Below are 45511 nucleotides of genomic sequence, written 5' to 3'. Positions count from 1 at the left end.
CCCGGCTCCGGCAGGCGGCGCCGACGACGAGCGCGCCACCGCCGAGGCGGTGCGGGCCCTCATCCGGCTGCGCGGTGAGGGCCGCAGCGGCGAGGCGCACGGCGTGCTCGTCGAGGCGGCCGGGTGGCCGGCCGCGCGGCTGCCGCTGTTCGCCGAGGAGCTGCACCACGCGGGCCTCGCCGCCGACTGGGCGACCCTGCTGTGGGAGGCCGCGTCGCTGCCCCCGGACCGGCTCGTGGCCGTCGCCGACGCCCTCGCGGGCGCGGGCCGCGCCGAGGACTGCCGCAAGCTCCTGCGCCAGGGCGTGGCCCGGCCCGCACCCGAGATCGCCGAGTCGCTGCTCGCGCTCCTCGACGCGGGCCGCGCCCGCGAGGCCCGCGCGCTCCTGGACGCGTACGTGCGCGTGCGTACCGCGGAGGACGTCGCGGCCTGTGCGCACACCGACGCGCAGCGGCTCCTGCCGCTGCTCCTGGAAACCGCCAAGGCGGTGTCGGACGAGCACCACTGGGACCTCGTGCACGCGCTGCGCGTCACGGGCCTCGCCACCTGACCGCCCGCCGCCGGCCCCGGCGGAGGCGGCCGTTCCGCGCCCGCTCGGGTGGCGGAGCATGATCGACTCCGGCGCGTGCCGACGATGGTCTTGGCAAGGCCGTCGATGGGGCTTACGTTCGTCTGTCTACGCACCAAGTCTACGGGCGTAGAGGCTCTCTGACGTCCTGTCGAAGGAGCGCAGCTCATGGCCAACGTCGTCCGCGCCGCCCTCGTCCAGGCCACCTGGACCGGCGACACCGAATCCATGATCGCCAAGCATGAGGAGCACGCCCGCGAGGCCGCCCGGCAGGGGGCCCGGGTGATCGGCTTCCAAGAGGTCTTCAACGCACCGTACTTCTGCCAGGTCCAGGAGAACGAGCACTACCGCTGGGCGGAGCCGGTGCCGGACGGACCCACCACGCGCCGGATGCGGGAGCTGGCCCGCGAGACCGGCATGGTGATCGTCGTGCCCGTCTTCGAGGTCGAGCAGTCCGGTTTCTACTACAACACGGCCGCCGTGATCGACGCCGACGGCAGTTACCTGGGCAAGTACCGCAAGCACCACATCCCCCAAGTCAAGGGTTTCTGGGAGAAGTTCTACTTCCGCCCCGGCAACCTGGGCTGGCCCGTCTTCGACACCGCCGTCGGCCGCGTCGGCGTCTACATCTGCTACGACCGCCACTTCCCCGAGGGCTGGCGCCAGTTGGGCCTGAACGGCGCGCAGCTCGTCTACAACCCCTCGGCGACCTCCCGCGGCCTCTCCGCCCACCTGTGGCAGCTCGAACAGCCCGCGGCGGCGGTCGCCAACGAGTACTTCGTCGCCGCGATCAACCGCGTCGGCCGGGAGGAGTACGGCGACAACGACTTCTACGGCACGAGCTACTTCGTCGACCCGCGCGGGCAGTTCGTCGACGGGACGGCGAGCGACAAGACCGAGGAACTGCTCGTCCGCGACCTGGACTTCGGCCTGCTCGACCAAGTGCGCGAGCAGTGGGCCTTCTACCGGGACCGGCGCCCGGACGCGTACGAGGGGCTGGTCAAGCCGTGACGGACCTGTACACGCGGCACAAGGCCGTGCTCCCGGACTGGCTCGCGCTCTACTACGCGGACCCGGTCGAGTTGACCCACGGCGAGGGCCGCCACGTCTGGGACGCCGCGGGCCGGCGCTACCTGGACTTCTTCGGCGGCATCCTCACCACCATGACCGCGCACGCCCTGCCGGAGGTCACCAAGGCCGTCGCCGAGCAGGCGGGCCGCCTGGTCCACAGCTCCACGCTGTACCTGAACCGCCCCATGGTGGACCTCGCCGAGCGGATCGCCGCCCTGTCCGGCATCCCCGACGCGCGCGTGTTCTTCACGACGTCCGGCACGGAGGCGAACGACGCCGCGCTGCTGCTCGCCACCACGTACCGCCGCTCCAACCAGATCCTGGCGATGCGCAACAGCTACCACGGCCGCTCCTTCGCCACGGTCGGCATCACCGGGAACCGGTCCTGGTCGCCCACGAGCCTGTCCCCGCTCCAGACGCTCTACGTCCACGGCGGCGTCCGCACCCGGGGCCCCTACGCCGCTCTCGGCGACGCCGAGTTCACCGCCGCGTGCGTCGCCGACCTGAGGGACATGCTCGGCCAGGTCCGCGGCGGTGCCGCCGCGCTGATCGCCGAGCCGGTCCAGGGCGTCGGCGGCTTCACTTCGCCGCCCGACGGCCTGTACGGGGCCTTCCGCGAGGTCCTGGACGAGCACGGCATCCTGTGGATCGCCGACGAGGTGCAGACCGGCTGGGGCCGCACCGGCGACCACTTCTGGGGCTGGCAGGCGCACGGCCAGGCGGGCCCGCCGGACCTGCTCACCTTCGCCAAGGGCATCGGCAACGGCATGTCGATCGGCGGCGTCGTCGGCCGCGCCGAGGTCATGAACTGCCTGGACGCGAACTCCATCTCGACCTTCGGCGGCTCACCCGTGACCGTGGCGGCCGGCCTCGCCAACCTCACCTACCTCCTCGAACACGACCTCCAGGGCAACGCCCGCCGCGTCGGCGGCCTGCTCATCGAGCGGCTGCGCGCGATCTGCGCCCAGCTCCCCGCCGTCCGCGAGGTGCGCGGCCGCGGCCTCATGATCGGCGTCGAGCTGGTCCGGCCCGGCACGGACGAGGCCGACCCCGAGGCGGCCGCCGCCGCCCTGGAGGCGGCCCGCGAGGGCGGCCTGCTCCTCGGCAAGGGCGGCGGCCACAGCACCAGCGTGCTGCGGATCGCGCCGCCGCTGACCCTGACGGTCGCCGAGGCCGAGGAGGGCGCGGCGATCCTCGAACGGGCCCTGCACAGCCTCTGACCCGGCGGCCCGTCCGCGCGGCCCGCGCGGACGGGCCGCGGCCCCGCAGCCCGCAGCCACGAACACCGAGGAGCGTACGACCATGGGGACCCGCACCCTGATCCGCGGCGGACTCGTCGTCACCGCCGCCGAAGAGACCCACGCCGACGTGCTCGTCGAGGACGGCCGGATCGCCGCGCTCGCCGCGCACGGCACCGAGGCCGCCGCGGCGTGGACCGCGGACCGTGTCATCGACGCGCGCGAGAAGTACGTCATTCCGGGCGGCGTCGACGCCCACACGCACATGGAGCTGCCGTTCGGCGGCACCTTCGCCTCCGACTCCTTCGAGACCGGCACCCGGGCCGCCGCCTGGGGCGGCACCACCACCATCGTCGACTTCGCCGTGCAGACCCTGGGCCGCTCGCTGCGCTCGGGCCTGGACGCCTGGTACGCCAAGGCCGACGGCAGGTGCGCGATCGACTACGCCTTCCACATGATCCTCTCCGACGTCAACGAACGGACGCTGAAGGAGATGGACCTCCTTGTGGAGGAGGGCATCACCTCCTTCAAGCTGTTCATGGCCTACCCGGGCGTCTTCTACAGCGACGACGGGCAGATCCTGCGGGCCATGCAGCGCGCCTCCGCCAACGGCGGCCTGATCATGATGCACGCCGAGAACGGCCTCGCCATCGACGTCCTGGTCGAACAGGCCCTCCAGCGCGGCGAGACCGACCCCCGCCACCACGGCGAGGTCAGGAAGGCGCTCCTGGAGGCCGAGGCCACGCACCGCGCCATCCAGCTCGCCCGGGTCGCCGGGGCGCCGCTGTACGTCGTGCACGTCTCCGCCCAGGAGGCCGTGGCCGAGCTCACCGCCGCCCGCGACCAGGGCCTGCCGGTCTTCGGCGAGACCTGTCCGCAGTACCTGTTCCTGTCCACCGACAACCTGGCCGAGCCCGGCTTCGAGGGCGCCAAGTACGTCTGCTCCACGCCCCTGCGGCCCCGCGAGCACCAGGCCGCGCTCTGGCGGGGCCTGCGCACCGACGACCTCCAGGTGGTGTCCACCGACCACTGCCCGTTCTGCTTCAGCGGCCAGAAGGAGCTGGGCCGCGGCGACTTCTCGAAGATCCCGAACGGCCTCCCGGGCGTCGAGAACCGCATGGACCTGCTCCACCAGGCCGTCGTCGACGGGCACATCAGCCGCCGCCGCTGGATCGAGATCGCCTGCGCCGCGCCCGCGCGCATGTTCGGCCTCTACCCCAAGAAGGGCACCATCGCGCCCGGCGCCGACGCCGACGTCGTCGTCTACGACCCGGCGGCCGAGCAGGTGCTGTCCGCGGCGACGCACCACATGAACGTCGACTACTCGGCCTACGAGGGCAAGCGGGTCACCGGCCGCGTCGAGACCGTCCTGTCGCGCGGCGAGGTCGTCATCGACGGCCGGGAGTTCACCGGCCGCGCCGGGCACGGCGTGTACACGCCCCGCGCCACCTGCCAGTACCTGAACTAGGAGGTTCCCCGTGGAGTTCGGACTCGTCCTCCAGACCGATCCGCCCGCGTCCGAGGTCGTCGGCCTGATGCGGCGTGCCGAGCAGAACGGCTTCCGCCACGGCTGGACCTTCGACTCGGCCGTCCTGTGGCAGGAACCCTTCGTGATCTACAGCCAGATCCTGGAGCACACCCAGGACCTCGTCGTCGGCCCGATGGTCACCAACCCCAGCACCCGGACGCCGGAGGTCACCGCCTCCACGTTCGCGACGCTCAACGACATGTTCGGCAACCGCACCGTGTGCGGCATCGGCCGCGGCGACTCCGCGATGCGCGTCGCCGGGCGCGCACCCGACACCCTGGCCCGGCTCGGCGAGGCCATCGACGTCATCCGCGACCTCGCCGAGGGGCGCGAGGCCGACGTCGGCGGGCGGACCCTGCGCATCCCCTGGGTCAGGGACGGCAGACTCCCCGTGTGGATGGCCGCGTACGGCCCGAAGGCGCTCGCGCTCGCCGGGCGGAAGGCCGACGGGTTCATCCTCCAGCTCGCCGACCCCTATCTGACCGAGTGGATGGTCAAGGCCGTCCGGGACGCGGCCGCCGCGGCCGGGCGCGACCCGTCCGCCGTCACGATCTGCGTGGCCGCGCCCGCGTACGTCAGCGCCGACCTGGCGCACGCGCGCGAGCAGTGCCGCTGGTTCGGCGGCATGGTCGGCAACCACGTCGCCGACCTGGTCGCCCGGTACGGCGAGCACTCCGGGATGGTCCCCGAGGCCCTCACCGCGTACGTCAAGGAGCGGCAGGGCTACGACTACCGCCACCACGGGCGGGCCGGGAACCCCGACACCGCCTTCGTGCCCGACGAGATCGTCGACCGCTTCTGCCTCGTCGGCCCGGCCGCCGCGCACCTCGACAAGCTGCGGACGCTGAAGGACCTCGGCGTCGACCAGTTCGCCCTGTACGCCATGCACGACGCCCGCGAACAGGTCATCGACGCCTACGGGGCGGAGATCATCCCGGCCCTGTCCTGACCCCGGCGCCCCCGCGGTCCCGGCCCTGGCGCGATCCCGCCCGACGAGCGGGCGCGGCCCGGTCGGCGTGACATGATCCTGCCGTGACTCTCCCGCGCACACCGCTCGCCACCGCCGCCGTCCTGGTCGCCGCCCTGCTCGCCACGGGCTGCGGCCGGGAAGGCCACGACGGCCGGGACGACGGACGGGGAACCGGGGCCGGGGCCGGGGTGCCCTCCCCGCTGGACCCGTCGCCCGCGCCCTCCGTCGACGAGGGCGCCGCCCCGGCCCAGCCGACCCGGGACTGCGCGGGCAGGAGCGGCACCCTGCTGGAGGCGGGCCCCGTGGAGAGCGCGATGGGGCTGCGCGCGATGACGGTGTGGCTCACGCACTGCGGCGCGGGCGGCTACCTGCTGGACGGCTACCCGGTCCTTGAGGTCCTCGGCGAGGACGGCACCGCGTACGACGTCCACAGCCTCAAGGGCACGCAGGCCGTCACCAGCGGTGTGGAGGACCCCGGTCCGCACCCCGTGGCGCTGCGGACCGGCGACTCGGCGACGGTGTCGGTCGTCTGGCGCAACACCTACACGGACACCACGAAGGACCCCGTCCAGGGCGAGCGCCTCCAGGTGCTGCCCCGGCCCGGCGGGCCGTCGGGGAGCATCGCCCCCGAGGGCGGGATCGACCTCGGCAGCACGGGCCGGATCGGCGTCACCGCGTGGAAGAAGGCGCCCCCGGCACCGACCGGGGCGGCTCCTACGGCACCCGGGCCGTCCACTCCGGCGAGCTGAACTTCGTCCGCGCCAGCTCCTGGGCGCGCGCCAGCTCCGCGTCGGTGACCTTGCCCTCCGCCAGGCCGTACCGGCCGCGGAAGGAGTCGACCATCCGCTCGATGACGGCCTCCCGCGGCAGCCCGGTCTGCCGGCGCAGCGGGTCCACGCGCTTCTTGGCGCTCTTCGTGCCCTTGTCGGAGAGCTTCTCGCGGCCGATGCGCAGCACGTCGAGCGTCTTGTCGGCGTCGATGTCGTAGGCCATGGTCACGTGGTGCAGGACCGCGCCCGGGCCGCCGCCCGGGCCGATCATCCGCTTCTGCGCGGCGCCCGCGATCTTCCCGGCGTCCGTGGCGATGTCGTTCAGCGGCTGGTACCAGGCCTTGACGCCCATGTCGCCGAGCGCGCCGAGCACCCAGTCGTCCAGGTAGGCGTAGCTGTCCTGGAACGACAGGCCCTGCACGAGGGCGTCCGGCACCGAGAGCGAGTACGTGATGGTGTTGCCCGGCTCCACGAACATCGCGCCGCCGCCGGAGATCCGCCGCACCACGCCGATGCCGTGCCGGGCGGCGCCCTCGGGGTCCACCTCGTTGCGCAGCGACTGGAAGCTGCCGATGATCACCGAGGGGGCGCCCCACTCCCACACGCGCAGCGTCGGGGGCCGCCGCCCGGCGGCGACCTCCTCGGTGAGCACCTGGTCGAGCGCCATGTGCAGCGCGGGCGGCTGCGGGCCCTCGTGGACGAGCTGCCAGTCGTAGTCCGTCCAGTCCGTGGCGTGCGCGAGGGCGCGGCGCACGGCGATCGCGACGCCCTCCGCCGTGAGGCCGTACAGGACGGTGCCCGGGGGCAGCGCCGCCTCCACGCGGGCGGCCAGACCGGGCGCGTCCGTGTCGGCGGGGGCGCCCTCCAGGGCGGCGTCGATGGCGAGGATCGCCTCGTCCGGTTCGAGGAAGAAGTCCCCGGCCACCCGCACGTGGCGCAGGACGCCGTCCTCGACGTCCAGATCGACCACGACGAGCTTGCCGCCGGGGACCTTGTACTCGCCGTGCACCGCATCCTCCAGTGTGTCCGCAGCGGCCCTTGCCCCTGCCCGAAACGTCCCCTCACGCTAACCCAGGGCGCCACGGGACGGGCGCCCGCCGTCCGCGGCCTCGGGAGGTCGCGGACGGCGGGCCGTACGGGTGCCGGACGCGGGCCGCTCGCGGTCAGACGACGCGGCGCTGCGGCTTGCTGAAGGGGCAGGGCTGGGAGAAGAACTCCTTGCGTTCCTGGACGTCCTGGAAGTTGGACTGGGTGGAGGCGCCGGTCGCGGCCAGCAGCATCCCGTCGGTGGACTCGGGTCCGTCGAGGTAGGCGGCGAGGGGGCTGCCGGTGGCGCTCAGCGGTACGTGGGCGCTGTGGCCGGGGCGGGCCGTCGGGTCGGCCTGGGCGGCGTTGTCGCGCATCTTGCGCACGGTGCGGATGGCGTCCGGTGCGCCGGTGAGGGACTTGGTCTCCATGCCCCCGAGGTTGTTGCGCGGCGGGTGCAGGTGCATGTCGCGCCAGGCGAAGATGAACACGCGCAGGCCCACGCCGTGCCGCTCCAGGCGCGGCAGGAACGGGTCAGCGGAGCCTTCGTCGCGCAGGCGGGCCAGTTCCTGGCCGAACTGCTCGAACAGGTCGGTGAAGAGGTGGAAGCGCATGCTGACCGAGTGGCTGCCGCTGGTCAGGCCGAGGTTCTCGCGGATCTGGTGGTAGTCGTGGGTGCTGAGGTTGTCCACGATCGGCGGCAGGCACACCTCGACGGGGTCGAACAGCTCGGCGGCGCCGTCCAGGATGTCCACGGCCCTGGCGAGGTCGCCCTTGCGGGCGTGGAGGATGGCCGCCTCGATGCGGTCGTTGATCTCGCGTACGAGCAGTTCCGGTATCTGGTGCAGGGCGCGGAACTGGGTGAAGTAGGTGTCGCCTGCCAGGTGGTGCTCGTGCACGGCGTGCCGCAGCCGCTCGGTCGCCAGCAGGCGAGCCGGGTCGGCTCCCGGGGCGGGGTGGGCGGACTTGGCGAGATTGGCGCTCCACACGCGGGCGTCGTGGTTGGCGACGCGCACGCAGTGCAACACGTTGAACCAGGGGTCTTCCAGGCCGCGTTCGGCGATGATCCGGTCGACGTCGACGCGGCCCTGCGCGGCCAGGCCGGCGAGCTGCTGGTCGAAGCGGCGCAGCGCCGGCTCGAACTCGGCGTAGGCGGGGGTCGCCGCCACCTCCCAGCGGGGCGTGTCGGGGCGCAGGGTGCCGCTGACACGCAGGGCGGCGACGCTGAGCCGCACCAGGACGCGGTGGAAGCTGCGCACCCAGTGCAGGGCGGCGACGCAGCGCTCGACGTCCATCGCCCGCAGGTGGCCCTCGGCGCGGTCGAGGAGGTCGGTGAGGTTGTAGAGGGCGATCTCGGCGGACTGGTACAGCCCGACGAGCAGAGCTTCCGGAGTCACCGGTTCCGCGGTGGTCTCGGCGCGCGCGTCCTCAATGGAGCGCAGGCTCTGAAGGGCGTAGTAATGCTCGGCGATGACGCCGCGTTCATTGTGCGCGGCGGGTCGGTCGACGGCGGGGTCGAGAGGCAAGAGATTTTCCCCTTCGCGAGTAATTGACGAACCATCGGGACCGTCCGGGGGCGGTTGCCGGACGGCTGCCTGACCGGTTCGCCGCGTTGACGTACGTGAATGGCGGTCGCCTCGCCCGGACATGGGTCGGAGGCCGTAAACTGCGAGTTTTCCCCCTGTCCGGTCGCCAGGACGCGCGCCGGGGAAATGGGAGGCTGTCCGCCCGCCGGTAACCGCACGTCATGGCGGGACGCGCGGTCGGGTGGACGGGTCTGTTCGCTGGTACGGAGCGCACTGCCCGCCGGGCGGACCGGTGCGCTCACCTCGTTCGGCGGTCGGCGGAACCAGACTCGCCCACTTCGGCGCCGAGTGGTATGGGTAAATGTGCGTATCGACATCCGGGGGACGTGGCAGAAGTGCGACGAGGAGTTTTGGGGAGAGACCGTGTCAGATATGGCTGCCTTATCCGTGGACCACTATGAACGCATGCTCGATCTGGCCGTCCTGGCGTTACGGGAACCGGATCCACGGCGGTTATGGGACCCGGTGGTCACCGAGTTACTGAAGGCCTGCGGCGGTGAATTCCTCTTCCTCAGACGGGACGGGCCGGCGTGCGCCGGAGGCGCCATGCGTTTCTGGAGCGCGGACGGCGCCACCGGGGCGGACGTCGAAGCGGTGCGCCGCCACCTCCACCGCGCCTGCCCCCTCGCGGCCCACTACGCGACGACCGGCGACCGGATCCCGCGCACCGCGGCGGACGTGCTCGGCGACCGGGAGTGGGGCACCTGCCGGACCGCGGAGCTGCTGCGGACCGCGCTCGGCGCGGACCACCTCCTCGGCCTGCCGCTGACGGACGCCGCGCGGCCGTTCCGCGCCTTCCTGATCTGCCGCTCCGGGCCCGCCTTCACCGCGGCCCACCTCGCCTACGCGCGGCGCATCCAGCCCCTGCTCGCGGCCGTCGACCGTCAGGCCGAACTCCTTGAGCGCTGCCGCAGGACCGGCACGACCGGCGCGGCCGGAGCGACCGGCGCGGAAGGCGGCGGCACGGCCGGTGAGCGCCCGCCCGGCGACAGCGCGCACGGTGACGGGGCACGGCCCGGTGACGGCGCGCCGGGTGACGGGGCACGGCCCGGTGGTGCACACCCCGGCGACGGCGCGCGGCCCGGCGGCGACCTCACGCCGCGGGAGCTGACCGTTCTGGGTCTGCTCGGCGACGCCCTGACGGCCGCGGTCATCGCGCGGCGCCTCGGCATCTCGGTGCACACCGTGCAGAAGCACATCCAGAGCGTCTACCGCAAGCTCGGCACCCGGGACCGGGTGGCCACCGTGCTGCTGGCCCAGACCCACGGACTGATCCCGCCGCCGGCGGGAGGGCCCGGACCGGGGCGCCGCTAGCCTGCGGGCATGTTCACGACGCGTCCCACCCTCCAGGGCACCTTCGGCATGGTGTCGTCCACGCACTGGCTCGCCTCCCAGTCCGCGATGGCCGTCCTCGAGAGCGGCGGCAACGCCTACGACGCCGCCGTCGCCGCGGGCTTCGTCCTGCACGTCGTGGAGCCGCACCTGAACGGGCCCGCGGGCGAGGTGCCGATCCTCCTCGCCCCCGCGGACGGCCCGGTGCGCGTCCTGTGCGGGCAGGGCGTCGCCCCCGCCGGGGCCACCGTCGCGCACTACCGGGACGGCCTCGGCCTCGCCCTGGTGCCCGGCACCGGCCCGCTGGCCGCCGCCGTGCCCGGCGCCTTCGACGCCTGGATGCTGCTCCTGCGGGACCACGGCACCCTGCGCCCGGCCGACGTCCTGAAGTACGCCATCGGGTACGCCGAGGACGGCCACGCGCCCGTGGAGCGCGTCGGCGCGACCGTCGCGGCGGTGCGGGAGCTGTTCGAGACGGAGTGGACGTCGTCGGCGGAGGTGTACCTGCCGGGCGGCGCGCCGCCCGCCCCGGGCGAGCTGTTCCGCAACCCCCGCCTGGCCGCCACCTGGCGGCGCCTGCTCGCCGAGGCCGAGGCGGCGGGCGGCGCCGACCGGGTCGAGCAGATCGAGGCCGCCCGCGCGGTGTGGCGCTCCGGCTTCGTCGCCGAGGCCCTGGTGCGCCAGGCCGCCCGCCCCACCCTGGACACCAGCGGGGAGCGGCACACCGGCACGCTCACGGCCGCCGACCTCGCCAACTGGTCGGCGACGTACGAGGACCCGGTGACGTACGACTGGCGCGGCTGGACGCTGTGCAAGGCGGGGCCCTGGAGCCAGGGCCCGGTGTTCCTGCAGCAGCTCGCCCTGCTGCCGGACACCCTGCCCGCGTACGGCTCCGCGGCGTATGTGCACCTCCTGGTCGAGGGCTGCAAGCTCGCCATGGCGGACCGGGAGGCCTGGTACGGCGACGCCGCCGACGTGCCCCTGGAGGAGCTGCTCTCGGCCGCGTACAACGCCGAGCGGCGGGCCCTCGTCGGGGCCGAGGCCTCCTACGAGCTGCGGCCCGGCCGTCCGGGCGGCCGGGAGCCGCGGCTGGCCTCCCGCGCGCGGGAGGCGGCCTCCGGCGCCTCCGCGTACGACGCGCAGGGCATCCTGGCGGGCACCGGTGCCGCCGCGGGCGCCGGAGAGCCGACCGTCGCCCGGAACGGCGCCACCCAGGGCGACACCTGCCACCTGGACGTCGTCGACCGCTGGGGCAACATGGTCGCCGCCACGCCGTCCGGCGGCTGGCTCCAGGCCAACCCCGTGGTGCCCGAGCTCGGCTTCCCCCTCGGGACGCGCCTGCAGATGACCTGGCTGGAGGAGGGGCTGCCCAACACGCTCACCCCGGGCCGCCGCCCGCGCACCACGCTGACCCCGTCCCTCGCGCTCCGCGACGGCGTGCCGGTCCTCGCCTTCGGCACACCGGGCGGCGACCAGCAGGACCAGTGGCAGCTCCACTTCTTCCTGGCCGCCGCACTCCGCGCCCCGGTCCGCGGCGGACTCGACCTCCAGGGCGCCGTCGACGCCCCGAACTGGCACAACGACGCGTTCCCCGGCTCCTTCTACCCGCGCGGCATGCGGCCCGGCAGCGTCACCCTCGAGTCCCGCGCGGACCCGGCCGTCGTCGCGGAGCTGCGCGCACGCGGACACGACGTGACCGTGGGGGAGCCCTGGTCGGAGGGCAGGCTCTGCGCGGTGGCCCGCGACCCGCGCACCGGAGTGCTCTCGGCGGCGGCGAATCCCCGGGGGATGCAGGGGTACGCGGTGGGGCGCTGAGGTTCTCCGGCCGCGGTGCGCTCGGGGCGCGGATTCGGGGCCGTGGGCGGGGGGCCCGGGCGGGGCCCGGGTCGGCTCGGGGGCGCCACGGTCGCGGGGGTCGCGGGGGTCGCGGGGCGGCATCGGGGGATTTCATCCGGATTCCACCCGTTGTTCACCCCTCCCGCACGGGATGTCAGTGCCGCGTGCTCTCATGGAGGCATGATCGAAACGCAGGACATCAAGGAAAGCATCGACGACTTTCTCGCCCGCCAGGCCGCCGACGTGGAGCGCGTCGTCCGCGAGGCCGCGGCCGCGGAGATCACTCCGCGGTTCCGGCAGCTCGCCGACGGCGACGTCGTCCAGAAGAGCGGCCCGCACGACCTGGTGACCGTCGCCGACCGCCGCGCGGAGGAGCACCTCACCCGGGAGCTCACCGCGCTGCTCCCCGGCTCCGTCGTCGTCGGCGAGGAGGCGGTGCACGCCGACCCGGCGAGCTACGACGCGATAGCCGGGGGCGCGCCGGTGTGGATCGTCGATCCCGTCGACGGGACACGCCAGTTCGTGCACGGGGACCCCGGATTCTGCACCCTGGTCGCGCTCGCCCTGGACGGCGTGGTGCTGGCCTCGTGGACGTACGCCCCCGCGCTCGACACCTTCGCGGTGGCCGTCCGCGGCAGGGGCGCGACGCTGAACGGCGCGCGACTGGAGCGCGCGGGCGCCCCCGCGCCCGGCCGTCCGCTCACCGTCGCCACCTCCCACCCGGACTTCACGACGGAGGACCAGAAGCGCTCCCTGCTCGGGCTGCACGCCGAGGGCCTCGCCCCCCGGCCGTGCGGCTCGGCAGGCCTGGAGTACCTGGCGGTGGCCCGGGGCGAGCTGGACGCCATCGCGTTCACCTGGGAGCTGGCCTGGGACCACGCGGCGGGCCTGCTCCTGGTGGAGGAGGCGGGCGGCGCCCACCTCACGCGCGACGGCGTGCCCTTCGCCCTGACCGGGGGCAACGCCCTGCCGTTCACCGCGGCGCGGGACGAGGCCACGGCCCGCCGGGTGGCCCAGGCGCTGGCCGAAGGCGCCTGAGCCGCGGGACCGCCCGCCCCGGGCGTACGTCCCGCGGCCTCGGTGCTGTCGGTGCCCCGGCATATCCTGTGCGGCACTGGCCGCCGGCTGACGAAGGAGTCCGAAGGTGTCGTCGATGCTCGATGCCGTCGTCGTGGGGGCGGGACCGAACGGTCTGACCGCCGCCGTCGAGCTGGCCCGCCGCGGTTTCTCGGTGGCCCTCTTCGAAGCCAAGGGCACGGTCGGCGGCGGCGCCCGCACCGAGGAGCTCACGCTGCCCGGCTTCCGGCACGACCCCTGCTCGGCCGCGCATCCCCTGGGCATCAACTCCCCGGCGTTCCGCGCGCTGCCCCTGGAGCGGTACGGCCTGCGGTGGCTGCACGCCCCGCTGCCCATGGCCCACCCCTTCCCCGACGGCACCGCCGCCGTGCTCGCCCGCTCCGTGGCCCAGACCGCGGCCTCCTTCGGCCCGCGCGACGCGGGCACCTACCGCCGGCTCGTCCAGCCCTTCCTGCCCCACTGGGACACGCTGGTGCGCGACTTCATGGCGCTGCCCTCGACCGCGCTGCCGCGCGACCCGGTGCTGCTGGCCCGCTTCGGGCTCCAGGGGCTGCCGCCGTCCACGTGGCTGACGCGGCGGTTCCGCGACGACCGGGCGCGCGCGCTGTTCGCCGGGCTCGTCGCCCACGTCATCGCGCCCCTGAACGGCTTCGCGACGAGCGCCGTGGGCCTCGTCTTCGCGCTCGCCGCCCACGCACGCGGCTGGCCCGTCGCGCGCGGCGGCTCCCAGGCCATCTCCGACGCCCTCGCCGCGTACCTCAAGGACCTCGGCGGCGGCGTCCACACCGACTACGAGGTCAGGCGCCTGGACGACCTGCCGCCCGCCCGCGCCTACGTCTTCGACACCTCGCCCGCCGCGCTCGCCCGCATCGCGGGACTGGGCCACTCCTACGACGCGTACCGCTACGGCGCCGCCGTCTTCAAGGTCGACTACGCCCTGGACGGGCCCGTGCCCTGGACCGCCGAGGCGCCCCGCCGGGCCGGCACCGTCCAGATCGGTCCCGGCAGCCGGGACATCGGCACCGCGCTGCACGCCGTCGCGCGCGCGGGCCGCGCCCCGGACGTGCCCTTCCTCATCACGGTCCAGCCCAGCGTCGCCGACCCCACCCGCGCCCCCGAGGGCAAGCACGTCTTCTGGGCGTACGGCCACGTCCCCAACGGCTGGCGGGGCGATCTGACGGACGCCGTCGAGCGGCAGGTGGAGCGGTTCGCGCCCGGCTTCCGCGACCGCGTCCTCGCCCGGGCCACCGCGGGCCCGCCCCAGCTCGCCGCGCGCAACGCCAACTACGTCGGCGGCGACATCGCCTGCGGCGCCGCCAGCGGCCTGCAACTGCTGCTGCGGCCCCGGCTCACCGCGTTCCCGTACCACACCCGGCACCCGGCCGTGTTCCTCTGCTCCTCCGCGACCCCGCCGGGGCCCGGGGTGCACGGCATGTCCGGGCACAACGCCGCGAAGGCCGTCTGGCGGCGCCTGCGGCAGGAAGGGGGCAGACGGTGACCGCCCGCGTCACCCTCGTCCAGGGCGACATCACCGCCCAGCGCGCCGACGTCCTCGTGAACGCGGCCAACTCCTCGCTGCTCGGCGGGGGCGGCGTCGACGGCGCCATCCACCGCCGGGGCGGCCCGGAGATCCTCGACGCCTGCCGCCGCCTGCGCGCCGGGCACTACGGCAAGGGGCTGCCCGCCGGCCAGGCGGTGGCCACGACCGCCGGGCGGCTGGCCGCCGCGCACGTCGTCCACACCGTCGGACCCGTCTGGTCCGCCACCGAGGACCGCTCCGCGCTCCTCGCCTCCTGCTACCGCGAGTCCCTGCGCGTCGCCGCCGGACTCGGCGCCCGTACGGTCGCGTTCCCGGCCATCTCGACGGGGGTGTACCGCTGGCCGGTGGAGGACGCGGCGCGGATCGCGGTCCGCGCGGTCCGGGACGCCTCGGCGGCACTCCCCGCGGTGGAGGAGGTGCGCTTCGTCCTCTTCGACGACGCGGCGTACCGGGCGTTCGAGCGGGCCCTGGCAGCCGAAGGCTGATGTCGGATTCCCGCCAGCCCGGGGCCCGCCGATCCCGGATGCTTGTGCCATGCCCGCCCTGACGCCCACCCCCTTCGAGCCGACTCCGGCCACCGCGCCGCCCGCCACCCCCGCGGGAACCACCGCCCTGGTGCCGTCCCCGGCGCCCGAGCCGACCACCGCTCCGCGGGAGCCGGGGCCGGGGCCCCGGGCGGCCGGGAGGAACGGGGCCCGGCGGGCGCCGCGCCCGGCCTCCGGGACCGCCGCGCCCGCGGGGATGCACAGCGACTTCGAGCGCTGCGTGCGCGCCGTGCAGTCCAAGGACGACCGGTTCGACGGCTGGTTCTTCACCGCCGTGCTGACCACGCGCATCTACTGCCGCCCGAGCTGCCCCGTCGTCCCGCCCAAGCCGCAGAACATGACGTTCTACCCGAGCGCCGCCGCCTGCCAGCAGGCCGGTTTCCGCGCCTGCAAGCGGTGCCGCCCCGACAGCAGCCCCGGCTCGCCCGAGTGGAACCAGCGCGCCGACCTGGTCGCCCGCGCCATGCGCCTCATCGGCGACGGCGTCGTCGACCGCGAGGGCGTGCCCGGACTCGCGGCCCGCCTCGGCTACAGCACCCGGCAGGTCGAGCGCCAGTTGCTCGCCGAGCTCGGCGCCGGGCCGCTCGCGCTCGCCCGCGCCCAGCGGGCCCAGACCGCGCGGCTCCTCATCGAGACGACCACCCTGCCCATGGCGGAGATCGCCTTCGCCGCGGGCTTCGCCTCCATCCGCACGTTCAACGACACGGTCCGCGAGGTCTTCGCGCTCGCGCCGGGGGAGCTGCGCGCCCGCGCCGCCCGCCGGGGCCGGGGCGCACCGGCCCCCGCCGCCAACGGCACGTTCTCGCTGCGGCTGCCGTTCCGGGCCCCGCTCAACCCCGACAACCTCTTCGGCCACCTCATCGCCACCGCCGTACCGGGGGTGGAGGAGTGGCGCGGCGGCTCTCTCCGCCGGACGCTCCGCCTGCCGTACGGCCACGGCATCGTGGCGCTCACCCCGCACCCCGACCACATCGGCTGCCGCCTCACCCTCACCGACCCGCGCGACCTCACCCACGCCATCAGCCGCTGCCGCAGGCTCCTCGACCTGGACGCCGACCCGGTCGCCGTGGACGGCCAGCTCCGCGCCGACCCGCTGCTCGCGCCGCTCGTCGACAAGGCGCCGGGGCGGCGCGTGCCGCGCACCGTGGACGAGGCCGAGTTCGCCGTCCGCGCGGTGCTCGGGCAGCAGGTCTCCACGGCCGCCGCGCGCACCCACGCCGCGCGCCTGGTCACCGCGTACGGCGAGCCGGTCGACGACCCCGAGGGCGGCCTCACCCATCTGTTCCCGGCGCCCGGGGCGCTCGCGGCGCTCGACCCGGAGGCCCTCGCGCTCCCGCGCAGCCGCCGCACCACCCTGACCACCCTCGTGCGCCACCTCGCCGACGGCACGCTCCGGCTCGGCGTCGAGAACGACTGGGAGCAGGCCCGCGCCCAGCTCGCCGCGCTGCCCGGCTTCGGGCCGTGGACGACGGAGATCATCGCGATGCGCGCGCTCGGCGACCCGGACGCCTTCCTGCCCTCCGACCTCGGCATCCGGCGCGCGGCCCAGGCGCTCGGGCTGCCGCACACGCCCGCCGCGCTCACCGCCCGCGCCGCGGCCTGGCGCCCGTGGCGCGCGTACGCCGTGCAGTACCTGTGGGCGACGGACGACCACCCCGTCAACCGCATCCCCGGCTGACCGGCCGCCCGGCCACGGGCGCGCCCCGCATCCGCTGCCGCCCCGTACGCCGCAGCCGGTACGCCGCCCCGTACGCTGCCGACCCCGGCGCCCTCCACCCGGACACGACCGGCCCCGTACACCATCGACCGGGACGACCGGTCGGCCCGCAGACCCTCACCACACCCTCATCCTCATCCGGACCCGACCCGGACCCGACCACCAAGGACCAAGGACCCCAGGGACCCTGATGCACCGCACCCACACCGTCATCGACAGCCCTTACGAGCCGCTCACGCTCGTCGCCACCGACGGCACCCTCAGTGGCGTCTACATGACCGGCCAGCGGCACCGCCCCGCCGAGGAGACCTTCGGGGACCGGGACCCGGAGGGCTTCGCCGAGGCGATCGAGCAGCTCGACGCGTACTTCGCGGGCGACCTCAAGGAGTTCGACCTGCCCCTGCGCCTGGACGGCACGCCCTTCCAGCGCTCCGTCTGGGAGCAGCTCCTGGACATCCCCTACGGGCACACCCGTACGTACGGGGAGCTGGCCGCGGCCCTGGGCAAGCCCGCCGCCTCGCGTGCCGTCGGCCTCGCCAACGGCAAGAACCCCATCAGCGTCATCGTGCCCTGCCACCGCGTCATCGGCACGGGCGGCGGCCTGACCGGCTACGGCGGCGGGCTCGACCGCAAGCGGCGGCTGCTGGACTTCGAGCGCGGCGCCGCGCTGTTCTAGCGGGCCCGGCGGCTTCAGCGGGCGGCCACGCGCCGAGCGGGGGGGGCTCAGCGCGCGGGGCGGCCGTCCTCCAGCTCCACGGCGCCGCCGCCCCCGTCGAGGACGCCGAGCGCGGCGGTCACCCGGCGCGCGAGCGGCGCCGACAGGTACGACGGCAGCTCCGCGCGCTCCACCAGGCGCCACGACAGCAGCTCCTCCTCCTGGAGCCGGATCGCCGCGAACCGCTCGTCGGGCAGCACCCCGCCGTCGTACAGGAACGCCACCAGCGGCGGCCGCTCGTCCGTGCCCGGCACCCAGTCGACCACCAGCAGCCCGCCGGGCTCGATGTCGAGGCCGACCTCCTCGGCGGTCTCGCGGCGCGCGCCCTGCCGCGGCGACTCGCCGTCGGCGGACTCGACACCCCCGCCCGGAAGGGTCCACGTGTCGCGGTAGTTCGGCTCGACGATGAGGATCCGCCCCGAGGTGTCCCGGATGAGGGCGGCGGCTCCGGCGAGCACGCGGGGCAGGCTCGCGATGTAGGCGGCGTAGTCGAGTGTCGTCACGGGGGGAAGGGTAGCCCCGGCGGCCGGCCCGGGCCGGGGGCGTCCGGTGCGCGCGGAGGGTGCGCACGGGCCCGGACGGCGCACACCGGTCAGCCGTCCGCCCCGGGGGAGACCTCGTCGGACACCTCGCCCGACGCCTCGCCCGGCGCCTCGCCGGACCTGCCGGCCAATTCCGTCGTCCAGGCCGCCAGTTCGCTGATCCGGGCCCCGTCGTAGCCGAACACCGCGCTGCGGACCGTGTCCTCCAGCGGGTCGCGCCACCGCGCCGGGATGCCCGCGGCCCCGCACCGCACGCCCGCGAACGACCCGGCCGTCGCGCCGTTCGAGTCCGTGTCCAGGCCGCCGCGGACCGTCAGCGCGAGGGTGCGGGTGAAGTCCCCGTCGCCGTACAGGAGCCCGGCGGTGAGCACAGCGGCGTTCGGCACCGCGTGGATCCAGCCGAGCCCGGCCGTCTCCTGCTCCACGGCGTCGAGCGTCTCCTCCCAGCTCAGCCGCGCCTCGTGCAGGGCCGCCACGCGGCGCACCGCCCGCGCCACGCGGCAGCCCGCCGGGATCACGCCGAGCGCCCGGTCCACGGCCTCGCGCGGGGTGGCGGCCGTGAACGCGGCCGCGATCAGGGCCGCCGCCCACATCGCCGCGTAGGCGCCGTTGCCGGTGTGCGAGAGCGCGGCGTCGCGCCGGGCCAGCGCCGCGGCCCGGCGCGGGGCACCGGGACAGGTCCAGCCGTAGACGTCGGCACGGATCAGCGCGCCGATCCACTCCTGGTACGGGTTGTCGTACGTCGCCGTCAGCGGCGGCCTGAGGCCGTTCACCAGGTTGCGGTACGCCGCGCGCTCCGCCGTGAACGTCTGCCGGTACGGCAGCCGGTGCAGCCACGCCTCGCCCACCTGCTCCGTAGTGAAGCGGAAGCCATGCGTCCGCAAGAGGTCGAGGCCGAGGATCGTGTAGTCCACGTCGTCGTCGCGGCAGCTCCCGTGGATCCGCCCGCGCACGCAGGAGCGCCACTCGGGGCGCAGCTCGAAGCCGGTGGTGTCGGGCGGGGGAGGGGGCAGGTAGTCGGTGAGCGGCAGCGCGTCGGTCAGCCGCAGGTAGCGGTCGATGCGCTCGCGGGTCCAGTAATCGCCCCGCTCGACGGGCTTGCCGAGCATGTTGCCCGCGACCCGGCCGAGCCACCCGCCGAGCACGCGGTCCGCGAGCGCCGTCCCCTGTGCCGTCTGCGTCATGGGTCCGGTCTACCCGCGCCGGGGCGGCAGGCACGCCCTCCGCGGCGCGGCGGGCGCGGCTCCGGTGCCCCTGGGCAGCGGGCCCCTCCTGCGGTTATGGTCGCTGCGGCGCGACTGCCTTGACGCGAGCAAGGCCGGAAGCAAGGGATGTGCAAGGTGGCGGACGCTGCAGTGACGTCAGCGCACGAGGAGGGCCGCGAGGCGGAGCACGGCGGGGGCGGTGGGGGCCGCGGACACGTACTGATCGCCGCGGACAAGTTCAAGGGGTCGCTCACGGCCGTGGCGGTCGCCGAGCGCGTGTCGGCGGGCCTGCGCGGGGTCGTGCCGGACCTGCCGGTGCGGGCGCTGCCCGTGGCGGACGGCGGCGACGGCACGGTCGACGCGGCCGTGGCGGCCGGGTTCGAGCGCCGCGAGGTACGGGTGACCGGGCCGCTCGGCACCGAGGTCGCGGCGGCCTACGCGCTGCGCGAGGGCACCGCGGTCGTGGAGATGGCGGAGGCCTCGGGGCTGCAACGCCTGCCCGATGGGGTGTTCGCGCCGCTCACCGCGACGACGTACGGCACCGGCGAGCTGATCCGCGCCGCCCTGGACGCGGGCGCGCGCACCCTCGTCCTCGGCGTGGGCGGCAGCGCCACCACGGACGGGGGCGCGGGGATGCTGGCCGCGCTCGGCGGCCGGTTCCTGGACGCGGCCGGAAAGCCCCTGGCGCCCGGCGGCGGCCCGCTGCGCGACCTGGCGTCGGCGGACCTGTCGGGGCTCGACCCGCGCCTCGCCGAGGCCGAGACCGTCCTGGCCAGCGACGTCGACAACCCGCTGACCGGCCCCAAGGGCGCACCTGCGGTGTACGGCCCGCAGAAGGGCGCCTCTGCCGAGGACGTGGCGGCGCTGGACGCCGCGCTCGCCCACTACGCCCAGGTGCTGGCCGAAACCGCGGGGCCGCGCGCCCTGGAGTACGCCGAGGCGCCGGGGGCGGGGGCCGCGGGCGGCATCGGCTACGGCGCCCTCGTCGGCCTCGGCGCGTCCTTCCGGCCCGGCATCGAGGTGATGCTGGACGTCCTCGGCTTCGGGCCCGCGCTGGCCGGGGCACAGCTCGTCATCACCGGCGAGGGCTCGCTGGACGAGCAGACCCTGCACGGCAAGGCGCCCGCCGGGGTGGCCCGCGCGGCCCGCACGGCCGGCATCGAGGTCATCGCCGTCTGCGGCCGCCTGGCGCTGCCCCCGTCCGCCCTCGGCACGGCGGGCATCCGCCGCGCGTACGCCCTGACGGACATCGAGCCGGACACGGCCCGCTGCATCGCCGAGGCGGGCCCGCTCCTGGAGCAACTGGCCGGGAACATCGCGCGGGACTTCTTGACCTGACAGCCGCGGCACCGCGTGCCACGCAGCGACAGCCGCCTGGCGGCGCGGGCGCGGCCCGTTCCGCCGGGCCGCAGCTCACGGCCGCAGCCGCAGCCCACGGCGGCGTACTCGGTGCCGTACGCGGTGCCATAGCGGTGGTGTACTCGGTGGCGTACTCAGTCGGTGTCCGTCGCGGCCAGCACCGCCAGCCGTCGGCCCTCGGAACAGACCGCGACCAGGCCGATGTCCCAGGCCACGCGCTCGAACCAAGGGGTTCCGGCCTCGAAGTCGTACCAGGCGCACTCCCGTACGCGGGCCTCGACCTCCTCGACGCGGCCTCCAGGGGAGCCGTCAGACCGAAGACGCGCGCTTCGACGCGGCCGTTGGACTTCTCGACCCAGTCCGCCACCGCCGCGCCGATGAGCCCGGCGGCGGCCGGGGTCGTCGTGTCCTCGGCCGAGGGCGCGTGCGCCGCCGCGGCGACCGTCACCGTGGTCTCCAGGCCGAGCCCGGAGTAGCCCCCGGTCACCACGGCCATCCTGCCGGAGAGATCGAGACCGGCCAGGACGTCCTCAAGCACTTCGCCGCCCTGGTACGCCGCGGACCGGGCAACGAGGCGGAACGCCTGCGCCTCCTCGACGCCCACCGCCGGCGCGTCGACGCACAGACCCAGGCCCTGGAGGAGTGCCGGTCCCTCATCACCTGGAAGGTCGGCGTCTACGCCGCACACCTGTCCCGCGGCGAGGCGGACGGCCTCTGGGACCCGACGACCTGAGACAGGCGCGCGCGACCGCGTCGTGTGCGCTCGCCGTGCCGGCAGCGGTACGAGAAGCCCTGACCCGGCGGATGCCGAAGGCACGGAGCCGAGCCCGCGTCCTGCCTAGGCTTGCCTGATGACCACCTGGTACGTCCTCGTCGAAGAGGACACGCGGGAGACCAAGTACGCCGACGGTTCGGAACTGAGGCTGCACCGGTGGAGGCTGGCGGCCACGCGGAGTGTCGGACCGGACGAGGAGCAGGCCGCCGCGGTGGCCGAGCAGCTCGCTCTGGAGTACACGCCCACCGTGATCGCCAAGCACACGAGGCCGGGTGACGTGCCCGCCCGCAGGGCCTTCCTGACACGGGACGGCGCGTGGGTGGTGTCGATCCGGCAGCGGCGCCGTGAATGCCATATACGGGTGACCACTGCTCGGCTCGTGCACACGCAGGAGGAGACGGAGGGGCCGCCCCTGACCTGGAGGGAGAAGTTCCGGGAGGCCTTCTGAGCCGCGGACATCGAGCGCCGTAGCCGGGCGCCGCACGCCGGGCGCCGCACGCCGAGCGCCGTACGCCGCACGCCGAGCGCCGTACGCCGTACGCGGCAGCAGCGGCCGGACGTTCGGCCCGGCCCGCAGGCTGCGGCGGCCTAGGCGTTCCGCTCCGCTTCCGCGACGAAGACGCAGAACGGGTGCCCCTCGGGGTCCCGGTAGACGCGGAAGCGCTCCTCGTCGTCGGCGTCCGGCCGGTCCCGGTTGCTGAGCAGGCTGCCGCCGAGGGTGAGCACGCGCTCGTGCTGGTTCCGCAGTTCCTCCAGCGAGGCGACGCTCAGGTCGAGGTGCATCTGCTGGGGGACCGGGCCGTCGGGCCAGTCCGGTGCGCGCAGGTGCTCCACCTGCTGGAAGGCGAGCTGCGGTCCGCCGCCGGGGGTGCGCAGGACGAGCCAGTCCCTGCCGCGCTCGTCGGGCTGACCGGCCGGAGGCGGCTCGTCCCCTTCCGCGTAGTCGAGCCCCAGCAGAGACCGGTAGAACTCGGCGAGCTTGCGGGCGTCGGTGCTGTCGAGCACCGTCTGCACCAGCCGGATGCGGCATGCGTCGTTGGCCATGGACTGCGGGTGCCCGCCCCGGCTCCGGCCGAACGCCCGCCTCAGGGCGCATGAGCACGGGCTGACGGGGCAAGCGGCAGACACACCTCACCCCCAGGGAGCCCCCCATGGTAGTTGTCGGCATCGTCGCCGTCTGCGTCGTCCTGGCCCTCCTGGCCTTCCTCGTCCCCCGGCTGTCCAGGCATCCCGAACGCGGCACCCAGCGCACCCTCGGAGTAGGTTCACGCGCCGGAGGCAAGGCCCCCGGCATCCTGGGCCGGATCTTCAGCAAGCCCTTCCGCAGCAGCTCCAAGGCCGTGAGCCACAGCGGCTCCGCCGGGCGCCGCGCCCGGGGCCGCATGCCGTTCTGAACCACGCGTCGCCGCACGCCGCGGTGAGCGCACGCCCCCGGGCGGGCGGGAGCGGCTCTCGGCCAGGCGTGGTGGAACAACAGTGAGCGCCGTGCACGGGACGTGCACGGCGCTCACTGTTGCCGTTCTGGTGTCCGGGGGGTCGGTACGGGCCGTGGAGGCCCGGGCCTGCCCGGACGGTGCCCTTAAGGGAGCTGGGCCGCCCGGGCCTCGCGGCGGTTGTCCCGGAAGTTGTTCACCCTGCGGGCCGTGGCGAAGAGGGGGATCACCGCGCCCAGGACGAGCTGGAGGGCGCACCCGGTCTGGAGCAGGAGCTGTCCGCCCGGCGCGTCGAAGGCCCACGCCGCGAGCAGCCCCATCGCGGAGACGATCCACGCCAGCATGGCCACGGCGAGGAGCCCGCGCGGCTTCGGGTACTCCACGCGGCTCACCATGAGCCACGCCGTACCGATGATCGCGAGGAGCGTGGCCTCGAAGGGCAGCTCCAGGAGCACGATGGAGACCACCGTCAGCGCCCCGAAGGGCGAGGGCATCCCCTGGAACACCCCGTCACGCAGCGTGACACAGGAGAATCTGGCGAGGCGGAGCACCACCGCGAGCAGGACCACGATCGCGCCCACCGCCGCGACCCGCTGGTGCGCGTCGTCGGCGACCATGCCGTAGACGAGCACGAAGTACGCGGGCGCGAGCCCGAAGCTGATCAGGTCCGAGAGGTTGTCCAGCTCGGCGCCCATCGGCGACGAGCGCAGCTTGCGCGCGACGAGGCCGTCGAACAGGTCGAAGACCGCCGCGCACAGCATGAGGATCACCGCCGTGGCCGCGCTGTGCCGGGCCATGCCGGACTGGTCACTGCCCGTGAGGTGCGGGATGAGGATGCCGGTGGTGGTGAAGTACACCGCCATGAACCCGCAGGTGGCGTTGCCGAGCGTGAGGGTGTCCGCTATCGAGAGGCGCAGCGAGAGCGGCATCTCCTCGTCGGCGTCGTCCACCGCGGTGTCGACGGCCTCGGGCACCCAGCCCGCCTGGGCCTCGGGATCAGTCACGGTCAATGCGAGTCACCCCAGCCACGGTCTTCTGGCCGACCTCGACATCCACCTCGACGCCCTCGGGCAGGTACAGGTCGACGCGCGAGCCGAAGCGGATCAGGCCGATCCGCTCGCCCTGCTCGACCTTCGTGCCCTGCGGCAGGTACGGGACGATGCGCCGGGCGACCGCGCCCGCGATCTGGATCATCTCGATGTCGCCGAGCTCCGTGTCGAAGTGCCAGACGACGCGCTCGTTGTTCTCGCTCTCCTTGTTGAACGCCGGGACGAAACCGCCCGGGATGTGCTCGACCGACGTCACCGTGCCGGCCAGCGGCGCGCGGTTGACGTGGACGTTGAGGGGGCTCATGAAGATGGCGACGCGAGTGCGCCCGTCCTTCCAGGGCATGATGCTCTGGACGACACCGTCGGCCGGCGAGATCACCCTGCCGCTGGTGATCTCGCGCTCGGGGTCGCGGAAGAACCACAGCATGCCCGCAGCGAGAGCGGTGGTCGGTACGGCGAGGGCGGCAGCACCCTTGGACCGGCGCGCGCGGGCCAGGCTGAGTGCCGCGGTGGCGACGGTCGGCAGGAGCCACGGCGATGCTCCGCGCGCGAGGCGTACGCCGGCCAGGCTGTCGCGAGGTGCAGAGGTTTGGCTGTGGGGCATGGATGACCTTCGTAGCGGATGATGCCGCACTGCATACGGGGGGACGGCGGCTTTCCCGGGATCGTATCGGTTGCGAGCCACAACTGGGCAAGCCAGGAAGCCGAGTCGGCCGCCGCTGCGTGCTGACAGGGTGTGATCTTCTTCTCGATGGGGTCTCGAAGAAACCACCCCAAGCCGGACATTCAGCCCTGGAATCGATACTCTTCGAGGAGTCGTCGGCCAATGATCATTTTCTGGATCTCGGCGGTACCTTCACCGATCAGGAGCATCGGTGCCTCGCGGTAGAGGCGCTCGATCTCGTACTCCTTCGAGAAGCCGTAGCCACCGTGGATCCTGAACGCGTCCTCCACGACTTCCTTGCAGTACTCGGACGCCAGGTACTTCGCCATCCCGGCTTCCAGGTCGTTTCGCTCCCCGGAGTCCTTTTTGCGTGCCGCGTTCACCATCATGGCATGGGCGGCCTCGACCTTGGTAGCCATCTCGGCGAGCTTGAACTGAATCGCCTGGTGCTGGGCGATGGGCTTGCCGAAAGTGTGCCGTTGCTGGGCATACGAGACCCCCAGCTCGAAGGCACGCTGAGCGACGCCGCAGCCACGCGCCGCCACGTTCACGCGGCCGACCTCGACCCCGTCCATCATTTGGTAAAACCCTCGGCCGGTGGCCCCGCCGAGGACGCGATTGGCCGGAATCCGCAGGCCATCCATGATCAGCTCGGTGGTGTCGACCCCCTTGTACCCCATCTTGTCGATCTTCCCGGGGATGGTGAGGCCGGGGCGGACCTCGCCGAAGCCCGGCTCCTTCTCCACCAGGAAGGTGGTCATCGACTTGTGCGGGGCGGCACCCGTCCCCTCGGCGGAGTGTCCTTCGTCACTTCTGACGAGGACGGCCACCAGCGTTGACGTACCGCCGTTGGTCAGCCACATCTTCTGGCCGCTCAGGACGTACTCGTCGCCGTCCCTGACCGCCTTCGACGTGATCGCCGCCACGTCCGAGCCGAGCCCCGGCTCCGACATCGAGAACGCGCCCCGCACCTCACCGAGCGCCATCCGCGGCAGGAAGTACTCCTTCTGCTCCTGCGTGCCGTGCTGCTTGAGCATGTACGCCACGATGAAGTGGGTGTTGATGATGCCGGAGACCGACATCCAGCCGCGCGCTATCTCCTCCACGCACAGCGCGTACGTCAGCAGCGACTCGCCCAGACCGCCGTACTCCTCGGGGATCATCAGGCCGAACAGGCCCAAGTCCTTGAGCCCGTCCACGATCCGCTGCGGGTACTCGTCGCGGTGCTCGAGCTCCGTCGCCACCGGAATGATCTCTTTGTCGACGAAGTCACGGACCGTTGCCAGGATTTCCCGCTGCACGTCGGTGAGCCCGTGGGTCTGGGCGAGTCGGCTCATGGCTGCTTCTCCTGCTGCTCGAGTTCCGGGCGGCCGGGCTGCTCGCCGCCGCGCGCCTTGATGTACGTCTGGGTGGGCACCATCACCTTGCGGCGGAACAAGCACACCAGCGTGCCGTCCTGCTTGTAGCCCCTGGTCTCCACGTGGACGATCCCGCGGTCGCTCTTGGACTTGGAGGGCGTCTTGTCGAGGACCGTCGTCTCGCCGTAGATCGTGTCCCCGTGGAAGGTCGGCGCCACGTGCCGCAGCGACTCGATCTCCAGGTTCGCGATCGCCTTGCCGGACACGTCGGGGACGGACATGCCGAGCAGCAGCGAGTAGATGTAGTTGCCCACGACAACGTTCTTGCCGAAGTCCGTCGTGTTCTCGGCGTAGTTGCTGTCCAGGTGCAGCGGGTGGTGGTTCATGGTCAGCAGGCAGAACAGGTGGTCGTCGTACTCGGTGACCGTCTTGCCGGGCCAGTGCTTGTAGACGGCGCCGACTTCGAACTCCTCGTAGGTGCGGCCGAACTGCATGGTCTCAGGCCTCCGGGGCTTCGAAGGTGGAGGTGCGCCGCATGCCCGCCGCGCGGCCCTTGCCCGCGATGACCAGCGCCATCTTCCGGCTCGCCTCGTCGATCATCTCGTCGCCGAGCATCGCGGAGCCCTTCTTGCCGCCCGCCTCGGACGTGTAGTACGCGTACGCGTCCAGGATCAGCTCGGCGTGGTCGTAGTCCTCCTGGGAGGGCGAGAACACCTCGTTGGCGGCCTCCACCTGCCCGGGGTGAAGCACCCACTTGCCGTCGAAGCCGAGCGCGGCGGCGCGCTGCGCCACCTCGCGGTAGCCGTCGACGTTCTTGATCTGGAGGAAGGGGCCGTCGATCGCCTGGAGGTCGTGCGTACGGGCGGCCATCAGGATGCGCATCAAGATGTAGTGGTACGCGTCCGCCGGGTAGCCGGGCGGCTGCATGCCCACGACGAGCGACTTCATGTTGATCGATGCCATGAAGTCGGCCGGGCCGAAGATGATCGTTTCAAGACGTGACGAGGCGCCCGCGATCTCGTCCACGTTGACCAGGCCCTTGGCGTTCTCGATCTGCGCCTCGATGCCGATGCGGCCGACCTCGAACCCCATGGTCTTCTCGATCTGCGTGAGCAGCAGGTCGAGGGCGACCACCTGCTGGGCGTCCTGGACCTTGGGCAGCATGATGCAGTCGAGGTTCGGGCCCGCGCCCTCGACGACGGTCACGACGTCGCGGTACGTCCACTCCGTCGTCCAGTCGTTGACGCGGACGACCCGCGTCTTGCCGGTCCAGTCGCCCTCGTTGAGGAACTTGACGATGGTGTGCCGCGCCTCCGGCTTGGCGAGCGGCGCGCACGCGTCCTCCAGGTCGAGGAAGACCTGGTCGGCGGCCAGGCCCTGGGCCTTCTCCAGGAAGCGGGGGTTGGAGCCGGGGACCGCGAGGCACGAGCGGCGCGGGCGGAGCCGGTCCACAGCCGGGGGCTGCTGGGTCATGCGGGGACCTCCAGGGGGTCGAGGTGGTTCGCTGTGCGGATCTCGTCGACGATACGGCCGATGATCTCCGTGATGCCGAAGTCCTTGGGGGTGAACACGGCGGCCACACCCGCCGCCTTCAGGTCCTCGGCGTCGCTGCTGGGAATGATGCCGCCGGCGATGACGGGGATGTCGTTCGCCCCGGCGGAGCGCAGCCTGGTCAGGACGTCCGGCACGAGCTGCGCGTGCGAGCCGGAGAGGATCGACAGGCCCACCGCGTGCACGTCCTCCGCGAGCGCGGCGTCCACGATCTGCTCCGGGGTGAGCCGGATGCCCTGGTAGACCACCTCGAAGCCGGCGTCCCGGGCGCGCACGGCGATCTGCTCGGCGCCGTTGGAGTGCCCGTCGAGGCCTGGCTTGCCGACCAGGAAGCGGAGCTTGCCGGTGCCGAGGTCGGCGGCCGTCTTCTCGACCTTCTCGCGCACCAGGGCGAGCGGCGTGCCCGCCTCGGCGGTGACGGCCACCGGCGCCCCGGAGACGCCCGTGGGCGCCCGGAACTCGCCGAAGACCTCCCGCAGGGCCCCCGCCCACTCGCCGGTCGTCACACCGGCGCGGGCGCACTCCAGGGTGGCCTCCATCAGGTTGCCGGTGCCGGCGGCGACCTCCTTGAGCCGGTCGAGGGTCTGCCGGACCGTCGGGAAGTGGAACGGGTCGCCGCCGCCCTGCCGGTCGGAGGACTCCTGGCGCGTGGTGCGCCACTCGCGCACCGCCGCCACCACGCGCGCCTCGACCGCCGGGTCGACCGTCATGATCGCCGTGTCCAGGTCGGCGGTGAGCGGACTGGGCTCCGTCGCCTCGAAGACGTTCACACCCACGATCTTCTCCTCGCCGGCCTCGATCCGCGCGCGCCGCTCCGCGTGCGAGGAGACGAGCTGCGACTTGAGGTACCCGGACTCCACGGCGGCCATCGCGCCGCCCATCTGCTCGATGCGGTCCATCTCCGCGAGGGACGCCTCGACGAGCGAGTCCACCTTGGCCTCGACGACGTGCGAGCCCGCGAAGATGTCCTCGTACTCCAGCAGGTCCGACTCGTGGGCGAGGACCTGCTGGATGCGGAGCGACCACTGCTGGTCCCAGGGCCGGGGCAGGCCGAGGGCCTCGTTCCAGGCCGGGAGCTGCACGGCACGCGCGCGGGCGTCCTTCGACAGCGTGACGGCGAGCATCTCCAGGACGATGCGCTGGACGTTGTTCTCCGGCTGCGCCTCGGTCAGGCCGAGCGAGTTGACCTGCACGCCGTAGCGGAAGCGGCGCTGCTTGGGGTTCGTGACGCCGTAGCGCTCGCGCGTGACGCGGTCCCAGATGCGGCCGAACGCCCGCATCTTGCACATCTCCTCGATGAACCGGACGCCGGCGTTCACGAAGAACGAGATGCGCGCCACCACGTCACCGAACGTCTCCTCGGGCACCTGCCCGGAGGCGCGCACGGCGTCGAGCACCGCGATCGCCGTGCTCATCGCGTACGCGATCTCCTGCACCGGCGTGGCCCCGGCCTCCTGCAGGTGGTAGCTGCAGATGTTGATCGGGTTCCACTTCGGGATGTGCGCCACCGTGTACGTGATCATGTCGGTGGTCAGCCGCAGGCTCGGCCCGGGCGGGAACACGTGGGTGCCGCGGGACAGGTACTCCTTGACGATGTCGTTCTGCGTCGTGCCCTGGAGCTTGGTGATGTCGGCGCCCTGCTCCTCGGCGACGACCTGGTACAGGGCGAGCAGCCACATGGCCGTCGCGTTGATCGTCATGGAGGTGTTCATCTGCTCCAGGGGGATGTCCTGGAAGAGCCGCCGCATGTCACCCAGGTGGGAGACGGGGACCCCGACCCGGCCCACCTCCCCGCGCGCGAGGATGTGGTCCGGGTCGTAGCCGGTCTGCGTCGGCAGGTCGAAGGCGACCGAGAGGCCCGTCTGGCCCTTGGCGAGGTTGCGCCGGTAGAGCTCGTTCGACGCCTCGGCCGTGGAGTGACCGGCGTAGGTGCGCATCAGCCACGGCCGGTCCTTCTGACGTTCCGTCATGTACGTAACCTCGGAGTCCTTGGTGTTCTCGGTGTGCGCGGGGCTCCCGGTGTCCTCGGGGGCCGCGAGGGCGTGCGCGTCCTCACACGTTCCGGAAGCGGTTGATGGCGTCGATGTGCTTCGCGCGGGTCTCGGGGTCGCGCACGCCGAGCCCCTCCGAGGGCGCGAGCGCGAGGACGCCGACCTTCCCCTGGTGCAGGTTGCGGTGCACGTCGTAGGCGGCCTGCCCGGTGTCCTCCAGGGAGTACACCTTCGACAGGGTCGGGTGGATCTTGCCCTTGGCGATGAGCCGGTTGGCCTCCCACGCCTCGCGGTAGTTGGCGAAGTGGGAGCCGATGATGCGCTTCAGGGACATCCACAGGTACCGGTTGTCGTACTCGTGCATATAGCCCGAGGTCGAGGCGCAGGTGGTGATGGTGCCGCCCTTGCGGGTGACGTACACGGACGCGCCGAAGGTCTCGCGGCCCGGGTGCTCGAAGACGATGTCGATGTCCTCGCCGCCGGTGAGCTCGCGGATGCGCTTGCCGAAGCGCTTCCACTCCTTGGGGTCCTGGGTGCGCTCGTCCTTCCAGAACCTGTAGCCCTCGGCGTTGCGGTCGATGATCGCCTCGGCGCCCATGGCGCGGCAGATCTCGGCCTTCTGGGGGCTGCTCACCACGCAGACGGGGTTGGCGCCGCCCGCCAGCGCGAACTGCGTGGCGTACGACCCGAGTCCGCCGCTCGCGCCCCAGATCAGGACGTTGTCGCCCTGCTTCATGGCGGCGCCGTTGCGGGAGACGAGCTGCCGGTAGGCGGTGGAGTTGACCAGGCCGGGCGCGGCGGCCTCCTCCCAGCTCAGGTGGTCCGGCTTGGGCATGAGCTGGTTGGACTTGACCAGGGCGATCTCGGCGAGGCCGCCGAAGTTGGTCTCGAAGCCCCAGATGCGCTGCTCCGGGTCGAGCATGGTGTCGTTGTGCCCGTCGCTGGACTCCAGCTCCACGGACAGGCAGTGCGCGACGACCTCGTCGCCGGGCTTCCAGGCGTTGACGCCGGGGCCGGTGCGCAGGACCACGCCGGCCAGGTCGGAGCCGATGATGTGGTACGGCAGGTCGTGGCGCTTCGTCAGTTCGCTGACCTTGCCGTACCGCTCCAGGAACCCGAAGGTCGACAGCGGTTCGAAGATCGAGGTCCACACGGAGTTGTAGTTCACGCTCGACGCCATCACGGCCACCAGGGCCTCGCCCGGGCCGAGTTCGGGCACCGGCACCTCGTCCAGGTGCAGGGACTTGCGGGGGTCCTTGTCGCGCGTGGCGAGCCCCGCGAACATCTCCGTCTCGTCCTTGTGCACGGTCACCGCGCGGTAGGACTCGGGCAGCGGCAGCGCGGCGAAGTCGGCGGCCGAGGTGTCCGGGGACTGGATCGCGTCCAGGATTTCCTGCATGGGTTGCCTCCGGCGAAGGGCGCCCCTGGCGGGGCGCTCTGAGGGGTACGTCGGGGTGGTGCTGGAAGGGTTCGCGTACGCGTCGGGGAGTACGGGAAGGGGTGCCGTCGGTTCGGCGGAGGTGGTGCTGTGGCGGCGCCGTGGTGGGGCGCGTGAGGTGCCTGTGACGCAGGCGTCCGGGCGCGCTCGCCGAGGCTTGCGGGGACAGCCGGCGCTCGGGTGGTGTCCGTGCGCCGGCCGCCCGGACAACATCAACGTATGACACCGCGTGCCAGTCGGCAAGACACTCAGTGCCAACAATTTCTCTCAGTTGTCATCGCCCGGGTTCATCTGAGCGATGATCGATCATCGCAGGTCAGAGGGGGTGCGCGAGGGGGTGGGCACGGGGACGCCTCCGCCGTGCGCGGCCCCGGACGCGGATACGCCTCCGCCCACCGGCCCTCGGACGGGGCGGGTGGGCGGGTGGGGGAGGCGGGGTGCTCGCCGGGTCAGGGGCGGGTGCGCAGGGCCTTCTCGATGGTGCGCATGATCTCGTCCAGGGGCGCGTCCGTGCGGGCCACCGTCACCAGGACCTCACCGCGGTCGGAGACCGTCGCGGGGGCCCCGGAGGGCGCCGCGTCCCGCCCGGCGCCGATGCCCGTGCCGAAGGTCCGCCGCACGATCCCGAAGGCGTGGTCGAGCTGGGCCTCCACGTCGCCCTGGCCGCCGGCCCGCAGCCAGCGCCGCAGCACGTGGTTGTGGGCCGTGACGACGGCCGAGGCCGCGACCTCCGCGAGCAGCGGGTCGTCGTTGCCGTCGTGGTGCGCGTGCTCGTCGAAGTGGCCCAGGAGGTAGCGCGTGAAGAGGCGCTCGTAGCGCGCCACCGAGGCGATCTCGCGCTCCCGCAGCGTGGGCACCTCGCGCGTCAGCCGGTAGCGCTCCACGGAGACCGCGGGCGAGGCCGCGTACATCTTCATGACTTCCTTGATGCCGCGGCACACCGTGTCGAGCGGGTGCTCGTGCGCGGGCGCCGCGTTGAGCACGGCCTCCGCGCGGATCAGGGTGTCGTCGTGGTCGGGGAAGATCGCCTCTTCCTTGGAGCGGAAGTGGCGGAAGAAGGTCCGGCGGGCCACACCGGCCGCCGCCGCGATCTCGTCGACCGTCGTCGCCTCGTAGCCCTTGGACGCGAACAGCTCCATCGCCGCGGCCGCCAGCTCGCGGCGCATCTTGAGCCGCTGGGCCGCGGCGCGGCTGCCCGCGGTGCTCTCGGGGGCGTCGGGCGTAGCGGGCGTACGTGAGGACTTGGCGGCCTTGGACATGCCCTGAACGTACTGCATGCGCGCAGCCGGGTGCGCCCGTGGGACGGGGCCGCCCGACGGATCGAGCAGCCCTCCCCAGCCCGCGCGGCCGCCGCGCGCGACGTGGTGCGCCGCGGCCGCGCCGTCCGGCGACCGGTCAGCGCCGGGCATATTCGCGGAAGCCACGGCCCGTCTTGCGGCCGAGGCAGCCCGCGGCCACCAGGTGTTCCAGGAGCGGCGCGGGCGCGAGCCCCGGCTCGCGGAACTCGCGGTGCAGGACCTTCTCGATCGCCAGGGACACGTCCAGGCCGACGACGTCCAGGAGCTCGAAGGGGCCCATCGGGTAGCCGCCGCCGAGCTTCATCGCCGCGTCGATGTCGTCAAGGGTCGCGTAGTGCTCCTGGACCATCTTGACCGCGTTGTTCAGGTACGGGAACAGCAGGGCGTTCACGATGAACCCGGCGCGGTCCCCGCAGTCCACCGGGTGCTTCTTGAGCGTTGCGCACACCTCGCGGGCGGTCGCGTGCACCTCGTCCGCGGTCAGCACGGTCCGCACCACCTCGACCAGCTTCATCGCGGGCGCCGGGTTGAAGAAGTGCAGCCCGATCACGTCGCCGGGGCGCGAGGTGGCGCGGGCGCAGGCGACCACCGGCAGCGAGGAGGTCGTGGTGGCGAGGACGGCACCCGGCTTGCAGATCTTGTCGAGCGTCGCGAAGAGCTGCCGCTTGACCTCCAGGTCCTCGGCGACCGCCTCCAGCGCCAGGTCGACGTCGGCGAACGCCTCGTACGAGCCGCACGGCGCGATCCGGTCCAGGGTCTTGGCGGCCGCCTCCGCGGTCATGCGGCCCTTGTCGACGGAGCGCGAGAGGGATGCGGCCACCCGCGCCTTGGCGGCGACGGCCTTCTCCTCGCTGCGGCCGGCGAGCACCACGTCGTACCCGGCCTTCGCGAACACCTCGGCGATACCGGACGCCATCGTGCCGGAGCCGGCCACGCCCACCGCGCGCACCTCGCGCCCCCGCGTCTGCCGCGCGCCCTCGACCGGGGTCAGCGCGTCGCGCACCACCTCGCCGCTGTCCGGCTCGGCGTACGTGTAGAAGCCGCGGCCCGCCTTGCGCCCCGTCAGGCCGGCCTCGCTGAGCTGCTTGAGGATCGGCGCGGGCGCGTGCAGCCGGTCGTGCGACTCGGCGTACATGGCGTCGAGGACGGTGCGGGCGGTGTCGACGCCGATCAGGTCGAGCAGCGCCAGCGGCCCCATGGGCAGCCCGCAGCCGAGGCGCATCGCGGCGTCGATGTCCTCGCGGCTCGCGTACTTCGCCTCGTACATCGCCGCGGCCTGGTTGAGGTAGCCGAAGAGCAGCCCGTCGGCGACGAAGCCCGGGCGGTCGCCGACGGCGACGGGCTCCTTGCCGAGGGCGGTGGCCAGCTCGGTGACGGCGGCGACGGCCCCGGGGGCGGTGAGCACGGACGACACCACCTCCACGAGCTTCATCGCGGGCGCCGGGTTGAAGAAGTGCAGGCCCAACACCCGCTCGGGCCGGGCCGAGTCGGCCGCGAGCCGGGTCACGGACAGCGCGTTGGTGCCGGTGGCGAGGATCGTGTCCGGCCGCACGATGCCGTCGAGCTCGCGGAAGATCTGCTGCTTGACCTCGTACGACTCCGGCGCGACCTCGATCACCAGGTCGGCGTCGGCCGCGGCGCGCAGGTCGGTGGCGGTGTGGAAGCGGGCGAGGGCGTCCGCGCGCTCGCCCTCGGTGAGGCGCTCGCGGCGCACGGCGCGCGCGGTGGAGGCCTTTAGGGCGGCCACGGCGTGCGCGGCGGCCTGCTCGCTGATGTCGATGCCGACGACCTCGCGGCCCGCGACGGCGAGGACCTCGGCGATGCCGGTGCCCATCGTGCCGAGACCGACGACGGCGACGGTGTTCAGGGGCGTACCGGAGGCACCGGGCGTACCGGGTGTACCGGACGAACTGGCGGAGAAGGCGTCCATGCGGGGACTCCAGGAAGTGAGTGACGACTGGGGGCGCACGCGAGGGGCGCCCGGCGGGGGCGCACCCGACACGTCGGCACGCGTGCGTGGCGACCGCGCGAGCGGCGTGAAGTGGTGCACGGCGCGCGGCATGGAGCGGGGAGCGGCGCGCGGCAAAGTGCGCGAGAGGGAGCCGACGGGCCCTGTCCCGGAGCCACGTCGTCCTGCGGTACGTGCGTACCAAACCGACAGCACTCGCGACGGCTGCGTCACCAGGCCGTCAGGAGCTGTGGAACTGCTTACGGGGAGTGTGCCCCGCTCAGATGAGATTAACCGGTGAGTAACGAGCGCGCCAGCCCCCGGTGTCTGTGACCTCCGTCGCGACTAGGCTCACCGCATGGATGCGGAGTTGCGTACGGTGACGGACCGCTTACGACGCGAGGCTGCCGCGTCGGGAGAGCTGGAGGCGTACGAGAGGCTGCTGGCGGTCGACGACCCGGACGAGCTCGCGGGGATGCTGCACGCGGCCGGGCAGCCGCTGTGGGCGCGGGAGTTGGCGGCGGTGCGGCTCGGCGCGGCGGGGGACAAGCGGGCCTTCGAGTCCCTGGTGCTGCTGCTCAACCACCGGGACCCGCCGCGCTGCGCCGCCGCCGCGTACGCGCTCGCCCGGCTCGGCGATCCGCGCACCGCGCGCGCCGCGGCCGCCCTCGCCACGAACGAGCTGCGCGTCGCCTACGCCCTGCACCCGGTGCGGCTGCTCACCGAGTTGCGCGCCCCCGAGTCGGCGCCCGCCCTGATCGTCACCCTGCAGCGCCGCCTCACGCCGAACGACCCCTACGGCAAGGTGGCGCTCGCCTGCGTGGAGGGCCTGGGCGCGCTGGGGGACCCGCGGGCGATCCCGGTCCTGGAGGCGGCCTGCGCCCACCCCCGCCTCGCGGCGGCGGCCTCGGCGGCGCTGGCGCGCGTGTCGGCGTGAGCCGGAGGGTCAGGCGCCCTCGGCCGCCTTCCCCGGCTCCTCCGCCACCACGGCGAGCGCCTCGATCTCCATCAGGTACTCGGGCGCCACCAGCGCCGCGACCTGGACGGCCGAGGACGCGGGGAGGCGCTCCGGGTCGAGGTGGGCGTCGCGCGCGGCGCGGACCGCGGGCAGGTGGGCCATGTCCGTGAGGAAGTACGTCAGCTTGATCACGTCGTCGAAGCCGGCGCCCGCGGCCGCCAGGCAGCGGCGGAGGTTCTCGAAGACCTGGAGGGCCTGGGCCGCGGGGTCGCCCGCGCCGACCAGCTCACCCCGCTCGTCGAGGGGGAGTTGGCCGGAGACGGCGACCAGGCGGCCGGTGCCCGCGACGACGTGGGTGTACGCCGTGGCGGGCGCGACGCCCTCGGGCGCGTGGAGGTGCGTGAGACGGTTCATGATCTCCATGGTGGACCACGGACCCGGCAACGCGCCCGGCGCGGCGTCCCGTTCGCCTCAAAGGCTCAGCCCCGGAAGCGCAGCAGCCCGCGCAGCTCGGCGCCGCGCGCCGCCGCGTCCCCGGTGCGCGCGGGCTCCGGCTCCGGCCCGGGCGGCGCCTTGCACACCGCGTCGACCTCGCCGCCGCTCCGCGGCACCTCGCCCTTGTCGAGGTACGCCGCCAGGTACCGGTCCATGCAGGCGTTCCCGCTCAGCGTGACGCCGTGGTTGCCGCCGCCCCACTCCACCACGAGGCTCGCGCCGCGCAGCTTGCGGCGCATCGTGACCGCGCCCTCGTACGGCGTGGCCGCGTCGTCCGTGCCCTGGAGGAGCAGCACCGGCGGCAGCGCCGTGTTGCGGACGTCCGCCGGGCGCAGCGGGGCCGTGGGCCAGAAGGCGCAGGGCGCGTTGTACCAGGCGTTGTTCCAGGTCACGAAGGGCGCCTTCGCGTGCGTCCTCGTGTGGTCCTCGCGCCACCGGCTCCAGCGGCGCGGCCAGGGCGCGTCCCGGCACTGCACGGCCGCGTACACCGAGTAGCCGTTGTCGGTCGCCGCGTCCGCGGCGCCCAGGGCCTCGTAGGCCCGCACGAGCGGTTCGACGCTCCGGTCGTTCGCGTAGGCGGCGAACGCCTCGGCCAGCAGCGGCCAGTAGCCGTCGAAGTAGCCGCCCGGCAGATAGGTGTCCTCCAGCTCGGCGGCGCCGACCCTGCCGCCCGCGGGCTCCTTGGCGACGGCGGCGCGCATCGCGTACCACGCGGCCTCGACCCGTGCCGGGTCCTTGCCGAGCGCGTACCGGGCGTCGTGCCGGGCCACCCAGGCGAGGAACGCCTTGTGGCGGGCGTCGAAGGCGAAGTCCTGCGCGAGGTTGGCCTCGTACCAGACGGCGTCCGGGTCGACCACGGAGTCCAGGGCCATGCGGCGCACCCGGTCCGGGAACAGCTTCGCGTACACCGCGCCCAGATAGGTGCCGTACGAGTAGCCGAAGTAGCTGATCCTCCGCGCGCCGAGCGCCGCCCGGATCGCGTCCAGGTCCTTGGCCGCGCTGACCGTGCCGACGTACGGCAGCACGTCCGCGTACTTCTTCGCGCACGCCTCGGCGAACGCCCGCGCCCGGTCCAGGCCGGCCCGCTCGAGGGCGGGCGTGGCGGGAACCGAGTCGGGGCGCACGGGGTCCGTGTGCCCGGGGCGGCAGGTGAGGGCCGGTGTGCTCCTGCCGACACCGCGCGGGTCGAAGCCCACGACGTCGTAGCGCGCGGCCACCCGCTCCGGCAGCGACGCCGCGACGAACCCGGCGGTGGCCAGGCCGCCGGCGCCGGGGCCGCCGGGGTTGACCAGGAGCGGGCCCTGGTACGCCGACGAGGTGTGCCGCACCCGGGAGAGGGCCAGGGTGACCTGCCGCCCGTGCCGGTGGTCGTGGTCGAGCGGTACCGGCAGGGACGCGCACTCCAGGCGCGGGTACTCCGGCGTCGCGCACGCCTTCCACGCGAGGGGCTTGTGGGTGCGCGGGGCGCCGGGTGTGGTCCGCGGGTCCGCGCCCGCGGCGGGCACCGCCGCGACGAGACCGGCCACCAGTGCGGCGGCGCCGCACAGCGAGACGGCGGTTCTTCTCATCGAGCCTCCCGGGGCGGGGCGTGCGAAGCCGTGCGGCGCACGGCCCCCGCCGCATGGTCCCGGAAAGCTCGCCCGAGGAAGGGCGATCCGGCGATATATGCCCGGAAAGGAGCACCAAGTGGACACGGGTGCTCATGGCTCGACGGTCACGGCTTCATGGCTTCACGGCTTCACGGGGTCGCGGTGTCGCGGGGGCAGGGTGACAGGGCCCCAGGGTCACAGGAGGGTGAGCTGGGTGGGCCCCGGCGCGGGCTCGGGCTCGGGCTCCTGGGCGGCGCGTATCCGGCGCGCCGCCCCCGCGCGCGTGGGGCCGATGCCGAACTCCTCGGCCAGCTCGTGCACCTGCCGGGTGATCCGGCGCTGGTACCAGGTGGGGGCGTAGGCGCCCTCCGCGTACAGGCGCTCGTACCGGCGTACCAGGTGCGGATGGTGCCGTCCCAGCCAGGACATGAACCACTCGCGGGCGCCGGGGCGCAGATGCAGGACCAGCGGGGTCACCGACGTCGCCCCGGCCTCGGCGATCGCCCGCACCGTGGCGCGCAGCTGCTCCGGCTCGTCGCCGAGGAAGGGGATCACCGGCGCCATCAGGACGCCGCAGCCGATGCCGTGCGCGGTGAGGGTGCGCACCACCTCCAGGCGGCGCCCGGGCGCGGGCGTGCCCGGCTCGACGGTCCGCCACAGCGACTCGTCCAGGAAGCCGACGGACACCGAGATGCCGACGTCGGTGACGGCGGCGGCCTGCCGCAGCAGGTCGAGGTCGCGCAGGATCAGCGTGCCCTTGGTGAGGATCGAGAACGGGTTCGCGCGGTCGCGCAGCGCCTCGATGATGCCGGGCATCAGGGCGTAGCGGCCCTCCGCGCGCTGGTAGCAGTCGACGTTGGTGCCCATCGCGATGTGCTCGCCGTGCCAGCGGCGCGAGGCGAGCTGGCGGCGCAGCAGCTCCGGCGCGTTCACCTTCACGACGATCTGGCTGTCGAAGCCGAGCCCGGTGTCCAGGTCCAGGTAGCTGTGCGTCTTGCGGGCGAAGCAGTACACGCACGCGTGCGTGCAGCCGCGGTAGGGGTTGACGGTCCACTCGAAGGGCATGCGCGAGGCCCCGGGCACGCGGTTCACGATCGTTCTGGCCCGGATCTCGTGGAAGGTGATCCCGCGGAACTCCGGGGTGTCGAAGGTCCGTGTGGTCACCGCGTCCGCGCCGAACAGCGCGGCGTCCGCGGCGCCCCGGCGCGGCCCGTCGGACAGGTTCTCCCAGCGCATGGCGCCTCCTCGGTAGCACTGACCACAGAATAGAACATGTGTTCCCATGATCGTGCGAGCGCCGTACGGGCGTGGCGCGCGGCCCGGAGGGGGCCCCGATTTGGGGCGCCGCCGCACGGGGTGGTTGGGTGACCGTCGAACCCCCGAGACACCAACTGGAGGAAGTGCCATGGCGCAGGTCGAGGCGACCACGGAGCGGATCATCGCGGCACGGCCGGAGGACGTCTTCGATGCGCTGGCCGACTACAGCGGCACGCGCGAGAAGGTCCTGTCGGAGCACTTCAGCGAGTACGAGGTGCGCGAGGGCGGCGACGGCGAGGGCACCCTCGTCCACTGGAAGCTCCAGGCGACCAGCAAGCGCGTCCGCGACTGCCTGCTCGACGTGACCGAGCCCACCGACGGCGAACTGGTCGAGAAGGACCGCAACTCCTCCATGGTCACCACCTGGCGCGTGACCCCGGCGGGCGAGGGCCAGGCGCGCGTGGTCGTCACCTCGGTGTGGAACGGCGCGGGCGGCATCGGCGGCTTCTTCGAGCGGACGTTCGCCCCGAAGGGCCTCGCCCGCATCTACGACGCGGTCCTGGAGCGGCTCGCCGCCGAGGTCGGGAAGTGACGCCGGAAGGCGCCGGCCGGCCGGGAGGCGCTGGCCGGAAGTGACCGACCGGACCACGGGAGTTGGGGCCGGCGTGACACGGAACCGTGTCGTGCCGGCCCCAACTCCCGTTTAAGCCATCAGGGTTGTTCGGCAGCTCACCGTTTCGAGTGGTTTTCGTCGCCCTCGGGTCGTGCGCCGTAGGGCTCCCACCGGCGCTAACGTGCGCCGGTGCACCTCTCGGGGCGACTCGTCGCGCTTGCTCGCAGTTGTCGCGTAATGCGAGAAATGGGCGGCGCAGGCGGACGAGGGGAGCACCAGGTGGGCGGGACGACGCTGGCGATGCGGGCCGAGCACGGCGACCGGGAGGCCGCCCGGGGCCCGTCCACCGACGTGGCGCAGGAGTCACCGCCCCCCGACGGCCGGGGCCCGGCCGGGCAGGGGCTGAGCCCCGCCCGGGTCCGGATGGTCTTCTTCGGCCTGACGCTGGCCCTGCTGCTGGCCGCCCTGGAGCAGATGATCGTGGCCACGGCGCTGCCGAAGATCGTCGGTGAGCTGCACGGCCTGGACCGGATGTCCTGGGCCATCACCGCGTACGTGCTCACGGCCACCGTCGGGCTGCCGATCTACGGCAAGCTCGGGGACCTCTTCGGGCGCAAGGGCGTCTTCCAGTTCGCGATCGTCGTCTTCGTGGTGGGCTCCGCCCTCGCCGGCTGGTCGCGCACCATGGACCAGCTCATCGCCTTCCGCGCCCTCCAGGGCGTCGGCGCGGGCGGCCTGCTGATCGGGGTCCAGGCGATCATCGCGGACATCGTGCCGCCCCGCGCGCGGGCCCGTTACCTGGGCATGATCGGCGCTGTCTTCGGCCTCGCGTCCGTCGCGGGGCCGCTGCTCGGCGGGTTCTTCACCGACCACGTCTCCTGGCGCTGGTGCTTCTACTTCAACGTGCCGTTCGGCCTGGTCACCCTGGTCGTGGTGGCGCTCGTGCTGAAGCTGCCCAAGCCCGCGGCGCGCGGGCGCCTCGACGTGCTCGGCGCCCTGCTGCTCACCGCCGCCTCCACCTGCCTGGTCCTGCTCACCAGTTGGGGCGGCACCGAGTACGCGTGGGGCTCACGCGTCATCCTGGGGCTCGCGGGCGGGGCCGCGGTCTCGGCCGTGCTCTTCCTGCTGGCCGAGCGCCGCGCGGCAGAACCGATCATTCCGCTGCGGCTCTTCCGCGACTCCGTCTTCGTCGTCACGGGCCTGGTGGGGATCGCCATCGGGATGGCCCTCTTCGGCGCGGCCAGTTATCTGCCGACGTACCTGCAGATGGTCGACGGCGCGAGCGCCACGGAGTCCGGGCTGCTGATGCTGCCGATGATGGGCGGTGTCGTCGGCGCGTCGATCGTCGCCGGGCAGCTCATCAGTGTCACCGGGCGCTACCGGGTCTACCCGATTCTCGGCAGCGCGCTGTCCGTCGTCGGCGTGTACCTGCTCTCGCGCCTGGAGACCGACACGCCCCGACTGCACTACAGCCTGTGGATGGCCGTCCTCGGCGCCGGTGTCGGCCTGGTCATGCCGGTGCTGATCCTCGCCGTGCAGAACGCCGTCCCGGCCGCCGACCTCTCCACCGCCACCAGCGCCAGCAACTTCTTCCGGCAGATCGGCGGCAGCGTCGGCGCCGCCGTCTTCGGCACGCTCTTCACCGCCCGGCTCACCGACGCCCTCGCCGAGCGGCTGCCCGACACCGCCGGCCTGCCGGACCCCGAGTCGATCACCCCGCAGGTCGTCCACGTGATGCCCGCTCACCTGCGCGAGGGCTACATCCAGGCGTACGCGGACGCGATGCCCCGGATCTTCCTCTACCTGGTGCCGGTGCTCGCCCTCGGCCTGCTGTTCGCCTTTTTCCTCAAGGAGACCCCCCTGTTGTCCAGTGCCGCGTCCACCCACGCCTCCCTCGCCGAGCCCCCGGTCGTCCCCGAGGCCCGGTCCCCGCACGCCGGGGTGCCCGTCTGCGGCACCGTGCAGCACCCGGACGGCACCGTCGTGCCGCGCGCCGCCCTGACGCTCATCGACGTCGCGGGCCGCCAGGTCGGGCGCGGCGCCAGCGGGGACGACGGCCGGTACGCGCTGGCCACGCCCGGCGCCGGATCGTTCGTGCTGATCGCCGCGGCGGGCGGCCACCAGCCCCAGGCCGTCACCGTCACCGTGGGCGAGCGCCCCGTCGAGCTCGACGTCGTCCTCGGCGGGGCGGGGCGGCTCGCCGGGAGCGTGTGCACCGCCGACGGCACGCCCGTCCGGGACGCCGCCGTGACGCTGACCGACGTCCGCGGCGACGTCGTCGCCACGACCCGCAGCGGGCGCGAGGGCGGCTACGTGTTCACGGAGCTGGTGGCCGGCGAGTACACCCTCGCCGCGAGCGCCCCCGCGTTCCGGCCGGCCGCCCTGCCGGTGAGCGTGCAGGCTGCCCGGGAGACGCGGCAGGACGTCGAGCTCGCCGGGGGAGCGGTGCTGCGCGGCACCGTGCGGGCCGGCGGCGGGCGGCCCGTCGAGGACGCGCGCGTGACCCTCCTGGACGCCGGGGGCAACGTCGTCGACACCCTGACGACCGGCACGGACGGCACGTTCCGGTTCGTCGACCTGTCGTCCGGCGAGTACACGGTGATCGCGGCGGGCTACCCCCCGGTCGCCACGGTGCTCCAGGTCGCCGGCGGCGGCCGCACGGAGCGGGACGTGCAGCTGGGGCACGAGGACCACCGCTGAGGCACGGAGACGCCCCGGGGCGGTCGGGGCCACGGCGGTCGGGTCCATGGGGGTCGGGTCCATGGGGCCGCGGGCACGGCCGCCGCGGGCACGGCCGCCCGGACGCGGCGGCCGCTCCTGACCGGGCCCGACCGCGGCTGATCAGGACGGACAGGGCTGACCGGGACCGACTGGTTCCGGCCGGGGGCGGCCGGGTCGTCCTCGGCGGGGGACCGGGACCGACCGGGAGCGGTCCGGACCGACGGCGGCTGACGTGGGCCTTCAGGGAGGGACACGGACCGGACAGGACCGGTCGGTGCGTGGTCAATTCGCGCAAGGAGCCGCACGGTAACCCGTCCCGGTCGTACGGTGGTTGGGGGCGGAGCAGATCTTGCCGCGCCGTGGGAAGGAGCCTTGGCCATGGAGCGTGGGACCCCGGACGGCGGACCGGCGGCGCGCGACGCCGTGTCCGGCCGCGTCCCCCTGGCCGTGGTCGTCATCGACGGCGCCGGACTCGTCTCCCACTGGAGCGTGGGCGCGCGGCGCCTGTTCGGCTACGCCAAGGAGGACGCGGTCGGCCGCCCGGCGGGCGACCTGCTGCCCGTCTCCGGCGCGCTGCCGCCGCACGCCGGCGAGGACTACGCCGCCTACGACGACCTGGGCCCCGACCTCGGCAGCTCCCTGGACGGCCACATCTCCTACCCGGCGGCGGGCCGCGCCCGGCTGACGCCCTCGGCGGGCCGGAGCGGGCGGCTCGACGTGCTGTGGTGGGCGTACCCGCTGGTCGGGCCCGGCCCGGAGCGGCTGCTCGTGCTCGCCGCGGACGCGGCCCGCCTGGCCGCCGCCGACGGCCCCGACGGCGCGCGCGTGGAGCGCATAGCGCCGGGGTTCGCGCTGCACACCGACTTCCCCGGGGCGGACGACCTGGCCCGGCGGCTCCCGGAGATCCTGCCCAGCATGAGCGTGGCGGAGAGCGCCCGCATCGTCTCGCAGGTGCTGGAACTGGGCTACCCGGTGCTCGAGTTCAGCCAGCACGACCGGGTGCCCGTCACGCCCGACTGGGGTGTGCCGCGCCGGGCCGAGCGCCAGGCGCGCAGACGGCGCGCGGCGGAGGCGGCCGCGGCCGGGCGGGCGCCGGAGCCGCAGACCGACAGCGATGCCGAGGACGCTGAGGACGCCGAGGACGCCGAGGACCTGGAGTACGCCGCGGTCCGCGAGCGCCTGGAGTTCCTGAACGAGGTGAGCGCGCGCATCGGCTCCTCCCTCGACCTGTCCCGCACCATCCAGGAGGTCAGCAGGGCGGTCGTACCGCGCTTCACCGACGTCGCGGGCACCTATCTGCGCGAGCAGGTCGTCGCGGGCGAGGGCTTCCCCGAGGGCGTCCCGGACGAGACCACGCTGTGGCACCGCGTGGCCGTGGAGCACACCGACGAACCGGGCCGCTGGGACGACGTGGTGCCCGTCGGCGAGTCCATGCCGTTCCCCGCCCACACGCCGTTCTTCCAGTGCATGACCTCGGGCGAGCCGGTGCTCGTGCCGCGCATCACCGAGGAGATGGGCAACGCCATCGCCTCGCAGTTCGAGAAGCGCGACATCCGCCCGCTCATCAACCACCGCTCGATGCTGGTCGTGCCCCTGAAGGCGCGCAACGTCGTGCTCGGCTTCATGATCCTGCTGCGCCACCGGGAGCGGCCCGTCTTCAACGACATGGACCGGGTGACGGGCGCCGAACTGGCCGCCCGCGCGGGCCTCGTACTGGACAACGCGCGCATGTACACGTACCAGGAGTCGGTGGCCGACACCCTCCAGGACAGCATGCTGCCGCACATAGAGCCCCGGATGTCCGGCTGCGACATCGCCACGCGCTATCTGCCGGGCACCCTGCTCGGGCGGGTCGGCGGCGACTGGTTCGACTCCGTGAAGCTGCCGGGGGCGCGGACGGCGCTCGTCGTCGGCGACGTCATGGGGCACGGCCTCAACTCGGCGGCGATGATGGGCCAGCTGCGCACGGCCGTGCAGACCATGGCCGCCCTCGACCTGCCGCCCGCCCAGCTCCTGCGCAACCTCGACGACCTGGCGCAGCGGCTCGGCGAGCACTACCTCGCGACGTGCCTGTACGCGGTCTACGACCCCATCGCGGGCGATCTGCACCTGGCGAACGCCGGGCACATCCCGCCGGTCCTGGTGCGGGCCCGCTCCGGCCGCAGCGAGCTGCTCGACCTGCCGACCGGGGCGCCCATCGGCGTCGGGGGCGTGCCCTTCGAGTCGGTCCGGGTGCGCGTCGAGCCCGGTGACCGGCTGCTGATGTGCACCGACGGGCTCGTCGAGGTGCGCGGCGAGGACATCGGCGTCGGCCTCGCCACGCTCGTGGAGTCGGCCGCCCACCCCGCCGCGTCCATGGACGCGGCCTGCGACACGATCATCCGGGCGCTCAACACCCGCGGCGGCCGCAAGGACGACGTGGCCCTGCTGATGGCGCGGCTCAACGGGGTGGCGCCGGACGACGTCGGCCACTGGCGGCTCGCGTCCGACCCGAGCGAGGTCAGCCGGGCCCGGGAGCTGGTCCGCCGCCAACTGCGCGACTGGGGGCTCGGGGCCCTGGAGGACACCGCGGGCCTGCTGGTCAGCGAGCTCGTCACCAACGCCGTACGGCACGCGCGCGGTGCGCGGATCGGACTGCGCCTGGTCCGCTCGGGGCGCCTCCTGTGCGAGGTCGAGGACCAGGACCCGTCGCTGCCGACCCTGCTGAGCGCCGGGCCCGGCGACGAGTTCGGGCGCGGCCTGCGCGTGGTGACGCGGTTCGCCAAGGAGTGGGGCACGAGCAGCGGCGCCTCGGGCAAGACGGTGTGGTTCGAGCTGGAGCCGCCGCGCCGCTGACGGCCGGCGGGGGCGTCGGCGCGGGCGGGGTGGGGCCCTGGGACCCGAGCGACCCCGGGGACGGCACGGCCCGTGCGGGGCGGATGGGGAGTGCGCTCCGTCGCGTGGGGCCGCGCGCGGGCACACGCCCGGCGAACACGTATCGAAAGCGCCGTGAAGGTGCGCCCGCGCGGCTTGTCGAGCGCCCCCGCGAGCGGTAGACCGATCTTGTCGTCGGCTGCGACGGCACCGGTCACACCGGTCACGTCACCGGTCGCCGGTCACACTGCCACCGGTCGCACCGTCACCGGTCACGCCGGTCACACCTGGGGAGCTGGTCATGAGCGTCACGAGTCGGTACCGGGAAGCGTGGGACGGCTTCTGGAGCGAGGCTCCCGAAACGGTGGGCGGCGTCTTCTGGGACGCCGAACCGGCCCTGACCGTGGGCCTCCACCTGGCTCTCTTCGAGCCGTACGTGACCGCGCCGGGCCTGCCCGTCGTCGACGTCGGCTGCGGCAACGGCACCCAGACCCGCTTCCTCGCCGACCGCTTCCCCCACGTCCTCGGCATCGACCTGTCCGCCGCCGCGATCGACCACGCCCGGCGCGAGGACCGCGCCGGGCAGGCGGAGTACCGGCAGATCGACGCGGCGGAGCGGAGCGCGGCGGAGCAACTGCACGCGGAACTCGGCGACGCCAACGTGTACATGCGGGGCGTGCTGCACCAGTGCGAGCCCGCCGACCGGCAGCCGCTGGTCGACACCCTGGCGACGCTGACCGGCGAGCGCGGGCGGGCCTTCGTCGTCGAGCTGACGGAGGCCGCGCGCCCGGTCCTGGCCCGCCTGGCGCAGCGCGTGGGCGGACCGCCGCCGAAGCTGGCGCCGGTCTTCGCCCACGGCCTCACGCCCGGCGAGGTCGCCGACGCGGCGGTGCTC

General features: G+C 73.7%; 38 protein-coding genes and 4 pseudogenes (1 of these 42 only partly in view). 22 read left to right on the top strand and 20 right to left on the bottom strand.

The window, feature by feature from the left end; translation table 11 throughout:
- From QK440_RS09645 to QK440_RS09620, 6 genes and pseudogenes are all read left to right on the top strand, one after another.
- Positions 1-550: pseudogene (locus tag QK440_RS09645) on the top strand (hypothetical protein); the annotation flags it as partial.
- Positions 551-736: 186 nt separating this feature from the next.
- Positions 737-1579, top strand: coding sequence for a nitrilase-related carbon-nitrogen hydrolase (locus QK440_RS09640; protein WP_282792587.1), 843 nt, complete (start codon positions 737-739; stop codon positions 1577-1579).
- The gene (locus tag QK440_RS09635) at positions 1576-2859 is read left to right on the top strand and encodes an aspartate aminotransferase family protein (protein ID WP_282792586.1); all 1284 of its coding nucleotides are present in this window, start codon (positions 1576-1578) and stop codon (positions 2857-2859) included. The genes QK440_RS09640 and QK440_RS09635 overlap by 4 nt, the downstream gene beginning before the upstream one ends.
- An 82-nt stretch (positions 2860-2941) precedes the next feature.
- A complete protein-coding gene (gene hydA / locus QK440_RS09630; RefSeq protein ID WP_282792585.1) occupies positions 2942-4345 on the top strand; it encodes a dihydropyrimidinase in 1404 nt (467 codons plus the stop codon).
- Positions 4346-4355: 10 nt separating this feature from the next.
- A complete protein-coding gene (locus QK440_RS09625; RefSeq protein WP_282792584.1) occupies positions 4356-5354 on the top strand; it encodes a TIGR03842 family LLM class F420-dependent oxidoreductase in 999 nt (332 codons plus the stop codon).
- An 83-nt stretch (positions 5355-5437) separates the two neighbouring features.
- Entirely contained in the window at positions 5438-6124 is a 687-nt protein-coding gene (locus QK440_RS09620) for a DUF4232 domain-containing protein (protein ID WP_282792583.1), read from the top strand.
- Here the strand turns inward: QK440_RS09620 and QK440_RS09615 are convergent.
- Positions 6090-7154, bottom strand: a complete 1065-nt coding sequence (locus QK440_RS09615; protein WP_282792582.1) for a lipoate--protein ligase family protein — start codon at positions 7152-7154, stop codon at positions 6090-6092. The two genes, QK440_RS09620 and QK440_RS09615, sit on opposite strands and share 35 nt — an antisense overlap.
- A gap of 154 nt (positions 7155-7308) precedes the next feature.
- Entirely contained in the window at positions 7309-8697 is a 1389-nt protein-coding gene (locus tag QK440_RS09610; protein WP_282792581.1) for a hypothetical protein, read from the bottom strand.
- A gap of 432 nt (positions 8698-9129) precedes the next feature.
- Here QK440_RS09610 and QK440_RS09605 point away from each other — a divergent pair, with 432 nt between their 5' ends.
- The 7 genes from QK440_RS09605 (at position 9130) to QK440_RS09575 (ending at position 17480) form a co-directional block, all read left to right on the top strand.
- Positions 9130-10071 (top strand): helix-turn-helix transcriptional regulator, encoded by a 942-nt coding sequence (locus QK440_RS09605; protein ID WP_282792580.1) that lies wholly within the window; start codon positions 9130-9132, stop codon positions 10069-10071.
- Positions 10072-10080: 9 nt separating this feature from the next.
- Positions 10081-11904 (top strand): gamma-glutamyltransferase, encoded by a 1824-nt coding sequence (locus tag QK440_RS09600; RefSeq protein ID WP_282792579.1) that lies wholly within the window; start codon positions 10081-10083, stop codon positions 11902-11904.
- 201 nt (positions 11905-12105) lie between these two features.
- Positions 12106-12963: an inositol monophosphatase family protein gene (locus QK440_RS09595; RefSeq protein ID WP_282792578.1), complete on the top strand. Its 858-nt coding sequence runs from the start codon at positions 12106-12108 to the stop codon at positions 12961-12963.
- A gap of 106 nt (positions 12964-13069) precedes the next feature.
- Complete coding sequence (locus QK440_RS09590) at positions 13070-14500, top strand: NAD(P)/FAD-dependent oxidoreductase (protein ID WP_282792577.1); 1431 nt, start codon at positions 13070-13072, stop codon at positions 14498-14500.
- Positions 14497-15027, top strand: a complete 531-nt coding sequence (locus QK440_RS09585; RefSeq protein ID WP_282792576.1) for an O-acetyl-ADP-ribose deacetylase — start codon at positions 14497-14499, stop codon at positions 15025-15027. Before QK440_RS09590 ends, QK440_RS09585 begins: the two co-directional genes overlap by 4 nt.
- A gap of 256 nt (positions 15028-15283) precedes the next feature.
- Positions 15284-16765 carry an AlkA N-terminal domain-containing protein gene (locus QK440_RS09580; protein WP_282792595.1) on the top strand — a complete coding sequence of 494 codons (1482 nt, stop codon included), beginning with the start codon at positions 15284-15286 and terminating at the stop codon, positions 16763-16765.
- A gap of 229 nt (positions 16766-16994) precedes the next feature.
- On the top strand, positions 16995-17480 hold the full coding sequence (locus QK440_RS09575) for a methylated-DNA--[protein]-cysteine S-methyltransferase (RefSeq protein WP_282792575.1): 486 nt from the start codon (positions 16995-16997) through the stop codon (positions 17478-17480).
- A 47-nt stretch (positions 17481-17527) separates the two neighbouring features.
- Here QK440_RS09575 and QK440_RS09570 read toward each other — a convergent pair whose 3' ends face one another.
- Entirely contained in the window at positions 17528-18022 is a 495-nt protein-coding gene (locus QK440_RS09570) for an NUDIX hydrolase (protein ID WP_282792574.1), read from the bottom strand.
- A gap of 89 nt (positions 18023-18111) precedes the next feature.
- Positions 18112-19245, bottom strand: a complete 1134-nt coding sequence (locus QK440_RS09565; protein WP_282792573.1) for an ADP-ribosylglycohydrolase family protein — start codon at positions 19243-19245, stop codon at positions 18112-18114.
- 240 nt (positions 19246-19485) lie between these two features.
- On the opposite strand from QK440_RS09565, the gene QK440_RS09560 reads away from it, so the two are divergent.
- Complete coding sequence (locus QK440_RS09560) at positions 19486-20604, top strand: glycerate kinase (protein WP_282792594.1); 1119 nt, start codon at positions 19486-19488, stop codon at positions 20602-20604.
- A gap of 155 nt (positions 20605-20759) precedes the next feature.
- On the opposite strand, the gene QK440_RS09555 is transcribed toward QK440_RS09560, so the two are convergent.
- The 3 genes and pseudogenes from QK440_RS09555 to QK440_RS09545 form a co-directional block, all read right to left on the bottom strand.
- The gene (locus tag QK440_RS09555; RefSeq protein WP_282792593.1) at positions 20760-20984 is read right to left on the bottom strand and encodes a DUF6183 family protein; all 225 of its coding nucleotides are present in this window, start codon (positions 20982-20984) and stop codon (positions 20760-20762) included.
- Between the two features lie 6 nt (positions 20985-20990).
- Positions 20991-21073, bottom strand: a pseudogene (locus QK440_RS09550) (hypothetical protein); the annotation flags it as partial.
- Positions 21056-21163, bottom strand: a pseudogene (locus QK440_RS09545) (oxidoreductase); the annotation flags it as partial. The pseudogenes QK440_RS09545 and QK440_RS09550, both read right to left, overlap by 18 nt.
- On the opposite strand from QK440_RS09545, the pseudogene QK440_RS09540 reads away from it, so the two are divergent.
- Both QK440_RS09540 and QK440_RS09535 read left to right on the top strand, forming a co-directional pair.
- Positions 21137-21358 (top strand): annotated as a pseudogene (locus tag QK440_RS09540) (MerR family transcriptional regulator); the annotation flags it as partial. The pseudogenes QK440_RS09545 and QK440_RS09540 sit on opposite strands and share 27 nt — an antisense overlap.
- Before the next feature lie 118 nt (positions 21359-21476).
- On the top strand, positions 21477-21848 hold the full coding sequence (locus tag QK440_RS09535; protein ID WP_282792572.1) for a hypothetical protein: 372 nt from the start codon (positions 21477-21479) through the stop codon (positions 21846-21848).
- Positions 21849-21988: 140 nt separating this feature from the next.
- On the opposite strand, the gene QK440_RS09530 is transcribed toward QK440_RS09535, so the two are convergent.
- Entirely contained in the window at positions 21989-22444 is a 456-nt protein-coding gene (locus tag QK440_RS09530; RefSeq protein ID WP_282792571.1) for a VOC family protein, read from the bottom strand.
- Between the two features lie 107 nt (positions 22445-22551).
- Between QK440_RS09530 and QK440_RS09525 the strand changes: the two genes are divergently transcribed.
- Positions 22552-22794 carry a DUF6411 family protein gene (locus tag QK440_RS09525; RefSeq protein ID WP_282792570.1) on the top strand — a complete coding sequence of 81 codons (243 nt, stop codon included), beginning with the start codon at positions 22552-22554 and terminating at the stop codon, positions 22792-22794.
- 185 nt (positions 22795-22979) lie between these two features.
- On the opposite strand, the gene pssA is transcribed toward QK440_RS09525, so the two are convergent.
- The 9 genes from pssA to QK440_RS09480 all read right to left on the bottom strand — a co-directional run bounded on the left by pssA (position 22980) and on the right by QK440_RS09480 (position 34112).
- Positions 22980-23843, bottom strand: coding sequence for a CDP-diacylglycerol--serine O-phosphatidyltransferase (gene pssA / locus QK440_RS09520; protein ID WP_282792569.1), 864 nt, complete (start codon positions 23841-23843; stop codon positions 22980-22982).
- Complete coding sequence (locus QK440_RS09515; protein ID WP_282792568.1) at positions 23830-24486, bottom strand: phosphatidylserine decarboxylase; 657 nt, start codon at positions 24484-24486, stop codon at positions 23830-23832. The genes pssA and QK440_RS09515 overlap by 14 nt, the downstream gene beginning before the upstream one ends.
- Before the next feature lie 182 nt (positions 24487-24668).
- Positions 24669-25883 (bottom strand): acyl-CoA dehydrogenase family protein, encoded by a 1215-nt coding sequence (locus QK440_RS09510; protein ID WP_282792567.1) that lies wholly within the window; start codon positions 25881-25883, stop codon positions 24669-24671.
- Positions 25880-26398 (bottom strand): MaoC family dehydratase, encoded by a 519-nt coding sequence (locus QK440_RS09505; RefSeq protein ID WP_282792566.1) that lies wholly within the window; start codon positions 26396-26398, stop codon positions 25880-25882. The genes QK440_RS09510 and QK440_RS09505 overlap by 4 nt, the downstream gene beginning before the upstream one ends.
- 4 nt (positions 26399-26402) lie before the next feature.
- On the bottom strand, positions 26403-27377 hold the full coding sequence (locus QK440_RS09500; protein ID WP_282792565.1) for a CoA ester lyase: 975 nt from the start codon (positions 27375-27377) through the stop codon (positions 26403-26405).
- On the bottom strand, positions 27374-29425 hold the full coding sequence (locus QK440_RS09495; RefSeq protein ID WP_282792564.1) for a protein meaA: 2052 nt from the start codon (positions 29423-29425) through the stop codon (positions 27374-27376). Before QK440_RS09495 ends, QK440_RS09500 begins: the two co-directional genes overlap by 4 nt.
- Before the next feature lie 82 nt (positions 29426-29507).
- Complete coding sequence (gene ccrA, locus QK440_RS09490) at positions 29508-30845, bottom strand: crotonyl-CoA carboxylase/reductase (RefSeq protein WP_282792563.1); 1338 nt, start codon at positions 30843-30845, stop codon at positions 29508-29510.
- A 488-nt stretch (positions 30846-31333) separates the two neighbouring features.
- Positions 31334-32161, bottom strand: coding sequence for a TetR family transcriptional regulator (locus QK440_RS09485; RefSeq protein ID WP_282792562.1), 828 nt, complete (start codon positions 32159-32161; stop codon positions 31334-31336).
- 118 nt (positions 32162-32279) lie between these two features.
- Positions 32280-34112, bottom strand: a complete 1833-nt coding sequence (locus QK440_RS09480; RefSeq protein ID WP_282792561.1) for a 3-hydroxyacyl-CoA dehydrogenase family protein — start codon at positions 34110-34112, stop codon at positions 32280-32282.
- Between the two features lie 376 nt (positions 34113-34488).
- Here QK440_RS09480 and QK440_RS09475 point away from each other — a divergent pair, with 376 nt between their 5' ends.
- Positions 34489-35067, top strand: a complete 579-nt coding sequence (locus QK440_RS09475) for an adenylosuccinate lyase (protein WP_282792560.1) — start codon at positions 34489-34491, stop codon at positions 35065-35067.
- Positions 35068-35076: 9 nt separating this feature from the next.
- Here QK440_RS09475 and QK440_RS09470 read toward each other — a convergent pair whose 3' ends face one another.
- From QK440_RS09470 to QK440_RS09460, 3 genes are all read right to left on the bottom strand, one after another.
- On the bottom strand, positions 35077-35502 hold the full coding sequence (locus QK440_RS09470; RefSeq protein ID WP_282792559.1) for a RidA family protein: 426 nt from the start codon (positions 35500-35502) through the stop codon (positions 35077-35079).
- Between the two features lie 65 nt (positions 35503-35567).
- Positions 35568-37151 carry an alpha/beta hydrolase gene (locus tag QK440_RS09465; protein WP_282792558.1) on the bottom strand — a complete coding sequence of 528 codons (1584 nt, stop codon included), beginning with the start codon at positions 37149-37151 and terminating at the stop codon, positions 35568-35570.
- A 216-nt stretch (positions 37152-37367) separates the two neighbouring features.
- Positions 37368-38408, bottom strand: coding sequence for an Rv2578c family radical SAM protein (locus QK440_RS09460; protein ID WP_282792557.1), 1041 nt, complete (start codon positions 38406-38408; stop codon positions 37368-37370).
- A gap of 169 nt (positions 38409-38577) precedes the next feature.
- On the opposite strand from QK440_RS09460, the gene QK440_RS09455 reads away from it, so the two are divergent.
- The 4 genes from QK440_RS09455 to QK440_RS09440 form a co-directional block, all read left to right on the top strand.
- Positions 38578-39021, top strand: coding sequence for an SRPBCC family protein (locus QK440_RS09455; protein ID WP_190137492.1), 444 nt, complete (start codon positions 38578-38580; stop codon positions 39019-39021).
- Between the two features lie 321 nt (positions 39022-39342).
- The gene (locus tag QK440_RS09450; protein ID WP_282792592.1) at positions 39343-41742 is read left to right on the top strand and encodes an MFS transporter; all 2400 of its coding nucleotides are present in this window, start codon (positions 39343-39345) and stop codon (positions 41740-41742) included.
- 399 nt (positions 41743-42141) lie between these two features.
- Positions 42142-44598, top strand: coding sequence for a SpoIIE family protein phosphatase (locus QK440_RS09445; RefSeq protein ID WP_282792556.1), 2457 nt, complete (start codon positions 42142-42144; stop codon positions 44596-44598).
- A gap of 319 nt (positions 44599-44917) precedes the next feature.
- Positions 44918-45511, top strand: partial view of a class I SAM-dependent methyltransferase gene (locus QK440_RS09440; protein WP_282792555.1) — the 5' portion only. It continues 153 nt past the right edge of the window; 594 of the gene's 747 nt are visible here — the first part of the coding sequence; its start codon is at positions 44918-44920; its stop codon lies beyond the right edge, outside the window.

This window comes from Streptomyces sp. CC224B (assembly GCF_030010595.1).
Classification (GTDB): domain Bacteria; phylum Actinomycetota; class Actinomycetes; order Streptomycetales; family Streptomycetaceae; genus Streptomyces; species Streptomyces longispororuber.
Note: the sequence above shows the minus strand (reverse complement) of the source record. Positions and strands in the feature narration are given on the sequence as shown.

What these genes read in the sequence shown, in the direction of transcription:
- QK440_RS09600 (WP_282792579.1), top strand. Translation starts at nt 10,081, where the DNA reads ATGTTCACGACGCGTCCCACCCTCCAGGGCACCTTCGGCATGGTGTCG.
- ccrA (WP_282792563.1), bottom strand. Translation starts at nt 30,845, where the DNA reads ATGCAGGAAATCCTGGACGCGATCCAGTCCCCGGACACCTCGGCCGCC.
- QK440_RS09480 (WP_282792561.1), bottom strand. Translation starts at nt 34,112, where the DNA reads ATGGACGCCTTCTCCGCCAGTTCGTCCGGTACACCCGGTACGCCCGGT.
- QK440_RS09485 (WP_282792562.1), bottom strand. Translation starts at nt 32,161, where the DNA reads ATGCAGTACGTTCAGGGCATGTCCAAGGCCGCCAAGTCCTCACGTACG.
- QK440_RS09530 (WP_282792571.1), bottom strand. Translation starts at nt 22,444, where the DNA reads ATGGCCAACGACGCATGCCGCATCCGGCTGGTGCAGACGGTGCTCGAC.
- QK440_RS09515 (WP_282792568.1), bottom strand. Translation starts at nt 24,486, where the DNA reads ATGCCCCACAGCCAAACCTCTGCACCTCGCGACAGCCTGGCCGGCGTA.
- QK440_RS09565 (WP_282792573.1), bottom strand. Translation starts at nt 19,245, where the DNA reads ATGACGCAGACGGCACAGGGGACGGCGCTCGCGGACCGCGTGCTCGGC.
- QK440_RS09605 (WP_282792580.1), top strand. Translation starts at nt 9,130, where the DNA reads ATGGCTGCCTTATCCGTGGACCACTATGAACGCATGCTCGATCTGGCC.
- QK440_RS09475 (WP_282792560.1), top strand. Translation starts at nt 34,489, where the DNA reads ATGGATGCGGAGTTGCGTACGGTGACGGACCGCTTACGACGCGAGGCT.
- QK440_RS09500 (WP_282792565.1), bottom strand. Translation starts at nt 27,377, where the DNA reads ATGACCCAGCAGCCCCCGGCTGTGGACCGGCTCCGCCCGCGCCGCTCG.
- QK440_RS09505 (WP_282792566.1), bottom strand. Translation starts at nt 26,398, where the DNA reads ATGCAGTTCGGCCGCACCTACGAGGAGTTCGAAGTCGGCGCCGTCTAC.
- QK440_RS09575 (WP_282792575.1), top strand. Translation starts at nt 16,995, where the DNA reads ATGCACCGCACCCACACCGTCATCGACAGCCCTTACGAGCCGCTCACG.
- hydA (WP_282792585.1), top strand. Translation starts at nt 2,942, where the DNA reads ATGGGGACCCGCACCCTGATCCGCGGCGGACTCGTCGTCACCGCCGCC.
- QK440_RS09510 (WP_282792567.1), bottom strand. Translation starts at nt 25,883, where the DNA reads ATGAGCCGACTCGCCCAGACCCACGGGCTCACCGACGTGCAGCGGGAA.
- QK440_RS09465 (WP_282792558.1), bottom strand. Translation starts at nt 37,151, where the DNA reads ATGAGAAGAACCGCCGTCTCGCTGTGCGGCGCCGCCGCACTGGTGGCC.
- QK440_RS09450 (WP_282792592.1), top strand. Translation starts at nt 39,343, where the DNA reads ATGCGGGCCGAGCACGGCGACCGGGAGGCCGCCCGGGGCCCGTCCACC.
- QK440_RS09470 (WP_282792559.1), bottom strand. Translation starts at nt 35,502, where the DNA reads ATGAACCGTCTCACGCACCTCCACGCGCCCGAGGGCGTCGCGCCCGCC.
- QK440_RS09535 (WP_282792572.1), top strand. Translation starts at nt 21,477, where the DNA reads ATGACCACCTGGTACGTCCTCGTCGAAGAGGACACGCGGGAGACCAAG.
- QK440_RS09460 (WP_282792557.1), bottom strand. Translation starts at nt 38,408, where the DNA reads ATGCGCTGGGAGAACCTGTCCGACGGGCCGCGCCGGGGCGCCGCGGAC.
- QK440_RS09580 (WP_282792595.1), top strand. Translation starts at nt 15,284, where the DNA reads ATGCACAGCGACTTCGAGCGCTGCGTGCGCGCCGTGCAGTCCAAGGAC.
- QK440_RS09595 (WP_282792578.1), top strand. Translation starts at nt 12,106, where the DNA reads ATGATCGAAACGCAGGACATCAAGGAAAGCATCGACGACTTTCTCGCC.
- QK440_RS09495 (WP_282792564.1), bottom strand. Translation starts at nt 29,425, where the DNA reads ATGACGGAACGTCAGAAGGACCGGCCGTGGCTGATGCGCACCTACGCC.
- QK440_RS09525 (WP_282792570.1), top strand. Translation starts at nt 22,552, where the DNA reads ATGGTAGTTGTCGGCATCGTCGCCGTCTGCGTCGTCCTGGCCCTCCTG.
- QK440_RS09455 (WP_190137492.1), top strand. Translation starts at nt 38,578, where the DNA reads ATGGCGCAGGTCGAGGCGACCACGGAGCGGATCATCGCGGCACGGCCG.
- QK440_RS09445 (WP_282792556.1), top strand. Translation starts at nt 42,142, where the DNA reads ATGGAGCGTGGGACCCCGGACGGCGGACCGGCGGCGCGCGACGCCGTG.
- QK440_RS09640 (WP_282792587.1), top strand. Translation starts at nt 737, where the DNA reads ATGGCCAACGTCGTCCGCGCCGCCCTCGTCCAGGCCACCTGGACCGGC.